Origin of the sequence: Xanthomonas axonopodis, from assembly GCF_001304695.1 — a bacterium.
GTDB classification, from domain to species: Bacteria; Pseudomonadota; Gammaproteobacteria; order Xanthomonadales; family Xanthomonadaceae; genus Xanthomonas; species Xanthomonas axonopodis.
Map to the genome: position 1 here is coordinate 1 of NZ_JFAQ01000091.1, position 56593 is coordinate 56593.

Consider the following 56593-nt stretch of genomic DNA (forward strand, 5'->3'; position numbering starts at 1 on the left):
GGATAGTGCGGGGCGATCACCGCGCACAGTGCCATCCACGGCACCAGCGTCTCCATCCGTGCCAGGAACACATCGCGCCGCGTCGGGCGACGGTACTGTTCAAACCCGTTGCCCTGGTCAGCTGACATTGCCAAGGTCCGCTGCTTCATCGGCTTGCACCACCATCGCTGCGAAGCACTTATCCTCGCATCTTTGGAACTTGATCAGCGTTGCCCTAAGCTTAGTGGTGATGATCGCCGTCGCCGTGCACATGGCCGTGGTCGCGCTCTTCCGCGGTGGCTTCGCGCACTTCAACGATCTCCACGTCGAAATGCAGATCCTTGCCGGCCATGGGGTGATTGAGGTCAACATCGACCACGCTCATGCCGACTTTCTGCACCGTCACTGCGCGCGGGCCGAAGTTGGTCTGCAGCACGACCTGGGTGCCGGGCACCAGCTTGGTGGCGCCGAAATGCTTCTTGGGCACGCGCTGGCTCAGGCCTTCGCGGTATTCGCCATAGGCTTCGATCGCCTTGACGTCCACGCCGAAGCTCTCGCCGACTTCCTTACCCATCATGGCCGCTTCCAGGCCCGGGATGATGTTGCCGTGGCCGATCATGATCGCCAACGGGTCACGCTCCTTGGAGCTCTCGATCGGCTCCTGGCCGATCTCCGAAACGGTGTAATGGAAGCGGACGACGCTGTCTTTTTCGATCTTCATGCCTGGCTCTGAATGGGCTGCCCGTTGGCAGACGGTTGAGGACGGCTTGTCGGCCGCCGGGTGCGCCGCCATCATGGCGACCTTTCGAACCGCCCATTATCCCGGCTCCATGCATATCACGCCAGTTTTCGCCGGCTGCGCCCGACGCGCCGCGGCCAGCCTGTTGCTGGGCCTGCTGCTCCTGGGGGGCTGTTCGTCGCACGCACCGGTGCGGCGCCCGGCCGCGCCACCACCGGCAGCGCGCGTGTGGCCGCAGATCGCGCCGGCCGACCCGGCCGCCGCCAACAACATCCTGATGCGCGCGTTGGGGCTGGTGGGCACCCCATACCGGTTCGGCGGCAACACGCCGGAGACCGGGTTCGACTGCAGCGGGCTGGTCACCTATGTCTACAAGGATGTCTTGGCCTTGGCGCTACCGCGCACCTCGCGCGAACTGGCCGCAATCCAGGGCCCGCGCATCCCGCCCGAGCGACTTGCCACCGGCGATCTGGTGTTTTTCGGCTCCGGAGGCAACGTGACCCACGTCGGCATTTATGTCGGTGAAGGTCGCTTCGTGCATGCCCCTACCACCGGCGGTACGGTCCGCTTGGATTTTCTTGATGGGGCTTACTGGCGTGATCATTATTCAGGTTCAAAGCGGGTTTTGCACCAAAATGAGACTTCTGTCACAAATAATAAAACGGAAATTTAACTTTTTTTGAACGTAACGATTCTTTCACCAGGGCATCATCTCGCATCGACAGCAGAACTGTGATTCCCGCGTGACGAACGACGAACAGACCAAAACTGGCGCCGCACTGCTTCCGCCCCGGAAACCGCTCCGCCTGCTATGCGCCACCGCTCTCCTGATTGCAGCACTTCCCGCATTCGCGCAGAACGCCAACAGCACGCCATCCGCTCCGCAGACGACCACGCCAGATAGCGCCGTCGCTGCCGTCGCTGCCGTCGCTGCCGACAAAGCCGCAACCCGCAGCCGCGCCGACGCCGCTGCCACCGCAACGCTGGCCGCCCTGCTTCCGCACCTGGCCGCCAACGACGCCATTCCGCTGATGGACCGCTCGGCGATGTTCGCCGGCGATCTCAGCCGCCTGCTTGCCAATTACGACGTGTCGCAGAGCGCGGCCAATGCTGCCCAAAACGCCGTGGCCGACAGCCGCGTGCAGGTGATCCTGCAGCGCGCCATGGCCCTGCTCGGTACCCCGTACGTCTGGGGCGGCGAGTCCACCGAAGGGTTCGACTGCAGCGGCCTGGTCGGCTATGTGTTCAAGACTGCGCTCGGCATCGACCTGCCGCGTGTTTCGCGCGACATCGCCCGCGACGAATCGGCCGAGCTGATCAAGGACCCGAGCGCGCTGAAGGCTGGCGACCTGGTGTTCTTCGGCAAGCGCGGTCGTATCGACCACGTCGGCCTGGTGGTCGGCGACGGCAAGTTCCTGCACGCACCCAGCCGCGGCAAGGATGTGCGCGTGGATTCGCTGGCGAGCGGCTACTGGAGCGAGAAGTTCATCCAGGCACGCCGGGTGCTGTAACGCTCGGTTGTTCGACTCCAGGCAAAAAAGACCGCGGCGATCTCGCGGCCTTTTTCTTGCGCGCAACCGGGCCGCGACGTCCATGTGGCCGCTGTGCGGCCTCCATTGGCGTCTACCGGCCCACCTCCCAGGCACAGCAAGAGCCACGCTGCCCGCACCGCATGCGCTGTCATCGGGCAGAGACCTGCCCGTCCACGGGATGATGCGGCTTACTGCGAAGTATCGGCCTTGTACCGCGCCATGGTGTCCTCGATGCCCTTGCTCAACTCCATCACCTTGAGCGCGTATTCGGCCAGGCGTCGATCTTCCGGGGTGTCGGGCCGCCCGGACGGTACTTCCACCGGGGTGACGCCGTCCGGGTCCATCGCCACGAACACGATGATGCAATGCGTGCACAGGCGCGAATCGCCCCCCATCGGACTGCGCGCACGCATATCGATGTCAGAAATGCATGCTGCTGAGGCCGGTGTAGACCAGCGTGACCGACACCGCCACCAGATCGCCGATGCGCACCGGTGCCACGAAGCGGATGCCGCCCACCGCCACGGTGACGCAGTAATGCCCGCTCCAACCACTGGCGGCCGCAAAACCAACCTCGTCGATCCACTTCATCACCACGCCGCCATGCACCTTGCAGCCGAAGTTGACGTCGCTGGGCTCGGCCAGAAAACGAAATGTCAGATCACGCTGTTGGCCAATCACCGCCCGCCCTCGTCAATGGATGTGCTGGAAGTGTGCCATGTGGTTGAAGCTCGTCGTATCCGCAACGCGATTGCCGTACCGGTCGACGTGAGCGCCTACGAACATCGGCCGGCACACGCTTCATTTTCCCATCTGTCCATCGGCAAATGCCGGATGCCTTGAAATTCGCCCACGAGCGCAAGAAGCGTCATCGCCAGATCGCCTGACGCACACGCCCCGCGTTGTCAGACAACATCCACAAGCACACTCAACCGCCCAGCACCCCGAGCTTGTCCCGCTTGCGCAGACACAGCCACGGGAAATGCGGCTGCGACAATCTGAGCGCCTTTCGCGCACGGGCACTCCAACGACGCGGGTCGAACAACCACTGCACTGCAAAGCGATCGAACGTCGCGTAGGTATGCTGGTGGTAATGCGCGGCCAGTTCCGGAACGCCCAGCTCGGTGAAGTAGCGCAGGCTGCGTGCGGCACTCCCTTGGACGCGCTGCGGCGTGGCGTAGAGCGGGCTATCGAGAATATGCAGCTCGCCATCCTCGCGCAAATGCGCGAGCAAGCGCTCGATCAACGCGCCCGCATCGGCAAAATACTGTACGCAGGCGGGTAGCACGATGATGTCAAACACTTCGCGCGGCAGTGCCACAGTCTGGATGTCGCCAGCGATGAAACTCAAGCGCGCTGCATGGCCGAACACGCGTGCGGCCTGGGTGAGTTCGGTGCGATTGACGTCGATGCCGCAGACCTCGCGCTGCAGCGACTGCGCCAGCAAGTGCGATAGCCAGCCATTGCCGCAACCGAGTTCGAGGATGGCGCCCTCGCCGGCATGCGTGGCCAGGTGCTGCACCAGCAAGCTGCTCGACAGCGCGCGCACGCGCCATTCCAGCGTTGCCCCCAATTTTCCGCTCGGACGCGGCAGGCTGCGCACCTGCGCATCGGTATAGAGCCGGCCTTCCTTGCGCCGGATCTCCAGGTAGTGCGTTTCAAAGGGGTCGTCCGTCACACCACGCTGCACGAACACGCCATTCATGCGCCGCAGCTCGGGCAGCTGCTGCAGCCGTTCGCGCAGGGTGAGAGATTCGACACGCATCAAGCTGCCTCAGCGCAGTGGCGTGGCGCTGTCAGCCGGCGGTTCTTCCAGTCCCACATTGGTGGAGGCCGATTCGTAGATGCGCTTGTCGAGCAAGCCGGTTTCCTTGGCCACCAGTACCGGCACCAGCATCTGCCCGGTGACGTTGGTCATGGTGCGCATCATGTCCAGGATACGATCGATCGCATACAGGTAGCCGATCACTTCCAGCGGCAGATTGGCCGCACTCAACACCACCGTCGCCATGATGACCGCCGTGCCCGGCACACCGGCCGTGCCGAAGCTGCCGAGCACCGAGGCGATCAGCACCACGACATACTGGTTGGCGGTCAGCGGCACACCGGTGTACTGCGCGATGAACACCGCGCACAACGCCGGGAAGATTGCGCCGCAGCCGTCCATCTTGATGCTGGCACCCAGCGGCACTGCGAATGCGGCGTAGTCCTTGCTGACCCCCAGGTTATGCGTGATCGAACGCATCGCCACCGGCATTGCCGCAAAGCTCGACGAACTGACGAATGCCACCTGCATGCCAGGCGCGGCACCGCGGAAAAACTTCCATGGGTTAAGCCCATGTGCGAGCAACAGGCTGCTGTAGACCACCACAATGTGGATCGCGCAGGCGACATACAGCGCGAGCACGAAATTGCCGAACGGCAGCAATTTCGAAAAACCGTAGCTGCCGACCAGGCCAGCGATCAGGCCAAAGGTGCCGAGCGGAGTCATTTCCAGCACGAAGCGCGTTACCTGGATCATGATGTCGCTCAGTTGCCCGGTGAGCTTGCGCGCCTCGGCCACCCGCTCGCCGAGCTTGACCATCGCAAAGCCCAGCAACGCGGCGAAGAAGATCACCGGCAGGATCGAGCCACGCCCCGCCGCCAGCACGGTTTCTCCGGCTGCGTTGGTCTTGGTGCCGATGCCGGTCAATGCGTAGAACGGGTTGGACGGCACCACATCCAGCAGCACCTGGACCGGGCTGGGCACGTCGCGCGGCTTCCAGGCCGAATCCACGCTCAGACTGAAATGGCCGGCGCCCGGCTGCATGATCGTGCCCACCGCCAGGCCCACGCCCACAGCCAAGGCCGCGGTGATCACGAACCACAAGAACGTGCGCCCGCCGAGTGCGGCGACCGACTTTTGCCCATGCAACGACGAGATGGCATTGATCACCGCGAAGAACACCAGCGGCATGGCGATCATCTTGATCAGCGTGACGTACAGATCGCCGAGGGGACCGAACCACACGTCGGCCGCCGGGCCCATGGCCCAGCCGGCCAGCGCGCCGAGGACGAAGCCGGCCACCACGCGTTGCCAGAACGGAATGCGCAACCACGCCGCAGCCAGTTTCATGTCGTCGAATCTTCCGGGGGGAGAGTGCTTGCACCATAGCCCAGGGCCGCCTTGCCCGCGAGACCACAGCTGGAACAGCGCTGTGTCATCGGTGTGACACCACCCAGCGCGGCATAATGGGGATTGATTCAGCCACGAGTTCGATGCCGATGCGTTGCCGCCTGCCCACCCTCGCCGCCCTGACCACGCTGTGCGTCGCTGCCTGCGCCTCCACCGCCGGGAGCAGCACCTCCGCACCTGGGTCGGTCCGCGTGGAGGTACCGCCGATGACGCACCCGGCCGGCGAAACCCCGCAATGGTGGTACCGCTCGGGCGCGGCCCGTGCTGCCGGCAACGGCGCGATGGCCGGCAAGGCGCGTAACGTGATCCTGTTCCTGGGCGATGGCATGAGCCTGACCACGGTCGCCGCCGCACGCATCCTGGATGGCCAGCGCAAGGACGGCCCAGGCGAAGAAAACCTGTTGTCGTGGGAACAATTCCCCGCCACCGCTTTCAGCAAGACCTACAACACCGACTCGCAGACGCCGGATTCGGCCGGCACCATGACCTCCATCACCACCGGCGTGAAGTCGCACATGGGCGCGATCGGGGTCAGCAGCGGCAACCGCAGCGATTGTGCCGACAGCTTGAACAAGGGTCTGCTGAGCTGGCTGCAGCTGGCCGACAGCACCGGCATCGTCACCACCACGCGCCTGACCCATGCCACTCCGGCGGCAACGTATGCACATTCGCCGGACCGCAACTGGGAAAACGACACCGACCTTCCCGAATCGGCGCGTGCTGCCGGCTGCCAGGACATCGCCCAGCAGTTGTTGTCCACCGCCCGCTACGGACGCGGCCCGCAGGTGGTGCTGGGCGGAGGACGCAGCCGGTTCCAGAGCGTGCAGGAGCGCGACCCGGAATACGACGGCAAGGTGGGCCTGCGGCTGGACGATCGCGATCTGGTGGCCGAATGGAAACAAGCACACCCGCAGGGCGCCTATGTCTGGAACGAGCAGCAGTTGCAGGCTGCGTCCGGTGCACCCGCGCTGCTGGGGCTGTTCGAGCCGGATCACATGCAGTTCGACCACGACCGCAACCGCACCCCGCAGGGCGAGCCCAGCCTGACCGAGATGACCCGCACCGCGATCCAGTCGCTGTCGCGCGATCCCAATGGCTTCGTCCTGATGGTCGAAGGCGGCCGTATCGATCACGCCAACCACGCCGGCAATGCCTATCGCGCGCTCGATGAAACCGTGTCGCTGTCCGATGCGGTGCGCGCTGCCGTGCAGACCGCGCCGCCGGACACGCTGATCATCGTCACCGCCGACCATTCGCACACGCTCAACTTCGTCGGCTACCCGGTGCGCGGCAATCCGATCCTGGGCAAGGTGCGCGGCACCGGCGGCGAAGAAGGCGACCGCAGCCAGCTGGCCACCGACCTGGCTGGCCAGCCCTACACCACGCTCAGCTACGCCAACGGCCCCGGCTACACCGGTGCCAGCAACGCGCAGCCGGCCGGGCCCAAGAAGTATCCACACGAACCCAGCAGCAGCGAACCGGCCGCTGGCCGCCCGGACCTGACCCACGTCGACACCGAAGCCCCCAGCTACATGCAGGAAGCGCTGGTGCCGACCAAATCCGAAAGCCATGGCGGCGAAGATGTGGGCATCTGGGCTACCGGCCCCGGCAGCGCCGCATTCCGCGGCACGCTGGAAGAGAACGTGATCTACCACGTCATCGTCCAGGCCACTCCGCGCTTGCGCCAGCGCCTGTGCAAGGCGGGCACCTGCGATGCGGCTGGTGTGCCGGTGGAATTGCCCAAGCCGGCCACGTTCGAGGCTGCGGTCAAGCGCTGATGCGCAGTCGGCGCTGCAGCGATGGCGGGCGCGCCGACGCATGATGCGGTCGACGCATCGCCACTCGACCTGCCCGCCTGGCGTCGCCAACGCCATGTGCAATCGCGCCTGCGATCGGCCGCGGTTCCCAGCTATCGGTGTGGTGCTCGGATGGGCCGTCGCGAACCGATGTGAGGGCCGTGCACGGCAGCATGTCGCACGACTCACCGCGACCAAGGCTGCAGCTGCGCGCGGTTGTTCGCGCTCTGTGACGCCGGGAACAACGGAGGAATCGTCGCTGCGTCCCCAGCAGGCAACACTCCGGGCAAGCGACCGACGGGCAATCACGCAGCGGGGATGGCATCTGCTCATCAGGCGCGCAGGATCCGCTGCGAGGTTGCACCTGTGCTGACCGGCACCCCGCTGCTGCCAGCCACCCCGCCCGGCCCGGTGCTGCTGGCCTACAGCGGCGGGATGGATTCCAGCGTGCTGCTGCATCTGCTGGCGGCAACGCCGCGCTATCGAGACGCAGGATTGCGCGCGCTGCATGTGCATCATGGACTGCATGCCGATGCCGATGCCTGGGCCGCGCATTGCCAACGCACCTGCGACGCGCTGCAGGTGCCGTTGCAGATCGTGCGGGTGCAGGTGGCACGCGACAGCGGTCTTGGGCTGGAAGCGGCAGCACGCCACGCGCGCCACGCGGCGTTCGCGCAGGCTCTCACCACTGGCGAATGGCTGGCGCTGGCGCATCATCGCGACGACCAGGCGGAAACGTTCCTGCTGCGTGCGCTGCGTGCTTCCGGCCCCGAAGGCCTGGCGGCGATGCGCCCGCAACGTCCATTCGCCAACGGCACGCTGTGGCGCCCGATGCTGGCGCATGCTCGCGCCGATCTGCTCGCCTACGCGCATGCGCAAGGCTTGCGCTGGATCGAAGACCCCAGCAATGCCGATCCGCGCCACGACCGCAATTTCCTGCGCAGCCAGGTTTTGCCGTTGCTGCAGCAACGCTGGCCGCAAGCACCCGACGCATTGGCGCGCAGTGCGCAACTGAGCGCCGATGCCAGCGCATTACTGCAGCAGCAGGACATGGCGTTGTTGCCAGGCGTGCTTACCGCAAGCGGCGCGCTGGATCTGCAAGCATTGCGCGCGCAACCGGTGGAACGAAGGACACGCCTACTGCGCGCCTGGGTGAGCGCGGCACACGCGTCGCCGCTGCCTGCGCAAGGTGTGGCCGCACTGGAACAGGAAATCGACAATCGCGCTGCAGATCGGCACGCCTGCTTTGCGTGGCAGCAGGTAGAAGTACGTCGCTGGCGCCAGTGCCTGTTTCTGCATCGCCCCGCTGCGGTCTGGCCGTCGGACTGGCATGCGCAGTGGGACGGCGCAGCGCCCCTGCACCTCCCCGACGGTGCGCAGTTGCGGCTGCTCGGCGCACCCGGCCTGCGCTTTGCGCAACCGCTGCTGGTGCGCGCACGCCAGGGCGGCGAGCGCATCGTGTTGCCGCAGCGCACGCATTCGCACCAACTCAAACACCTGCTGCAGGCGCTGGATCTACCGCCGTGGGAACGCGGGCGCCTGCCGATCCTGTGGGAAGGTGCGCAGGTGCTCGCCGCTGGCGATCGCATCATTTCCGGCAGCTTGGACACATGGTTGCAGGCCAACGCCGCATCGCTGCACTGGCGCACGGCTGCCGATGCGAATTGACCGGCCTGCGCGCGCGCCGCACACTTTAGCGATGGCCAAGAAGTCCTTGAACGAAACGTCCCCGGTTGCCCGCTTCGAACAGTCGCTGGAAGAACTCGAGCAACTGGTGCAGAAGATGGAAGTCGGCGATCTGAGCCTGGAGCAATCGCTCACGGCCTACGAACGCGGCATCGGCTTGTACCGCGATTGCCAGCAGGCGCTGGAACAGGCCGAACTGCGCGTGCGCTTGTTGACCGACCCCGCCCGCCCCGAGCTTGCCGAAGCCTTCGAACCGCCGTCGCTGGACGGCTGATGTGAGCTCGGCGCTGTTCGACCACTGGATCGCCCGCAGCGAACGCAGCCTGGAAGCCGGCTTGCCGAGCGCCACGCATGCGCCGCAGCGCCTGCATGCAGCGATGCGCCATGCCGTGCTGGGCGGAGGCAAGCGCATGCGTCCGCTGCTGGTCTACGCAAGCGGCGCATTGTTCGGTGCGGCCGAGGATCACCTCGACACGCCCGCGGTGGCGGTAGAGCTGATTCACGCCTATTCGCTGGTGCACGACGACTTGCCGGCGATGGACGACGACGCGCTGCGACGCGGCCGGCCCACCGTGCATATCGCCTTCGATGAGGCCACCGCGATTCTGGCCGGCGATGCCTTGCAGACGCGCGCATTCGAATTACTCGCCACTGCATCTGCCAGCGCCGCACTGCGCGTTAGCTGGATGCAGAGCCTGGCCACCGCTGCGGGCGCGGCCGGCATGTGCGGCGGCCAGGCGCTGGATATCGATGCGACCGGGCAACTGCAATCGCTGCAGGACCTGCAACGCATGCATGCGCTCAAGACCGGCGCGTTGATCCGCGCAGCGGTACGGATGGGTGCACTCACCGGAGGCGCCGCGGCGACCGACCAGCAGCGTCTGGACGAGTTTGCCGACGCGCTGGGCCTGGCCTTCCAGGTGCGCGACGACATCCTGGATGTGGAATCGAGCTCGGCGCAGCTGGGCAAGACCGCCGGCAAGGACGCGGCGCAATCCAAATCCACCTACCCCGCCCTGCTGGGGATGGACGGCGCCAAGGCGAAGCTGGCCGAACTTGCCGCGCGCATGCATGACGTCCTGCAGCCCTACGGGCCACCCGGCGAGACGTTGGCCAGCTTGGGCCGGTTTGCGGTGAACCGCGCGCACTAGGCGCCGCTCCTAATGCCGCTAAACCGCAGCAAGCGGGAACGGCCGCTACCGAATCGATCTGAAGTTCCAGCGTGCCGCAACGGCGCGCTGGTCGCTCGTGCGGCCACATCGAGACGATTTGCGACATAAACCGGACGCGCCGGACACGATTTGCGCACTCCGTGCGCCAGCGCACGGTCAACGCCTGCGGCGCGTACCGCCAACAAGCGAAATCGGTCACACATTGCAACTTTTCTCAGGTGCGTTTGTGTCAGTCGTTAATACATTCGAAGCCGCAGCACATGACCGACTGCACACTTAAAGCTGAATTATCGACACCCGTGATATTTCGGCAGCGTTCATAAGTTCGCTACGAACGAAAATATTCGCAATTGAATAACTTGTCGCGTCCGCTCGCACTGCCTAGGTTTGGCTTGCCCGCATCCGCGGACATTCCCCGATCACACGGAGAGTTACTGGTGAAGAACGTTTTTTTCGCATCGTTTGCAGCAGGCACGCTGGCCGTTGTTGGCGTCCTCGGATCGGCGCAGGCGCAGTCCGTGCGCGGCCCGGTTCCGTTGGCCATCGAACTGTCGCCAGTGGCCGACCAGGCTGGGCGTCATCAGGGCAAGATCGCCGTCACGGTCACCAATCACGGCAGCCAGATCGCCCGCGTGCCGACGTATCAGCTGCCGCTGGAGTCGCTGGATAACGGCATTCTGGAAGTGAGCCGCGACGGCAAGCCAGTGGACTACACCGAGCGCCTGGTCAAGCGCGGCCTGCCCAAGGCCGCCGATTTCACCATCCTGCAGCGCGGCCAGAGCGTAAAGGGCGAGGTCGATCTGGCCGGCGCCTACGATCTGTCCACCAGCGGCAACTACACCATCCAGGTGCGCTCGGCGCTGCAGTAAGCCTCCTTCGCCGACGGCAGCCTGATGAAGGCGACCAACGGCGAGCCGGCCGTGGCCACCAGCACCCCGCTCACCGTGTGGCTGGACGGCGTCAACCGGGGTGTACAGCGCCAGCTCGCAGTCGGCCCGACCGCCGTGGTCAACGGCATCGATTACCTCAACTGCAGCACCACCCGCACCAGCCAGATCGCCAGTGCCGTCACTGCCGCGCGCAACTACTCGCAGAACGCGCGCAACTACCTCAATGCCGGCAGCACAAGCGCGCGCTACACTACCTGGTTCGGAACCTATAACGCCTCGCGCTATAGCCGGGTGAGCTCGAACTTCGTCAACATCGATAATGCGCTGGACCAGAACAACGGCCAGCTGACGATCAACTGCAAGTGCGATGCGGATCTGGCAGACGCCTATGCCTACGTCTATCCGAACCAGCCGTACGAGATCCACGTCTGCAACGCCTTCTGGAGTGCGTCGACCACCGGCACCGACTCCAAGGCCGGCACGCTGGTGCACGAAATGAGTCACTTCACGGTCGCCGCCGGTACCCAGGACCGCGTCTATGGCCAGTCCGGCGCGCGCAGCCTGGCGACCAGCAACCCGGCCCAGGCCATCACCAACGCCGACAGCCATGAGTACTTCGCCGAAAACACCCCGGCGCAGAACTGATCGCGGCATCGGCTGATACGACAAAGGCCCGGCATCGCTGCCGGGCCTTTGTTGTTTCCACCGCACCGATTACTTGATCAGGCGCAGCGCGAACGGGTAACGGTAATGCTCGCCGTCGTTGGCCTTGACTGCGGCCAGGATGCACAGCACCAGGTTGGCAATCCACACCAGCGTCGGCAAGAAGAACAGGATGCCGAACGAGACAATGGTCAGAAAGATCGCTGCCACGGTGGCAATGAGCACGGTGATCTGGAAATTCAGCGCTTCCTTGGCTTGATCGGTCGCGAACGGCTTGGACGGGCTGGCGTCCTTGCTGATCAACCAGATCACCAACGCGCCGACAAACGAGGTCACGATGCCGAGCAGATGCGCGGCGAGCGCAAGCGTACGCTCCTCCGACGGACTGGTGCCGACCGGCGGCGGCGGCGGTGCGGCGTGCGATTCGAATTCGCTCATCATGTCTCCCCGTGCATGGTTGTGGTGCGGCGGACTATAGCAACGATTCAGCCAGCCACCAGTGCGGAAAGACATGGGCGCGCGGCCTGGCCGTGGCTGCAAAGGGCCGCGTCATTTCGAAAAAGAAAGCCCTGCCTTGCTACGAGCTTCGCGCCGCCCGCAACACGCAGGCAGCGTGTTCACCGGCGTTGTCGCTGCATAGCTAGCCCTCGCACGTCGCGCGCGCCGCCGCATGATCCATAGCCTTTTACGCATCTCGCGTTGGAGACAGCGGGGGCGAACGGTGACCTGCCCGCTTCGGCGCTACGCACATGCACCGTCCAGTTCGAGCGACTGCTCGCCAGGCGTGCCCGTACACAACAAGCTGCCGCGCGGAAACCGGTGAGATCGGCACAACCAATCCCGCTCAGCTGTCGCCCGCCACCGTCATGCGGTTGATCAGCACCGAGCCGATCTTGACGTGCGAGCGCGGATCGACATCGCTGCCCACCGCCTCGATGCCGGCGAACATGTCGCGCAGATTGCCGGCGATGGTCAGGCCATCGACCGGATAGGCAATCACGCCATTCTCGATCCAGAAGCCACCGGCCCCGCGCGAATAGTCGCCGGTGACGGGATTGACGCCATTGCCCATCAATTCGGTGACCAGCAGGCCGCGCGACATGCCGGCAATCATCGACGCCAGATCGCCCGCATTGGCGGTGACCTGCAGGTTATGCACGCCACCGGCATTGGCGGTGGTCTGCAGGCCCAGCTTGCGCGCCGAATAGCTGCCCAGCACATAGCGTTGCAGCACGCCGTCGGTGATCAGCGCCGAACGCCGCGTCGCCACGCCTTCGCCGTCGAAGGCGGCCGAGCGCAAACCGCGGCGCAGGTGCGGCAGCTCTTCGATGTTGAACCAGTCCGGGAACAACCTGCTGCCGACGCTGTCGAGCAGGAAGCTGGCACGGCGATACAGCGCGCCGCCGGAGACCGCACCGAGCAGGTGGCCGACCAACGAGCGCGCCACTTCCGGAGCAAACAGCACCGGCAACTGACCGGTGGGCAGCGAACGCGGCTGCAAGCGCGCCACGGTACGCTCGGCAGCATGGCGGCCGATCGCATCGGGCGCTTCCAGGTCTTCGCGTGCCAGCGCGCTGCTGTACCAGCCGTCGCGCTGCATGCCGTCGCCCTGGCCGGCGATCAGCGCGCAGCTGATCGAATGATGGGTACCGCGCTCGCGGCCGATGAAGCCATGCGAATTGGCGTACACCGACAGGCTGAGCCCGGTGCTGGCCGAGGCGCCGTCGGAGTTGCTGATGCGCGCATCGGCGTCGCGGCCGGCGGTTTCGCAGGCCAGCGCCAGATCCACGGCGGTGTCGGCGTCCAGCGCCCACGGATGCCAGCTATCCAGCTCGGGGAACTCGCGCGCCATCAACTCCGGCTCGGCCAGCCCGGCGGCCACGTCGTCTTCGGTGAAGCGGGCGATCGCGCAGGCCTGCGCCACGGTGGACTCCAGGCTGGAATCCTGCAGGTCGGCGGTGCTGGCACTGCCCTTGCGCTTGCCGAAGTAGACCGTGACCGCAATGCCGCGATCGCGGGTGGATTCGACCGTCTCCACATCGCCCAGCCGCACATTGACCTCCAGGCCGCGCTCTTCGCTGCAGCTCACTTCGGCCTGGGTGGCGCCGGCAGCGCGCGCGCGCTCGAGCAGGCGCTGGGAGATGTCGGTGAGCGCGTCCAGGCGCTGCAGGCTGTCGTCGGTCACACGGATTTCGGAGGAGAGTGCGTTCAATGCTTTATCCTTGGAAACGTGGATCCGTCCGCGAAAGCCCGGTCATCCATGGCCGGAGTGTTTGAATTCGGTACGGAGTTGTTCCGCCGACGCCCGGCCGTTCGAGGCCGCAGTTATTTATCGACCAAGTTTCGGGATGTGGTGGCAATGCGCGGACGCGATGAAGAGACCGGTGAATTTCGCGGCGCCAGCCGCAGCCAGCAGCGGCGCGAGGCGCTGGAGATTTTCGACCTGGGCGAGAAGCTGGTGGCGCTGACCCCGGCGCAGCTGGCCAAGTTGCCGGTGCCCGAGTCGCTGATCCCGCATATCGAAGAGAGCAAGCGCATCACCTCGCATATCGCGCACAAGCGGCAGCTGGCGTTTCTGGCCAAGCACATGCGCCGCGAGGACGATGAAACCCTGGCAGCCATCCGCGATGCGCTGGACGCAAACAGCGACACTGCGCGCCGCGAAGTGGCGGCGATCCACCGGGTCGAGCACTGGCGCGAACGCCTGCTCGCCGACGGCGACGTGGCGCTGGCCGAACTGCTGGAAGCCTACCCGGCCGCCGACCGCCAGCAACTGCGTCAGCTGGTGCGCAACGCGATCCACGAACGCGCCAAAAACAAGCCTCCGCGCGCCTACCGCGAACTGTTCCAGGTGCTGCGCGAGCTGTCGCAGGAGCAGGGATTGGAGAGTGGGGATTCGGGATTGGAAGACGACCAGGATCTGGAAGACGAAGAATAGGATCTGGCGGCCGCAATCGTGGAGCCACTCACCGAGCGCCTCCGCCGCTGCCAACCGCGGCAGCATGCGTCCACCATCAGCAACCCGGGTAGGCGACACCTGAGCGCCGAAGACGCTGCGCGCCTCTACCGCCGCGCTTCCCAGTGCTCTGATCCCGAATCGCGGTTTCAAGACCGACGCAGCGCAAGGCACGGCCACATGGCGCCGCGCTCCTGCCGTTGCGAATCCCGAATCCCGATTCCCAAATCCCCGCATCTCAGGCCTGCGTTCCGCCAACCGTGATGCCGTCGATCAACAGCGACGGCTGGCCGACGCCGACCGGCACGCTCTGCCCGTCCTTGCCGCACACGCCCACGCCTTCGTCCAGCGCCAGGTCGTTGCCGATCATGCGCACCTTCTGCATGGTTTCCGGGCCATTGCCGATCAGGGTGGCGCCCTTGACCGGTGCGGTGACCTTGCCGTCTTCGATCAGGTAGGCCTCGGTGGCCGAAAACACGTATTTGCCGCTGGTGATGTCGACTTGGCCACCACCGAAGTTCACCGCGTAGATGCCCTTCTTGACCGAGCGGATCATCTCTTCCGGATCGTGCTGGCCGGCGCGCATGTAGGTGTTGGTCATGCGCGGCATGGTCAGATGCGCGAACGATTCGCGGCGGCCGTTGCCGGTGGGCGCCACGCCCATCAGGCGCGCGTTGTGGCTGTCCTGCATGTAGCCCACCAGCACGCCGTCTTCGATCAGCGTGGTGCACTGGCTGGGCGTGCCTTCGTCATCGATATTGAGCGAGCCGCGGCGCCCGTCCAGGGTGCCGTCATCGACGATGGTCACGCCCGGCGAGGCCACGCGCTCGCCGATGCGGCCGGCGTAGACGCTGGTGCCCTTGCGGTTGAAATCGCCTTCCAGACCGTGGCCTACCGCCTCGTGCAACAGCACGCCGGGCCAGCCCGGACCAAGCACCACCGGCATCACCCCGGCCGGCGCCGGGATCGCATCCAGATTCACCAACGCCTGGCGCAGTGCTTCGCGCGCAAATCCTTCGGGGCGGCCGTCGGCAAACAGCTCGGCATAGCCGTAACGCCCGCCGCCGCCGGAATAACCGGATTCGCGCCGGCCGCCGTGTTCGACGATCACCTGCACGTTCAAGCGCACCAGCGGCCGCACATCTGCTGCCAGCACGCCGTCGCTGCGGGCGATCAGCACCGTGTCCACGCCGCCGGACAGGCTCACCATCACCTGCTTGACACGCGGGTCGGCAGCACACAGAAACTGGTCGATCCGGCGCAGCAGGTCCACTTTGGTGGCGCTGTCCATGTCGTCGATGGGATCGGTGGCCGGGTACAACGCACGGCCATTGCCGCGCACCAGCGAACGGGTGGATTGCGCGCCGCCCTCGCGCGAAATCGCGCGCGCGGACTGTGCCGCTTCGAGCAGGGCATCGCGATGGATGTCGTCGGAATAGGCGAAGCCGGTTTTTTCGCCAGAGATCGCGCGCACGCCCACGCCCTGTTCGATGGAATGCGCACCGTCCTTGACGATGCCGTCTTCCACGCTCCAGCTCTCGCGCCGCGAATGCTGGAAATACAGATCGCCGAAGTCGATGCCCGGGCCCAGCAGGGCGCCGAAGGTGCGGTCGAGATGGCCGGCATCCAGGCCGGAAGGAAGCAGTAGCCGGGTTTCGGCCAGAGTGAGAGCGTTATCGGTCATGTGGTCAGGATGGGGCCCGCGCGCCGGGGAGACAAGTCGTTCGGCTGAACATGCGCATAGCTATCATCGCCAGCCAGCTCTTCACCGATCGCCCGCGCATGAAGCTCATCGCCCACGTCCTGGACGGCCACACGCTGGACATCCGCCCTGCCCCGCACGAGCGCGCGTGGATGGACGCCACCGACCAGCGCTACGCCTACCGCTGCCTGCCGCTGGCGATCGCCAATGCGCATGGCTGGGAGCTGCTGTGCCAGTCCGGTTTCGAGGCCAGCTGGGACGGTGGCGACGCACTGGCGGCGATCACCATCACGGCCGATGCGCAGACGCAGGCGCCGGCGATCAGCCACTTCGGCTACGGCGTGCTGACCTTCCACGTGCCGTGCCTGTTCCGCACCGACACCGGCATCGACCTGTTCGTCACCGGGCCGCTCAACCGGCCCAAGGACGGCATCGGCGCGTTGAGCGGCATGGTGGAAACCGACTGGAGCCCGCACACCTTCACCATGAACTGGCGCTTCACCCGGCCCGGGCGGGTGCGCTTCGAGGCGGGCGAGCCGTTCTGTCATCTGTTCCCGCTGCAGCGACAGTTGATCGAGCAGGTACAGCCGCAGTGGAAACCGCTTTCCGAAGCGCCGCAGCTGGCGCAGCAACACGCCGACTGGACCCGGAGCCGCACGCGCTTTCTCGATGAGCTGCCCGATGCACAGTCGGCGGCGGCGCGCGAGAAATGGCAGCGCGGCTATTTTCTTGGCATGGCCGCACCCGCGCAGCCGCCGGTACCGGGGCATCGGTCGCGGTTGCGCTTGCCGATGTTCACCCGAGCCGGCAGCGAAGACACGCCCGCAGATTGAAGCCGACCGGCGACGTCAGCGCTGCGTCGGATCGGTCTTGCCGGGCTTGCCGGGCTTGCCGGAGGGTGCGGCCGGTTTGCTGGGCGCCGGCTCCCGCGCCTCGCGCTCCACCACGTCCACCTGCGGGTCTTTCCACGGCCCGGTGACGTGATAGGTCTTGGCACCGATGGCGCCCAGCGGTTTGCCCAGCACCGCGTTGGCCGCTGCGCCGACGGCGGCACCCACCGGGCCACCGGCCACTGCGCCGACCACGGTCAGCAGGTTGCCGGCCTTGGGGTTCACGTCCACGGTCTGGTCGAAGGTCTGCGCGCGCAGGTCGGTCTGGCCGCGGATCGCGATGTCGGCAGCCGGGCCTTCGATGCGGATGGCATCGGTCCGCGCGAAGCCCTCGCCGAAGCGCACCTCGCCGGCCAGCTTGTTGAAGGCCAGACCCTTGGAGAAGAAATCGCGGAAGTCGAACATCAACCGGCGCGGAAGCTGCGCTACGCTCAGCAGGCCGAGTACGCGGCCGGCGCCCGGGTCCACTTCCAGCAACTGGCCGTTGCGCACATCGACCTTGAGATTGCCGTCCAGCGAGCCGAGCGCGAAACCGGTTGGTGAGCCCTGCCAGCCGGCGTTGAGTTCCAGTTGCCCTTCGCCGCCGCGCAGTTGGCCGCCCAAGGTGAGGTTCTGCAGCAGATTGCCCAGGTTGCGGCTGTCCACGCGCGCCGACAGCCGCGTGCTGGCCGCCTCGCCCTTGCCGCGCCAGGCCCCGGTGAGGCCGATGTTCTGATCGTCCGAGCGCAGCTGCAGCTGATCCACCTGCATGCCATCGGTGAGCCGGCTGCTGCGCAGGGTGGCCGCGCCGAAGGTCATCTTGCCGATCTGCAGATCGTCGATATCCAATGCCAGCGGCGGGATCGACACCGGGTCGAATTCGGCTACCGCACGACGCGCAGGCTCCGGCAACGCACCTGCCAACGGGTCGCCCGGTTCGGGCGCGGACGGCTCGGCAGGCGCCTCCACCGGCTGCCAATGCACGGTCTTCAACGTGCCCTGCACCGTTGCGCCGTCGGCATTGGGAACGGTGAGCTGGCCGGCCAGCGAGGGGCCGTCCAGCGTCACCGCCACCGTATCGCGGGTGGGGCGCAGACGCAGGCGCGTCTGCGGGAACACCCCGCCGATCATCAGCAACCGATCTGCCTGCACATCCACCTGCTGCAACGGCATCGGGTCTTTGGCGGGAACGGCCGGCTGGCCGGGCAACGGTGGCATGTCGGCGTCGCTGCTGCTGCCGCGCGCCAAGCTGATCCAGTCGATCGCATCCAGCGACGCGGCGCGACCGGCCACCACCAGCCCGTTGGCCGGCGGCCGTTCGGTGACGGTATCGGTGCCCATCACCACACGCACGCCGGTCTGCGCGCCATGGCTGCTGGCCTTGAGCGCCACCAGCTTGCCGAACCCCACATCGATGTCGCCATCGCCCAGCGGCAGCGCGACCTTGACCCGGGTGTCCAGTGGCTCGCTGGCGGCCTTGTCCAACGGCGCGGGCAGATCCAGCGTGGTGCCGACCAGATTGGACCATAGCGTCAGCACCGCGTTTGCATCGGTCTGACCGGGTGGCGGCAGCGGCACATCCACGCCTACCTCCCACGGCGCACTGCCATGCACGTACGGGCGCAGCCACTCCATCTGGGGCGCCCGGTCGAACAGTTCCTTGGCATCCAGGGTGGCGCCAAGACGTGCTTCGAAGGCTTGCCCGGGGTCCTGCACCAACCCGCCAGCGCGCAACGACAATTCGCCGCTGCGGCCTTGGTGCTGCACGCTCAACCGCTCGGCGGCAAAGCCGGTGTCGCGATACTCGGCCTGCCCACTGACCTGATCGAAGTCCAGATCCCAACGCGCGTCGGCCAGCTTGGCGCCCTGCAAGGCCACCGTGCCCTGCAGATGGCCACCGACGCCATGCGTCCGCAAGGGACGCAGCAGATCGAAGGTCACGGCGGCCGGCCCGGACACGGTGAGATTGCGCAAGGTGTCGCCATAGCGCCGCTCCAGCGGACTCTTGCGCAGCATGCCGAGCAATTGCGCCGCATCGGCCTGCGTGGACGCGCGGACGTAAAGTTCGGAGGTGGCAAAGCTGGGAATGCCAGCTTCCAGCTGCGCGATCGGGGTACCGGCCAGATCACCCTGCCCGTGCAGCGAGAAACCGTTACCGATGAAGCTCAGGTTGGCCTGAACCTGCTCCATCGCCGGCCAGTCCGGCTGGAAGCGGATCACGCCATCGCGGATCTGCCCGAACGCTTCAAAGCGCCCGTCGTTATTGTCGAACGGCCAATCGTCCAGATCGCCGCTGACCAGGCCAGTGCCGCCGGTGACGGTGCCGCCGGCCACGGCCATGTCGAGCCAGTCGATGGCGGCGTCGCTCATCTTGGAGCGGATCCAGAACTTGCGCGCCACCGGCAGCGCCACATCGTCCAGTTGGGCCGCCAGCTGCATCCGCGGGCGAGTGCCATCGCCCTGGAACCACAGCCCGCCACGCACGTTGGCGCCGTAATCCTTGCCCTGCACGCGCAGCGCCGGAGTGGCGACCTGCCAGCCGGCGCCTTCGCGCCAGCCGACGAGCTTGCCGGCCAGTTGGATCTCATGCACCACGCCAAAGCCGGTCGGCCAATCGAAGCGCAGCGTGGCGTCGGGCGCGGGGTCCAGTTCGACGCCCTGCGCATCGCCATCGATAGTGCCGCGCAAGCCACTGATGCCCGGCGCATTGCCCACCGGCAAAAACCCCAGCGCTTCGATCCGGCCCTGCGCGCGCAGGTCGCCGCCTTGCTCGCCGGCGACCTGCAGGTCGGCCACGCGCAGCTGCGGTTTGGACAGACTCAGCCAGCGCCGCAAGGTGGGCGACAGCTGCTCGCTCAGGGCGGCAGCTGCGATCAGACCCGAGACATCCACATGCTTGGCCACCACCGCATAGCGGCGCCCACCGGCAATGCTCAGCCCGTCCAGGTGCTGCAGTTGCGCTGCCTGGCCCAGGCGCAGCAGCGGCGCGTCCACGCGCCAGCCGCCATCGATGGTCTGCCAGCGCGCACGCGCCTGCAGCCGTTCCCAGGCGAGCGTGCGCCGCGCGGTCTCGTCCGGCAGCGCGTCCCCGGACAGGCGTAGCTGCTGCAGGTCGACATCCACGCTCACCGCGGCGATCCGGCGTGCGCGCAGTTGCGCCCAGGCCTGCAGTCGCCCACCACCGCCATCCACGCGCATGCCGCCGAACTGCAGCAGCGACGCCCATGCGGACAGGTCGGCCGGGTCGGCTTGCATGTAGGCGCTGCCGTCGCCGCTGTCGCGGTCGAATTCCAGCACCGCCGTCAGCGGCGCGCGCTTGAGATCGATCCAGCTACGGCTGCCCACCTTCACGGTCGAGCCGCTGACGCGCAGGCGCAGGTCGATGCGCGGCAGCGTGCTATCCAGGCCGATCGAGGGCACGGCCACATGCAGGCGCGCCTCAGCCAGCTGGATCTCGCCAAGCCGGCGCAGCGCATCCAATGGGTCGGAGTTTCCGCCGCCGGGCATGCCCTGGACCGACCACACACCGTCGTCGCTGCGCTGCAAGGTCAGCGCCAGGCCCCGCAGGCGTATCTCGGTCAGCGAGTGGCCCGGCAGCAACCCGGCGTACATCGCCAGTAGGACCTCGGCCTGGCCGACGCGCACCTCGCCATGCGGACCGATGCGCAGCCCATCCAGCCGCAGCAGCGGACCGCGCCGAGTCCATTCGGTCTGCAGCCGATCGAACGCAATCGGCTGACCGGCATGCTGGCTCAGCCACTGCGCAATCTGCTGCGGATGTTCCTCGGCCAACGGCAGCGCCTGGCTGGCCGCGCCCACCAACAACGCGACCGCCACCAGCGCAAGCGCGCAGGCAGTGATCGCATAGCGGCGAAACAGACGCAGACGGCGGCGCAGCGGGGTGGGCATCAGGAGCGGGGATTGGGCATTGGGGATTCGGAATTGGTTGCAGCATGACCGCATGCGGTCACTTCAAGCGCCGTTGTCGGGCCAAGCCACGCTACCAGAGCCGGCTTTGACCAATCCCGAATCCCGAGTCCCCAATCCCGGCCTCACAGCAACACGACATCAAACTGCTCCTGCAAATACTGGTCGTCGGACTGGAAGCGAATGCTCTTGCCGAGGAACTCTTCCAGTTCGGCCACGGCGGCGGACTCTTCCTCGGTGATGCGGGCGACCACTTTCGAGGAGGCGATCACCAGCAGGCGCGCGGCATCGAACTGGCGCACGGCGCGAGTGATTTCGCGGAAGATCTCGTAGGTCACCGTTTCGGCGGTCTTGATGGTGCCGCGCCCGCCGCAGTGCCCGCAGGTCTCCGACAGCTGTCGCTCCAGGCTTTCGACGGTGCGCTTGCGGGTCATCTCCACCAGGCCCAACGGCGAGAATTCGTACACGGTGGTCTTGGCGTGATCGCGTGCCAGCGCTTTTTCCAAGGTGCGCAGCACCTGCCGGCGGTGCTCCGGATCGTCCATGTCGATGAAGTCGATGATGATGATGCCGCCCAGGTTGCGCAGGCGCAGTTGCCGCGCCACCGCCTGCGCGGCCTCCAGGTTGGTGCGAAAGACGGTTTCTTCGAGATTGCGCTGACCGACGAACGAGCCGGTATTGACGTCGATGGTGGTCATCGCCTCGGTCTGGTCGATCACCAGATAGCCGCCGGACTTGAGCGGCACCTGCTTGTTGAGCGCGCGCCCGATCTCGTCTTCGACCCCGTACAGGTCGAAGATCGGCCGGTCGCCGGTGTACAGCTCCAGTCGCTCGGCCAGCACCGGCATGTACTTGGCCACGAAGGCCTGCAGCTGCACGAAGGTCTCGTTGGAATCGACCTTGACCTTTTCCACGTCGCGGCGGATCAGGTCGCGCACCGCACGCAGCGGCAGGCTCAGGTCTTCGTAGATGATGCTGCACGGCGGTGCTTCACGGCCGCGGCGCTCGACCACATTCCACACCCGCGACAGGTAGGCGATGTCCTCGGCGAGCGCCTCGGCCGGCTGGCCTTCGGCATTGGTGCGGATGATGTAGCCGAAGCCGCCATGCTGGGCCGAGACCTCGCTGACAATGGTCTTCAGGCGCAGCCGCTCGGCTTCGTCTTCGATGCGCGCCGACACCCCAACCACCTTGGACTGCGGCAGCAGCACCAGATAGCGCGAAGGAATGCTGATCTGCGTGGTCAACCGCGCACCCTTGGTGCCGATCGGATCCTTGACCACCTGCACCACGATCTCCTGGCCGTCGCGCAGCAGCTCCACGATCGGCACCGAGGCCGGCGGCGGCGGCGGGATCGGGGTTTCTTCGGTATCGACCACGCTGGCCGGCGCCGGTGCCAGACGGACCACATCGTTGGCGTGCAGGAACGCGGCACGCTCCAGCCCCACTTCGACGAAAGCCGCCTGCATGCCCGGCATCACCCGCTGCACCTTGCCCTTGTAGATATTGCCCACCACGCCCCGGCGCCAGCCGCGCTCGATATGCAGCTCCTGCAGCATGCCGTTCTCGATCACCGCCACACGGGTCTCGCGCGGGGTGACGTTGACCAAAATCTCTTCCGACATCAATGCGCTCCGAAGGCTGTGAGCAACTGCAAGGTGTGATAAAGCGGCAATCCCATCACGCCGGAATAGCTGCCGGACAGATGGGCGATGAAGCGTTCGGCGCGGCCCTGGATCGCATACGCGCCGGCCTTGCCCATCGGCTCGCCGCAGGCGGCGTAGACGGCGATCTGCGCATCATCGAGCGTGTCGAAGGTGACCTCCGACACCACCAATGCCTGCGCCGGCGCGCGCTGTGCGCAGACTAGAACCACCGCCGTGAGCACCTGGTGGGTGCGCCCGGACAACGCGCGCAGCATGGCGACGGCGTCGTCCACATCGACCGGTTTGCCGAATACCCGCTCGCCCAGCACCACTTCGGTATCGGAACCCAGCACAATGGCATCGGGGTCGGCAGCCTGCACCAGCGCCAGCCCGGCGCGCGCCTTCTCCAACGCGACGCGCTGCACGTACTGGTCGGGCGATTCATCGGCTGCGCGCAGCTCGGGCACATCCAGTTGCAACGTCTGGAACGGCACATCCAGGCGTTGCAGGAGTTCTTGTCGGCGCGGCGAACGGGAAGCGAGATAGAGCATCCGTCCAGCATACCTGTTGCCTGCACTCGCCCGCTTGCCTGGTGAACGCACACACCGTTGCCAACGGCGTTGTCCTGCTCGACTCACAACATATTCATCGACCTGCCAACACGCTCGCCACACAGACCAGGAGATCTCATGCGTACCCATCTCAAGCCGTTGTTGCTGGCCCTGTCCATCGCTGCCGGAAACGCCATGACTGCCCACGCCCAACCTGCGTCGAGCTACACCATTCCCAGCGACGGCACCCTGCTCAACGTATCGGCCGAGGCCGAAGCCAAGCGTGTGCCGGACATCGCCACGCTGTCTGCCGGGGTGGTCACCCAGGCCGCCGACGGCAACGCCGCCATGCGCCAGAACGCCGAACAGATGAGCAAGGTCATGGCCGCCGTCAAGGCCGCCGGCATCGCCGACAAAGACGTGCAAACCAGCGGCATCAACCTGAGCCCGCAGTACACCTACAAGGAAAACGAAGCGCCCAAGATCAACGGCTACCAGGCCAGCAACACGGTCAGCCTCAAGGTGCGCGACATCACCCGCCTGGGCAAGGTACTCGACGCCCTGGTTGCGCAAGGCGCCAACGACATCAACGGCCCCAGCTTTTCGATCGACCAACCAGAGTCGGTCTACGACCAAGCCCGCGTTGCCGCACTGAAGAAGGCCCAGGCGCGCGCAGAAACTTATGCCAAATCGCTGGGCCTGAAGGTGCGCCGCATCGTCAGCATCTCCGAAAGCCGCAGCGGCGGCGCGGTCCGCCCGATGATGATGGCCGCCTCGATGCGCTCGGCAAAGGCCGAGATGGACACCCCGGTCGCCCCCGGCGAGAGCACCTTGTCGATCAACCTGGATGTGACATTCGAACTGGGGCGCTAAGAAAAAAGAGAACGTCTCCACCCCGAAATGTCGTGTCTGCACTGCCCTCTCCGGAGGGCAGTGTCGTTTGCGCGGTCGTTCGGTCCGCCGATCGCTGGTCAAACGCACGGACACAGCGCGTCGGCCACCTTTCGGGACTTGGTTACTTGCAAGTGGCTTGAGTCAATTCACACACGCCTGAATAGGCGTTTTTGGCGATTGTGCTTAAAAAACCATGAAATTCAGAGAAATCGTTCTTTAAGCAGGCGCGGCCGCTCTCTAGCATCGGTTGTCAACACACCGTCATCTTCGTGACGCCGCCAATCTGGAGAGCGATACAAATGACCAGCCATGCCGCGCGGCAACGCCGCCCGTTCCGCTCAACGTCGCCTGCGCGCTATGGCCGCATCAGCATGCTTGCGCTTGCCCTGAGCGGCGCCGTCGGCATGCTCGCTACCGGCACTGCGGCCGCGCAAAGCACTACCGCCGGCATCTACGGAAGCGCGCCGGCCAGTGCAGGCGCAACGGTCACCGCGCAGAGCGACACCGGTTTTACGCGGACTGCAACGGTCGATGCCAATGGCCGTTACGCCATCGGCAACCTTCCGGTGGGCACCTACACCGTCACCCTGCAACGCGAAGGCCAAGCCGCCGAGACCCGCGAGAACATCGCGCTGCGCGTCGGCGCCGGCACCGATGTGTCCTTCGGCAGCAACAATGCCTCTGATGACACCGCCACCCTGGGCACCATCACGGTGACCGGCAAGAACATCTCGCCGATGGATGTCTCTGCCACTGCTTCACGTACCGTCATCACGGCCGAGCAATTGCAACGCTTGCCGCTGGCACGCTCGGGCGAAGCGATCGCGCTGTTGTCGCCTGGCGCGGTGCAAGGCAGCGGCTATTTCGGCAACGCCATTTCCTTCGGCGGCGCCGGCGTCACCGAAAATGCCTACTACCTCAACGGCTATCTCAGCTCCAACCCACTGACCAACATTGGCGGCGTCACCCTGCCCTACGGCGCCATCGACCAGCAGGAGACCTACACCGGCGGCTACAGCGCCCGCTACGGCCGCTCGGCCGGCGGCGTACTCAGCCAGATCGGCAAGCGCGGCACCAACGAGTGGCACTTCGGCGGGCAGACGCTGTGGCGGCCGAAGAGCCTGTCCAGCGACTACAAGAATATGTTCTATCCAGACACGCCACTACCCTCTTCCAACTATTCCTATGCCAAACCAGAGTTGCCCGGCACGCTGTACCGTAGCCGCAAGGGCGACAAGGCCTGGAATACGGTCTTTAGCGCCTATGTCGGTGGGCCGCTCATTGAGGACAGGCTGTTCGTTTTCGTTGCCGCCGAGCAGGAGCGTACCGAAGGCGTATCGACCGCAAGTCGCGAAGATTCGGTCATCGGCCGAGACACCTATCGCGTGGACGAGCCGAAGGTTTACGCCAAGGTCGACTGGAACATCAATGACAGCAACATTCTTGAATTCACCGGCGTCAAGAACAACTACCGTACAAGCGGCGCCTACAGCGATTTCAGCTACCCAGGAGTGATCACCCGAAGCGCAAGCGGTGCGTTCGCCGATACGGTCAAGGTTGACGACCGTTACTACATCGGCAAATACACCAGCTACATCACCGACGCACTGACCTTCAGCGCGACCTACGGCAAGAGCCAGCAGAGCGACTATCGCAACAATCCCAGCCTGGCTCCATATCTGTCCAACGCCAATCGGCAGGATCCGGCCATCACCGGTGGCGGCGAGATTCGCAACAACCAGACCTCGACCCAGGCACGCGATGGCGAGAATCGTACCCATGGCCTACGCCTGGACCTTGAGTACGTGCTCGGCAGTCATACGCTGGCCAGCGGCGTGGACAACATGTACTTCAATGCCAACAACGAAGGTGCACTCACCACTGGACCAGGATACACCTGGGCGTACGACAACCTCCCTCCCGACGTACCTATCGCCGACTCGTTGGGTGTCGGTCCGGCAGGAGGGGATGGCTACTACGTCTACCGCGGCGTCTTCAAGACAGCCACCAGTATGTCGGTCAGGCAGAAAGCGTATTTTCTCGAGGACAAGTGGCAGATCAATGATCGTCTGTTGCTTATCATGGGAGTGCGCAACGACAAGTTCACCAATTTCAATGATGCTGGCAAGGTCTATGTGGAAAGCGGCGACCAATGGGCGCCTCGGCTCGGCATCAGCTGGGATGCGTTTGGCGACTCGTCGTTGAAGGTCTACGGCAATGTCGGTCGCTATTATCTGGCGCTTCCCAATAGCGTGGCCATTCGTGGTGCGTCGCCATCGACTTACACGAGCGAATATTTCACCTACACCGGTATCGACGCCCAAGGCAACCCGACCGGCCTCACGCCGATCCCGGTGGATCCGAGCGCCGGCGTCTCGTGCTCCGGCAATGTCGTGTCTTCCAATCGCGAGTGTGGGCAGCAACCCGATGCCGCGTCAGTTGCGGCCAACAACCTGAAATCGATGTACCAGGATGAGTTCATGGTCGGGTTTGACAAGACGCTGGGCAGCGATTGGGTCACTGGCGCAAAACTCACCTATCGCAACCTGGGCACCACCATCGACGATGTCTGCGATTCCGACAAGATGCGCACCAAGCTGACTGCGATCGGCGTTGATCCCAGCACCGTCAATGTGCCCGGATGTGTCATCTTCAACCCGGGCGAAACCAACTCATTCAGCCTGGCTAACCTGGATGGTTCCGGCCGCACCGCGCTTTCGATGTCGTCGGCCGATTGGGGCTTCGACAAGAAGGCCAAGCGCAAGTACCTGGCACTGGATCTGTTCCTGCAGCATCCGTTCGACGGCAAGTGGGAAGGCCGCATCGATTACACCTTGTCGCGCAACTTTGGTAACACCGAGGGCCAGGTGAAATCCGACATCGGCCAGAGCGACGTGTCCAAGACCCAGGACTGGGATGCGGCCGCGCTGATGTGGTACTCCGGCGGCTACCTGGCCAACGATCGCCGCCACCAGATCAAGCTTTACGGCTCTTACCAGATCGCACCGGAATGGCTGATCGCAGGCAATATGCGCATCCTGTCCGGAACGCCACGGTCCTGCCTAGGCTATGTCAGCATCAACGGGACCGACGAGTCTTCCGATGCTGGCGACCCGGTCGGGTATGGCTCGTCCTATCATACCTGCGACGGCCAGCCATCGCGGCCAGGCGACGCCGGGCGTTTGCCTTGGACGAAGATCGTCGACCTGAGCCTGACCTATCGCCCGGCCTTCGCCGACAACAAGCTGGCCTTTACCCTGCAGGGCTTCAATATCCTCAACGAGCGTAAGCCCTTGCAAGTCAATTCCACCTGGGAAGACAACCACTACAAGCTATCCAACACCTACGGCATGGGGGTCAATTTCACCCAGCCGCGCTACGCCGTGCTGTCCGTGTCGTACGACTACTGACGTCTCTCCCGTCAACGTCGTTTCCCCAGCCCTGCAAAGGGCTGGGCTTTTCTTGTATCCACGCCCAGCTTCGGCTGGGCGTTTCGTTTGCGCGGATGATTGCCGCGGCCGATCCATGCGACATGTGTGAGCAGCGACGTATCCCCGATCACCATGAGGATGACGCATGCCGCGTTGACGGCTCGGCGCAACCACGCAATCGTGCGTGGCGCTTGTGCGGCTGCCGTCGCTGCGGTAAACCTACGCTACCGGATGGTGACGTGCGTCCGGGTCGCGCTGGTCCTTTCCGCAGTTCCGTTCTGGAGGTGGATGATGGTTCGCACGCAATCGCAGGTTTCTTCCCGTCCCCTTGGCATCGACACCTCGCGCGTTCTAGCGATAAGCACGGCCGTGGCATTGCACCTACTGGCGGGCGGGTTGTTGCTGATTCCGCTCTCGCACCGGGCGATTCCACAGCAGGCCGCGCCAAAAGAACGCTGGCTCATGCCGGTCAGCATCCCGACGCCGCCGCCACCGCTGGTGCTTCCAGTCAATGTAACGTTCACGCCGAAAACGCGTTCACCGACCAAGACGCTGCCGGTGCCGGTACCGACCTCGGTGGTCAGTGAAACGTCCGTGGTCGCCAGCGCACCGTCTGCCATTGCCGCAACGGTCTCCGACGTTGTTGCAGACAGCGCTCCGACGACCACCGCACCCAGCGGACCGGTCGAAGCCGGTCAATTGCAGTATCTGAGCTCGCCGGCACCGAGCTACCCGGCAGCTGCGTTACGCGCAAACCAGCAGGGCACGGTGATGCTCCGCGTGCTGGTCGGCACCGATGGGCGCCCGACCGAAGTGAGTGTGCAAACCAGCAGTGGTCATCGCATGCTCGACCTGGCCGCGCGTAGCCAGGTGCTGCGCAGATGGCGCTTCCAGCCGGCGATGCAGAACGGCCAGGCCGTGCAGGCCTATGGTCTGGTGCCGGTGAGCTTCTCGCTGAATTGAGCGGCGATCGGATGCGGCGGCCTGCAACCGCAGCCGCCGCATCGATATGACCGTGTGCACAAGTTTCGTTGGCCGCTCTTATGCGCGGTGATACGGATGATTGGCCAGCATCGCTGCGGCGCGATACAGCTGCTCGGCGACGATCAGGCGCACCAGCATGTGCGGCAGCGTGAGTGGGCCGATCGACCAGCTTTCGCTGGCGCTCTTCAGCACCTCCGCCGCGTGACCTTCCGGCCCGCCGATGAGAAACGCCAGGTCGCGCCCTTGTCCGCGCCAATGCTCCACGCGCTGGGCAAGCTGCTCGGAACTGAGCGGGCGCCCCGGGACATCAAGCGCCACCACGTAGGCATTTTTCGGCAGCGCGGCGAGCACGCGACGGCCTTCGTCGTCGGTCGCGCGCTGCGCATCGCGGCCCTTGCCGCGCAGGCCGGGTTCGATCTCGACCAGCTCCAGCGGCATCCAGTGCGACAGACGTTTTTGATATTCGGCAAAACCTTGCGCCACCCAGCTCGGTGCGCGCTCGCCGGTGGCGATGAGTCGGCATTTCATGGCCACATGATATCCGCGTCACAGCCCGGGCCGTCCGCGGCAATGTGTCACTGCGTGTCATGGTGTGGTTACAGCCGGCAATTAGTGTCGCCCGACCACCCAGCCACGCAGGAATCGTTCGATGCCGATTTCCGATCCCGCCCGCCGCCAGGTTCTCAAGGGCAGTGCTGCCGGCATGGTCGTCAGCGCCCTTGGCAGCTTGGGCGCATTGCAGTCGCGCCAGGCCCAGGCCGCCACCTCGCCGTCAACGCAGCTGGCGCCGGTGCCCAGCCGTTACGGCCCACTCGCCCCGGTCGCCGACCAGAGCACCGGTTTGCCACTGCTGCAGCTGCCACAGGGTTTCAGCTATCGCTCGTTCGGCTGGAGCGGCGACTGCATGGACGATGGCCAGCCCTGCCCCGACCGACACGACGGCATGGCCGTGGTCGGCCTGCGCCGACCCGACTGGCGTCCCGGTAGCGACTCGCTGCGCGGCCTGGAACAAGCGCCTTGCCTTGGCGGTTGAAGAAATCTGCGGCGGCCCTGGTGCATCCCTGTGCGCTGCGCGGCAACGCCTTGCGTGCGAGCGGTTGCCGCGCGTTGCCGCCATCGCTGATGCCGACACCACGGCCACCATGGCGAGCGCAAGCATCTCGCAACGCGATCCTGGACCACGACACGATGCCTGATCGTCCACCGAGAACGCTCGCACGGCGATCGCGGCAGCCATGACGCAGGCCCTTCTCAGTAAAACAGGAAGCGGTCGCGTTGCCGTTGCAGCTTGAGCCAGCGCTTGATCGATTGCGCATCGTCAAGCGCACGCATCTGGCGCACTTCCCGCTGCAACTGGCCCACATCGTCGGACACATCCCGCTTGTAGTGGGTCAGCAGTCTTTCCAGCCGCTCGGGCTTGGGTTGCGCCGGCAGGTCCAGTCCGTATTCGTGGCAAAAATCCATCGCGTGCAGGGCCAGCTGGTGCTTGAGCTCCTTGCACTGGCGATCCAGTTCGCGGTTGTAGTCCTGAAGACGGACCGGGTCGATCGCATCCACGCCTTGCGCATCCAGCAGACCGATCTGCGCCTGCAGTTCGAGCAGGCCCAAAAGGTCGTTCCCCTTGTAGGCGGCATTGAGCCGCTGCATCAGCGCGGTGCGGGTGGCGTGATCGCCGGCGTCGCTGGCGCGATCCGGGTGCAGGCTGCTGGCCAACTTGCGATACAGCTCGCGCAATGGAGGCGGCTCGGCCTGTCGCGATGCGGCTTTTTTGTCCGAGCGGCGACGCCGTTGCTGGCCAGCCCGCTGTTTGGCCTGCTCGCGTGCATGATCGGCGTCTGCCTGCGCCTGATCCAGGCGCGCGTTGACCCGTTCGAAGAGCGCCTCCGGGGAATCGACCGAATCCACTTCTTCGGGGTCCAGTCCATACAGTTGACCGATGACGTGTTTCATCATCGTATCGGATTGATTGATTTCTTCGTCGTAGCCGATCTCGCTGTGACGTTCGTAGAGCGGCTTGAGTTCGACGTGACCGGCTTCGATCAGCGGGCCGGCGAGATCGCAGATCTCCGCCGACACGAACGCACGGTCGGCCTTGCTCAACTTGACCGTGGCAGCGATGTTGTCAAGAAGATGGATCTGTTCGATCTCCAGCTCACATTGTTGATTCAACAACGGCACCACCTCGGCAAGGTAGCGTGCGCGCCACTGGTCGATCGCGTCACGCCAGGCGTGCAACTGGGCGCGATGGCGCTGAAGATCGCGCAGCAGCCGGTCGAAGCGCTTGCGCGCCTTCGACACCTCCTGGCCGCTGGCTTGCCCCGGCATCAGGCTCAGTTGGTGCAGGGCATTGGCGACGGGCGTGTCGGGCAGGGATAACGCGGACTTGCGGGACATCGCTTCCAGTTACTCCGAATCGGCGACGACGTCACTGTCGTCCGGGCGCTGGTCGCCCACGGTCCACAGACGCTCCAGTGCATAGAATTCGCGCACGCGCGGCAGCATCACATGCACCACCACATCGCCCAGGTCAACCAGCACCCATTCGGCTTCGCGCTCGCCTTCCACGCCCAGCGGCATCACGTCCAGACGCTTGGCGAACTTGACCACTTCGTCGGCGATCGATTTGACGTGGCGGGTCGAGGTGCCGGAGACCACTACCATGTAGTCGCAGACGCTGGACTTGCCGCGCACATCGATCTCGGCCACGTCCTTGGCCTTGAGTTCTTCGACAGCCTCGCGCACGGTAGCCAACAGGGCCGGCACGGACGGCGGCGGGTTCGGAAGGGAGGTCTTGATGACTTGGGCTTGGCTGGTCAAAGCGGCAACTCGATGGAATTGGCGTGAATTATAGGCCGGTCCGGCCGGACGCGTGTTCAGGTAGCCGGGCGAACGCCGCGGTACAGGCCTTCGCGCTGGATCATTCCGGCCACCGGCGGCGGCACCAGACTCTGCCATTGCGCACCGGTCGCGATGCATGAACGCACCGCGCTGGCCGATTCGCCGCGCAGTGGCTGATGCAGCAGATACAGACGGCCCGCCGGCGCGCTGAACAGCGCGTCCGCGCTTGCGCCCCAGCGGCCCTGCACCGCCGCGGCCAGCTGCGGGGCGTCGGCCAGCGTCAATGGTGTGCCCGGTCGGGCGGCAACCACGAAATGCGCCAGCCCGAACAACGCCTCCCACTGATGCCAGTGGTGCAGCCCGACGAAGGCATCGGCGCCGAGCAACCAGGCGATCGGCGCCGCAGGGCCGAGTTCGGCACGCAGCTCGCGCAAGGTATCGACCGTGTAGGACGGCGCATCGCAATGCGCGGCGCGCTGCAGTTCGCGGGTATCCAGTTGCAGGCCTGGATAGTTGGCCAGCGCCAGTTGCAGCATCTGCGCACGCTGTGCGGCGGTGGCGCCGGGCGCAGGGCGATGCGGCGGGTCGGCGGCCGGCACCAGTTGCACGCACGCGCCCAGTTCGTCGCGCGCCGCGCAGGCGATGGCCAGGTGGCCCCGATGGATCGGGTCGAAGGTGCCGCCGTAATAGAGACGGAGCCGGGAATCGGGAATCGGGAGTCGGGAATCGGCATCGATTCGGGATTCGGGATTCGGGAGTTGGGATGCGGAAAGAAACGGGTCTGACGTAACCGGCTGGGCGTGCCTGGCCGGCGACGTCGAGGCGGAACTGATTGGGTCTGCCAGCGGTGCGTTTGGGTCTGCCGTCTCATCGGCTCGGGGCTTGGGCTCCCGCTCTTGGGTACCGGCGCACTGCTGTGTGGCTCCGGCCTGCCCCGCCCTCACGCCAGCAATCTCACCGCGCGCGCTTCGGCCACGGCCACCAGCAGGCGTTCCAGACCAACCCAGGCGTCGCCGTCGGCGCGGCCTTTGGCCATGCGATCGACCAGCCCGGCTTCGGCGACGAAGCGTTCCCAGCGGTGCGGTTCGGGGTGACGCTGCAGCGCGCGCTTGAAGGGCGCCTGGCGCGATTCCCACAGCCCTTGCGCCTTCATTTCGGCAGCCAGGTTGCCGCCGCTGGCTTGTACCTTCGCCAACGATGCGGTGCGCAGCAGTTCCTTGATCAGAATGGGCATCAGCGCGGCGACCGCCTCGCCTTCGGCACGCAGGCCGGCAAGCATGCGGATCACCGCGGCCGGCTGCCCGGAAAAAGTGGTTTCGGCCAACCGGAACACGTCGTAGCGCGCGGCATCGGCCACCAGCGATTCCATCGCCTCCAGATCCAGCGTCTTGCCATCGGCCAACAGGGCGAGCTTGTCGATTTCCTGTGCGGCGGCGAGCAGGTTACCTTCCACCCGCTCGCTCAGGCGCTGCACGGCAGCGGCGTCGGCGCGCAGGCCGTGTGCGCGCAGGCGGCGCTCGATCCAGTCGGACAGTTCGTGCGGCTTGATCGCCCAGGCCACCGCAATGGTGCCAATGCGACCCACCGCCTCGGCCCACTTGCCGTGGTGGGCCTTGCTCCAGTCGTTGGCGGTGATCAGCAGCACCACGTCCGGCGGCGGGTTGGCGCAGAAGCGGGTGATGACCTCGGCCCCGTCCTTGCCGGGCTTGCCGCTGGGCAGGCGCACTTCGACCAGACGGCGCGGACTGAACAGGCTGGGCGCATTGAAGCTGGCGTCGAGCTGATTCCAGTCGAACTCGCGGCCATCGGCGTCGAACACTTCACGTTCGCCGATGCCTTCGGCGCGCGCGCGCGCGCGCACCGCATCGGCGGCCTCAAGCACACGCAAGGTCTCGGGACCGGCGATCAGATACACCGGCTGCAATGGCTGGCTGGACTGGCCGGCCAGCTGCTCTGGGCGAAGTTCCATCACCGAAAACGCGGGGCGCGGCTCAGTTGCCCGACGTGGGCGCGGGCGGCAACGAGGCCGGCACGCTGGATTCGGGCGTCGTGGTGGGCTGCGCTGGCGCCGTCGGGGCCGGCGGCAATGGCGCGGTCGGCGTGCTCTCCAGACCTTCGCCGCGCTGCAGACGTGCCCGCACCACACTGTCGATACGACGCAGGATCGAGGCCGACATGTCCTTGCGCAGTTCGTCGGCCAGGATTTCGCGCTCGGTCGCCGTACCGGTGGCGTCCACCGGTGGGGACACGTAATCGCGCGACAGCTCGATCACCTGCTGCGGCACCAGCACCGAGCCATTGGCGGTGGTGACGGTGAAAATGGCCGCGTAGCGCAGGCTGTATTCCTGCGCACGGCCCTGGCTGTCGATGGCGATCGGCAGATCGCCCCAACGTTCGGACAACACCTGCAACTGCGCAAAGCCGGTCTTGGCGTCTTCATCCGCCAGCGTGGCACCGGAGGCCTTGAGACCGCGCCGCAACAGTTTGGCCAGCTCGCTGTACTGCACGGAGGACTGCACCTTCACCGCCGGTGTGTCGGGCGGCAACGCCAGCGAATTGCGCAAATGGAAGCCGCAGGCGGTGAGGCTCGAGACGAGCACGAGGGACGCAGCGAAGGCAGTAGGAAATCGAATCATGGGCACAGTCTGGATGAGCGCCCCGGCGGCGGCAACAGGCGGCTAGCCTGCCCGAGACCGCGTGAACGGGGCTTGAGAGGGCGTCGCGAAAAACTGCTGCGCCCCATGGATGACAAACGCGTCGCCACGCGTCAGTGAAACGAGTCGTCGGCAACCAACACCAACACTCCCCCCGCGCGTCCGTGCGCACCAGTGAAAGGCAGTGTCGAAAACGAAAGCCGTGCCCACGTAAGCCACGCCCCGCGCCGATGCAGTGATTTCGCAAAAAAGCCAGCAGCGCGTCGTCGCGCGCCGATGGAACGAACGCCGCAGACGCCTGGCGCATCTCGCCGATCACCCTCGCCTTCTGTGTTGCTGCGCGCCCATGCAGTGCATCGCCAGAGCCGTCGCAGTAGCACACCGCACATCGCACGCCGGTGCAGTGTGCAGTAGCTAACGGATCAGCAAGGCTTACCCCGCGACGATGTTCACGATCTTGCCGGGCACGATGATGATCTTGCGCACGCTCAGGCCTTCGAGGAACTTGGCGGCGTTCGGTTCGGCCTGCGCCAGCGCTTCGATCTGTTCGCGGGTCGCATCGGCAGCGACATCGATGGTTCCGCGCAACTTGCCGTTGATCTGCACTGCCAGCGTCAAGGCATCGCGCACCAGCGCGCTGGCATCGGCCTGCGGGAACGCCACGTTTTCCAGCAGCGTCTCGCCACGCCCCAGGATCTGCCACAACGCGTGGCTGGCGTGCGGGGTGATCGGATTGAACAGCAGCACCATCGCCTCGAGCGCTTCCTGGCGCACCGCGCGGCCCTGTTCGCTGGCGTCGTCGAACTTGGCCAGCGCGTTGGACAATTCCATCACCGCGGCAATGGCGGTGTTGAAGCTGTGGCGGCGACCATAGTCGTCGCTGACCTTGCCGATGGTCTCGTGGGTCTTGCGGCGGATCGCCTTCTGCTCGACGCTCAACGCGGCGACATCCAGCGCGGCGGCCGCGCCCGCGCCCACATGCTTGTGCACCTGCACCCACAGCCGGCGCATGAAGCGCGCCATGCCGTCCACGCCGGCCTCGTTCCACTCCAGCGACTGCTCCGGCGGCGCGGCGAACATCGAGAACAGCCGCACCGTATCGGCGCCATACTTGGCCACCATCGACTGCGGGTCCACGCCATTGTTCTTGGACTTGGACATCTTCTCGGTGCCGCCGATGTGCACCGGCTTGCCGTCGGCGATCAGCACCGCGCCCGTGACACGGCCGCGCTCGTCGCGCTGGATCTCGACGTCGGCCGGGTTGATCCAGTCCTTGCCGCCGTTGTCGGCATCGCGGTAGAAGGTGTCGGCGATGACCATGCCCTGGGTGAGCAGATTGGTCACCGGCTCGTCGCTATCCACCAGCCGCGCGTCGCGCATGAGCTTGTGATAGAAGCGGAAGTACATCAGGTGCAGGATCGCGTGCTCGATGCCGCCCACATACAGGTCGGCCGGCATCCAGTAATTGGCGCGGCGGTCAACCATGTCGCGTGCATTCGGGCTGGTGTAGCGCGCCACGTACCAGCTCGATTCCATGAAGGTATCGAAGGTGTCGGTTTCGCGCTCGGCCGGGCCGCCGCAGTCCGGGCAGGTGGTCTGGCGCCAGGTCGGGTCGGTCTTGATCGGCGAACCGGTGCCGGAAAATTCCACGTTTTCCGGCAGCACCACCGGCAACTGGTCCTCCGGCACCGGCACCGCGCCGCACTTGGCGCAATAGATCACCGGAATCGGGCAGCCCCAGTAACGCTGGCGGCTCACGCCCCAGTCGCGCAGGCGGTAATTGACCCGGCGCTGGCCCTGGCCCTTGCGCTCGAAGCGCTCGGCCAGTGCTTCGAAGGCGCCGCCGAAATCCAGGCCGTCGAACTCGGCCGAATTGATCAGCTCCAGCGCGCGGCTCTTGTCGGTGTACCAATCGCGCCAGTGGGTGGCATCCCAGGTCTGCTCTTCTTCGTTGCGCGGCTCGCGCAGCTTGACCACCTGCACGATCGGCAGGCCGTACTTATTGGCGAATTCGAAATCGCGCTGGTCGTGGCCTGGAACGGCCATCACCGCGCCGGTGCCGTAGCCCATCAGCACGAAGTTGGCCACCCACACCGGCACCTGCTCGCCGCTGATCGGGTGGACCGCGGTCAGGCCGGTGGCCATGCCGCGTTTTTCCTGGGTTTCCAGCTCGGCTTCGGAGACGCCGCCGTGCTTGAGCGTTTCAAGCAGCGCGGCCAGTTCCGGATTGGATTTGGCCGCATGCAAGGCCAGCGGATGCTCGGCGGCGATCGACACGAAGGTCACGCCCATCAGCGTGTCCGGGCGGGTGGTGAACACGCGCAGCGGGTCCAGTGCCGCACCATTGGTGTCGCGCACGTCGAACTGGATCTCCAGCCCTTCCGAGCGGCCGATCCAGTTGCGCTGCATGGTCTTGACCGAATCCGGCCAGCCGTCCAGCTGGTCCAGGCCGTCCAGCAGTTCCTGGGCATAATCGGTGATGCGCAGGAACCACTGCGGGATCTCGCGCTTTTCCACCAGCGCGCCGGAGCGCCAGCCGCGGCCGTCGATGACCTGCTCGTTGGCCAGCACGGTCTGGTCGATCGGGTCCCAGTTCACCACCGCGTTGCGGCGATAGGCCAGGCCCTTGCGCATCAAGCGGGTGAACATGCGCTGCTCGTGCACGTAATAGTCCGGCGTGCAGGTGGCGAACTCGCGCGACCAATCGATGGCATAGCCCAGCGATTTCAGCTGCGCGCGCATGTGCTCGATGTTGGCGTAGGTCCACTTGGCCGGCGCGGTCTTGTTCTTGATGGCGGCGTTTTCGGCCGGCAACCCGAACGCATCCCAGCCCATCGGCTGCAGCACGTTGTGGCCGGTCATGCGCTTGTAGCGGCTGACCACGTCGGAAATGGTGTAGTTGCGCACATGGCCCATGTGCAGTGCACCGGACGGGTACGGCAGCATCGACAGGCAATAGAACTTGGGTTTCTCCGAGTTCTCGTCGACCTGGAAGGCGCGGGTGGCATCCCAGAACTGCTGGGCGGAGGTTTCGACCTGCTGCGGGTCGTAGACGTTCGGTTCGACGGTGGACATTGGGAGCGGATGCTCGGGCGGTGCAAAGCGGTACAGGGTACCGCAGTGCAGCAGGTGGACCAAACCGTTACCGCAGCGCCGCAGGCTTCGGCGGCCAGATCCACCCCGCCACCGCCAGCCAGCCGACCCAGGCCAGGAACGCCAGCCGTTGCGCAATGGCCTGGCGCACCAGGCCGGGCGGGCCGAACGCCAGCACCGCCACCAGCAGCCCTGCCGCCAGGCTCAACCAGGCCAGTGTGCGGGTCGTGGCATCGTTGAGCAGCGCGGCGGCAATCAACAACATGCCGGGCACGAACGCCACCGCCCACAACAACCAAGCGATGGCATGGGCCTGGCTGGCGCGGCCATCCAGATCGGTGGGGTCCAGCGGCAGCATGCCCATGCCCAGAAAGGCCAGGCCGGCCAGCACGATCAACTGCCCGCCCACGCGCAGACTCCAGCTGGCCTTGGGCGGCATGCGCGTCAGCAGGCTGACCCCGGTGGCCATGCTCAGCGCGCCCACCAGCACGAACGCGACCAGATTGAAGCCCAGCGCATGCGGCACGCCCTGCGCGCCCAACAGCGCCACCGGATGGCTGGCCTGCAGATAGCCCGGCAGCGTGACACCGAAACCGGCCAGTGCCAGCACGAAGACCGTTGCGGCGATCAGGCCCATGTAGCGCGGTGCGCGTTCGGTGGTTGCCATTGGCTTACTCCAGCACGGGGCGCGAAGCGCCGCCAGAATGCGGCATTGTCGTGCCGGCCGGGCGCGGCGTGAACCCCCGACGCTCACACGGCCATGCGAAAGGTGCCTTCCCGGGCACGCGAGCGCGTCATTGCGGCTAGGCTTGTGTCAGCCGCGTTTGCCACCATTACCTTCCACTGTTGCCGCACTTAACTTCTGGAAGCCCATGTCCGACAAGCCGCATGTATTCGATGCCACCACCGACACCTTCGAGACCGAGGTCCTGCAGAAATCGTTGACGACACCGGTGCTGGTGGACTTTTGGGCCACCTGGTGCGGCCCCTGCAAGTCGCTGACGCCGATCCTGGAAAAGCTGGCCGGCGAGTACAACGGTGCATTCGAGCTGGGCAAGGTCGATGTGGACAAGGAACAGCAGATCGCTGCGGCGTTCCAGATCCGTTCCGTGCCGACGGTGTTCCTGGTCAAGGGCGGCGAAATCGTCGACGGCTTCCCCGGCGCCATGCCGGAAGGCCAGGTGCGCGAATTCCTGACCCAGCATGGCGTGCTGCCGGCCGAGCCGCAGGTAGCCGAAGACGTGCCGCTGGCGCCGCTCGACCCGCAGGCGCAGGCCGCGGCGCTGCGTGAGGCGATCGCTGCCGAACCGGACAAGGACGAACTCAAGCTGGACCTGGCGCTGGCCCTGCTCAAGACCGGCGACACCGCCGAAGCCGAGCAGTTGATCGACGCCCTGCCCGCCAACCTGGCCACCGACGACCGCGCGGTGCGCGCCAAGGCGCGGCTGAGCTTTGCCAACGTCCTCAAGGACGCCCCGGATGCCGGCACCTTGCAGGCCGCCGTGGAGGCCAACAGCGCCGACCTGCGCGCACGTCACCTGCTCGGCGTGCGCCACCTGCTCGACGGCAACGACGAAGCGGCGTTGGAGCAATTCCTGGAAATGCTGCGCCAGGACCGCACGTTCGACGACAACCTGCCGCGCCGTAGCCTGATCGATGCCTTCCGCGTGATCGAGGACGAAGACCTGGTCGGCCGCTATCGGCGCAAGATGTCGGCGCTGGTGTTCTGATAGCCGCTGGCACTGCGGCGCCAGACGTGCACGTAGGGGCGGACCTGGCCGCGACGAGTTATTCCTGCCGGTCGCAATCGCGCTTCCCCGGCAAGGCTGGGTCGCGGCCAGGTCCACTCCTACGAACACGGGCGGCCGGGCCGAGGTGGGCGGTTGAAGCCCACTCCATACGCATGCGAATGTTATGCTAAGCACTTCCCTCGCCAAGGAAACAGGCCTGCATGCGCGCATCGCTGTTCAAGTTAGGCATCAATCTGTGGCCGCCGTTCTTGTTCGCCGGCATCCGCGTCACCGTGCTCTCGGCCGACTACCGCTTTGCGCGGGTGGAACTGCGCCAGCGCCCGTGGAATCGCAACTATGTCGGCACCCATTTCGGCGGCAGCCTGTTTGCGATGACCGACCCGTTCTGGATGCTGCTGACCATGCACAACCTGGGCCGCGATTACTACGTGTGGGACGAGGCCGGCAGCATCGAATTCGTCAAGCCCGGGCGCGGCACGGTGACGGCGGATTTCGTCATCGACGACAGCGTGCTGGCGCAATTGCGCGAGGCCACTGCAAACGGCGAGAAACATCTGCGCTGGTTCGAGAACACGGTCTACAACCGCGACGGCGAAGTTGTCGCACACGTCCGCAAGCAGCTCTACGTCAAACGCAAGCCGGCACGTTGAGGATGACGGCAGTGACGCGGCCACGCCAGCTGACACGGCGATGCATGCTTCGCTCGCCTCGCCGCTCATGCAACGGATGATGCCGGAGCGAAACCCCTGCACGCCCCTCATGACCAGGTGCGATTGCCGTAGCAGGAACCGCGCAGGACCTTTGCGATGTGCGCAGCGATAGTCGCTCCCCCCGCAGCCGCAGGCGTGCTGGTCCGTTGCTGCCCTTGTCGCGCAACGCACATCGGTTTTGTATCAGGCCATAGGCGGCATCGCTTAGAACCCGTTGCTCCCAGACAAGCCAGCGTGCTGGCATGCTGATAACGCCGGGCTGACGCAAGCGCTACGAACCTCAGACTTAGCTGCAACCCATAGCGCTTGCGTTTGGTCATGGCCCTGGCCAGGCGCGCCCGCGTCTAGGCACTCAAGTCTACCCTGTTGCCACTGCTGCAGCGCTTCCTTCCGACGCAAAGCCACGCCAAGCGCGTGCAATTGCGCAGACACTTCTGCGATCACCGCGCCGCCCCCATTACCCTCCTCTCAGAGGGGAAGCGATCAACAGCGACACCATGTCGGCCAGCACATTGCCGACCATAGGGCGTCCCAGCACATCGCGCAGTGCTGTCGTTACCACGTTCGCCGTGCTGAACGCCTGTCTAGCTAGCGCCATCGCTTCCCGACCTGTCTGCAACAGATAGCTGGGAAAGTGCACCGCATCGGACCACTTGGCAGGAGGACGTGTCTTGTCCGGCAATGCAAGAGCGAACAAATTCAAGCGCTGATGCCCACCGAGCAGATCGGGAACCGTCATCTGGCCAGTGGGCCCCATTGCCTTACCGGTGTCCAGCAACGCCTTGTGCAAAGCGCCTGCACCACCAACCGCCAGCCTAGCCAAGCCAACCTCGGCAAGCGCCGTGCGGGTGACGGGGTCCCCTGAGGTGCGCCGCGCGGCATTAAAGCCGCCGCTGATAGTCGGCTCAAGGGGCATGGTGTCCAACGCCGTATCGTCCAATTCAGACTGGCACTGCGAGATTCCTGCCCGACGGTCATAGGCCTGTGCCGTGAGCTCGGCACGGGTCGGCGTACCCTTTTCTCCAGGACGCACGAAGCGCTTGCCTCCCTCAGGGGTGACTTCCAACAGGACCGGCGGCGGGTCCGGCACCAGGATCTTGGGATCGATCGCCTGGAAACGCGGCAGATTGGCGACGCGCGCACGCCTGTCCATCGATGGAATCAACAGCGTGTCGCAGGTATGCGATCCCATTCCCGAGATCACCCCAGCAAGGGTCGCTGTATTCAAGGGCTCGGAAGCGGGCGGGCGGCTGCTTTGGTAGGCAGTGGCTGCAGAAATGCCGAGCGGCGTCCGCAACGCGCCAACGAAAAACGATCTGAGACTTTCATAGGCAATGGGCAGCGACGCTTTCATGCCGACCGCCTTCATATCCCCGGCAACTTCGTAGGCGGCGTCCGGACCGAACGCTTCAACACGCTCCTGCAAACGGGCATCCGCCCATTGCAAGTATTCCGCCTGCAATGCGAGCTGCTCGTCCGACGGCTCTGCAAACGGACGATCCTTCAGACCTGCACGCAGTTGCGCCTTAAGGCGTTCGCAAGCGGCGACACAGCGCTCCGCGTAAGACCCCTGCATCGCCGAAGAAGAAGCGGCCTGCTGGTCGCCTGGATGCCGTCCAGCGCGATGCTGGCTCTCCGCGCGCTCAGACGCAGCGCGGGAGGATTCGCCCGCTTCCGGACGCCACTGTCTGGCCTTGGCGGCGGACAATTTGCCCGATGGTAGCGTCGTGGTCTTTCCTGCGCGCGCGCGCAAGCGCGGGCTTGCTGCCGGCAGCCCCTCCAGCAACGTTGAACGAGGTGTCTGCGCCTCTGGCACAAACGGTTCGCTTGCGTGGGCCGCATCGGGATTTCCGGACGACACATTTGGGATAGACGCTGGAGCGCTGTTCTGGCGTTGGAGCTTCATACGACAGCCTCCTTCGCGTCGCCCGCCTGCCTCACCAACGCATCCAACACGACACGTGCAACGATCTGCCCCCGCTCAAGAGTGGCTGCCACGTCTTCGGGCGTCTGCGCGAGCAACAATGGGCAGATGCACAGCAGGCCCAGATTGGACATCGTCAGCCTCCACCCGTACTCGGTCAGCAGTTGCTCTTGCAGCGCAAGCAGTGTGACGACTTCGTCGCCACCGAGTTCGCGAGCAGCCAACGGCAGGATGACTTCCGGAAATCCCGACACGCCATCGTTCTGGGGTTGCGCATGCACGCGACACAGCATGCCCGCAGGCCCGAGAACGGTCTCGCCTTCACGCAGGCGCTGCACCAGTGCATCGGTCAGGCCCAGGCGAATACCAAGACCGGAAAAGAACGAAGTCAACATGGAATCAACATTGATCTGATTGGATGTCATCTGAGGTATCCCACAATAGAAATGCGACCTTTATGGCTTGTTTCTGCCCAGGCAGTGTCACTGTCAGCGCCCAATCACGGCAAAGAAAGCGCGAATCACCGGCGCAACGCACGAAGTGCGAAAGACTCACGCAAATAGTTCGATCCGCGCGCTTGCCTCTTTAACTCAAGTCAGCTATCAAGGCTGTAGTGGCCACAGATTTTTCGGCACCTCAGTGCCATGCCACTCTCAAATAACCATCGCTTGGCGCGCAATCCGTTGCGGTCATCCTAAAGCGCAGGACCTGCATCGGCATGCACCCGCGAGGACCTGCTCGCAATGGACGCGCATTTTTGGAGATTGCTGACCAGACAGACAACGGCCGGCTGCCGAACTCCAGTGCGTTTGAAAAGACCGCCCTCTGTCACGCACTACATCTCGGTTGCGCACCAAGCGCCGTTGCGGAACCTCATTTGGTTCGCGTATGGCGATATAAAATCCGCTGTACAGACAGGGAGCATGCGGGTCTGGTAGTTCAATTTTCGCGCAGTGCAGTCACCACTTCGCCTCCATCAATACCGGCAAGGTCAGATTGCACCAGGAACTCCGCCAAGGGAGGTCCGCCAAGGGAGGGAGGTTCCGCGGCATCTGCGATGCATTCCCCATGCGATGCGCACCATTCGTCCGGTACGCAAGCAATCTATCTGCGGTACACACGTCAGGAGCTATGCCCGATGAAGTCATCCACATCCGTCGATCCGGCCAGCCGCAGTACCGGGACGTACTCGCCAAAGATTCAGGAGCCGAAGATCCGGCAAATGGAACTCGCCAGTGCCCCGCCCTCCGCGACCTCCAGAATTGATTCCGCACCTGACCCCGCACTTAGCCCACTTGGACGTGCGCCCGTCAGGCGCAGCAGTGGAAAGACGCCAGGAGCGCCGTCGGCTGACCCCGAGAAAGGCGCCCAGGCATTCGGTGTGCAACCGCCAGCGTCTTCGAGCGCAGCGAAAGCCGCGAGCGCGCCACAGCATCCGCCTTCGACGTCCCGCGTGGCACAGTCGCACCCGGAGCACGCCTCGGCCCGGAGTCACCCGAGCAGATCAACGCTGGGGCAGATGAGAAGCGAGATAACGCGGTCCAAGAACGTTCGGGACCTGGAGATGAAGTTCCACAAGTTCCTCCGCAGAGCCGGCAAACACGCCAAGGACCTGGTGTGAGGTGATCTTCCGGCATGTTGCAAGGCTTGGCCTCCCTGCAACATGCCGGATAAAGCGCCCCAGGCGCGGGACGAAGCCATTGATCGGCAAAAAAAGCGCAAGCAACACGTACTTGCCGATGTGCAGATCGTGTGGCCCCGATGCGGGCGCTGTTGAAAGATGCCGGGATTGTGGAGTCGCCCCACGTTCATCGCAGCGCAGGTGCGCACGTTACCGCTGTGTGCGAATGCCGGAATACGGGCAGCGTCAGGCGGAAGATGCGCACACCGCTGCAGCGTTCACCTCGGCGGTGAATGAAGCAACATCGCCCCGATCTAACATTGGATCGCCGCCGATCTGCCAAGGCATCGACCATCGGCAATTGCGCGACTGGCAACCGCTGTCTGGACGCGCCGACTCGGCACGCATGGCAGGCGGATGTGAGCGACGTGTGTGCAACGCGCACCGCAAGTGGGCCACGCTCACGGGCTGCTCGCTACTGCATGCGGAGTCTGGGATCTCCCAACCCACATGGAATGATTTCATGAAAGCGATCAACGTCATCACCCTGGTGCTTCTTATCGTCGGCGGACTGAACTGGGGGCTGGTCGGCCTGTTCCAGTTCGATCTTGTCGCCGCACTGTTCGGCGGGCAGGACGCGCTGCTGTCGCGCGTGGTCTACACGCTGGTGGGTCTCTCGGCGCTGTGGCAGTTGGTGCCGCTGTTCCGCAACAACCATGGCACCGCCGAGCATCACACCAGCCCGCACGTGCGCAACAATCGGTAACCTCCTGCCTGCGGCAGGTCTGCGCATCTGCGCATGACGCCGACGCAGTGCGTCGGCGTCATGCCATGCGATGCATGCTTTGCGTCCGGGCGCGTGGTCGGCAAGAATCGCAGACACCTTCCTGCTGGCCGCCTTCATGCTCCTGCACACCGTTGCTTCTGCCTGCCTGCTTGCCCTGCTGTTACCCGCAGCCGCCAACGCGGCTTACCGTAGCCCGCAACAGATTCTCGACAGCTCGCCGGCCAGTGCATGGCGTGTGCTCGACCCGGACCGCACGCTGTACCTGGAGTTGGATGCCGGGCGGGTGATCATCGAGCTGGCGCCGCAATTTGCGCCGGAGCACGTCGCCAACATTCGCACGCTGGCCCATGAGCGCTTCTGGGACGGGCTGAGCATCTATCGCTCGCAGGACAACTTCGTGGTGCAGTTCGGCGACCCGGATGGCGAGACGCCGGCCAAGGCCAAATCGCTGGGCTCGGCCAAGACGCATCTTCCGGCCGAATTCGAACGCGCATCGCAGGGCCTGGATTTCCAGCGCCTGCCCGATAGCGATGGCTGGGCGCCGCAGGTGGGCTTTGTCGACGACTTCCCGGTCGGCCGCGACAGCGCCACCGGCAAGACCTGGCTGGCGCATTGCTACGGCACCCTGGGCGCAGGCCGCAACAACGACGAAGACAGCAGCATCGGCGCCGAACTGTATGTGGTCACCGGGCAATCGCCGCGCCAGCTGGATCGCAACATCACCGTGGTCGGGCGTGTGGTCAAAGGCATGGAATTGCTCAGTGTGACACCACGTGGCCCCGACCCGATGGGCTTTTACGAAGACCCCGCGCAACGCGCGCCGATCCGCGCAATCCGGCTGGCCAGCGAGGTGCCTGCGCCCGAGCGCACACCACTGCAATTGCTGCGCACCGACAGCCAGACCTTCCGCGACGTGGTCGAAGCGCGCCGCAATCGCAAGGACGATTTCTACAAGCGCCCGGCCGGGCACATCGACCTGTGCAATGTGCCGTTGCCGGTGCGTGCACCGCCTGCTGGTTGAATCGGGAATCGCAAGAGCGAGTCGCGTCTGCTCAGCGGGCGCGCTGGCTGAAGGCGACGCTGCCGAGGATCAGCACCGCGGCGATCAGCATGGTCCAGGTGAGCGGTTCGCCCAGTAGCGACCACGCCAGCAGCGCGCCGAACACCGGCACCAGATAGGTCACCGTGGAGGCACCGGCCGGGCCGATGCGCTGGATCAGCCGGTAATACATCAAGAACGCCAGCCCGGTGCACACCACATCCAACGCGGTGGCGCAGGCCCACGCCACCGTCGGCACCGGCGTGGTCGGCCATTGCCACCAGGCCAATGGCGCCAGCAAGAGCGCACTGCAGCCCAGGGTGGACGCTGCCGACGCAGCAGGCGGCAAATCGCTCATCTGGCGCTTCACCAGGTTGTAGCCGATGCCGTACAGCAGCGAGGCAGTTGCGCCAGCCAGCGCTGCCGGCCCGACGCTCAAACCGGCGGATTTGCCGGTGGCCAATACCAGCACGCCGATGAACCCCACCAGCAGGGCCAGCGCGCGACGCGTGCCGATCCGTTCGCCGAAAAACAGGAAGGCGATCAGCGCGGTAAACAGCACCGTCATCGCGTTGCAAATCGCGCCCACCGCCGCCGGTGCGTGTTGCGCGCCCCAGGCAAACAGCAGGAACGGCAACGCCGAGTTGAGCACACCGGTTGCCGCCAGCATCGGCCAGCGATGCAGCGGGAAACGTTCGCGCGCCAGCCACAGGAACGGCAGCAGCACCAACGCACCCAGCGCCAGGCGAATTCCACCAGCGCCACGGTGCCGAACTTGGGCGGCGGCCACGCGCATGAATAGGAACGAGCAGCCCCACACGACGCCTAAGAAACCAAGCTCAAGCGGCGTGCGCCATTGGTGTACCGCAAGCTCGGGCTGCGCCGACGATTGGGCGCTCATGGCCGCGCTCCCGAACCGCGCCATGCGGGAAGGAAACGGCAGAAGACAGCAGCGGGCAGACAGAGAGACATGGCACGATCGTCGCGAAGGGGTGACGCAGCATCGGTTGCCGCCATGGGCGTGACAAGCGCGTAGTATCGGGGCGAGCCACAAATCTCACTCATGCCTCGATGACTCTGCGCCCTACCCGTTGCCTGCGCTGGGCGTGTTCGCCGCTGCCGCCCGCCATCGAAACTTCGCCCACGCCGCCGAAGAACTGCACATCACCGCCAGCGCAGTCAGCCACCATGTGCGCAAGCTCGAAGCGTTGCTGGGTGCGACCTTGTTCCAGCGGCTACCGCGCGGCGTCAAGCTCACCGCCGAAGGCCGCCAGCTGGCCGATGCGGCCACCGCCGCACTGGCCGAGATTGCCGCGGTGGCCGGCAACCTGCATCCGCGCGAAGACGCCATTCCACTGCGCGTCACCACGTTGCGGTCGCTGTCGTACTGCTGGCTGTTGCCGCGGCTGCCGCGCTTTTGCCGCGCCTATCCGCATATCCGCATGGACCTGCAATCGGATACGGCTTTTTCGCGTTTCGAAGAAGGCGGCCCGGACCTGGGTATTCGCTATGGCCAAGGCGCTTGGCCCGGACTGACCTCGCATCACCTGATGGACGACGGGCTGTTCCCGGTGGCCTCGCCGTCGTTGCCGGAAGTGGCTGCCCTGCGCACGCCGGCGCAGATCGCGCAATTGCCGTTACTGACCGATATGTCGCCGCAGGGTTGGCGCGACTGGCTCCGCGCAGCCCAGGTCCGCGGCACCACCGTGCCGCCGATGCACACCTTCAACGACAGCACCGACGCGATGCGCGCCGCCGTGTACGGCCTGGGCGCGATGCTGGCGCGCAAGCACATCGCCCAGCCCTATCTGCAACGTTACGAACTGGTACGCCTGCCCGGCCCCACGCTCAAGGCGCGTTACGCGTACTACATCGTGCACCCCAGCCACCGCGAACTCAGCCCGGCCGCGGCATTGTTCATCGACTGGCTCAAGCGCGAAGCACAGGACGAACGCACCCCGATGCCGGCATTGCCCGCCGAGTTGGTGGCGTTGCCGCTGAACGAAGGCGTGCAGGAGCCGCGTGCGCGGCGGCGTGTGCGGAAAGCATCGGCAGTGAAATGAAGGCCCGCGGGTATCTTGCTATCTGCGTGAAAAATTTCGCTGTTCCTCGCCAACTGCGCCGCGACAGCCTGCAAGGCCTGGTATGCGACGTGCTACAGGCATTCGTCGATCAACCTCCTGGCGGCGTGAGCGGTTTGATGCACCTGCGCAACCTGATGGTCAAGCCATTGTGACCACGCACCACGCATCTGGGTTGCCCGGTGTCGTCGTTGCTCGACCCGAGCGCAGCGCAACGTTTCGCCGGGCGCTTCCCGATGCTGGCACAACGCAAAGATGCCGACGGACGGCAAATGCAGATCGTGCTGGGTGCCGACGACAAACATCTGCGCTTCCGCTCGTCGGTGGCATTGCGTCTGGTCGGCACGCACGAGATCGCGCTGACCATGGCCACACGGGTGAGCTGCCGCAACTGGTGTGCCGTGTCCACATAGCCTGCATCCATCACGCGCATCACCACCACGTCATGCCGACGATGCTGCGCGCCGCAGTAGGCCGCGTGTTGCAGTTTGCCCCCCTCACAAGCCAGGCGTGGCCGGCACAGCCCGCGTGAGCTGAGCGCCGCGCACCATCACCTCGTTTTGTCCTGGCGATGCCTAGGCTTGATGTCCCCAATCCACAGGACACTCCCATGCCTACCCTCCGCATGCGTATCACCGGCACCGATGACGACGCGCGTGCCATTGCCAACCTGCTGCAAAGCATCGACGGCATCGAGCACGTGGAAGAAGTGGACGATCTGATGCCGCATCTGGACGACGAAGATTCCAGCTCGGCCGGCCTGTCGGACGACGAAGGCCCGGGCAGCCACGAGTTCGAAGTGGAAGCGGGCAACGAGGCCACCGCGCAGAAGGTACGCGACACGGTGCAAGAGCTGGCACTGCAGCTGGACGTGTTTGTGGAGTACGAAGTCGACGAAGATTGAGCCAGGCTCAGCCCTACGTGCGGTGACAGTGCTGCATTGCTGGATCGCACGTGACGCTGTGATGCGTCCTGCTGCGCTTGGGCATGCCGCCGCGCCTCTTGAGCGACGTGCGCCCCGGTACCGACAACACACACCGCATGCAATGGCAGATCGGATGACCCCGCAGCTGCACGGCAGTGCCGCGCAGCCGCGGTGCATCAGGACATCCGGCGCCGACGTACGCGCCAGCGCCACGCCTGCAACAGCAACCAGCCGGCGATCAGTGCGACCACAGCCACCGGTAGTAGCGCCGCTACGGCGCGGATGACGAACGCCACGCTGCTGGAAAATACCTCGCCGAACTCGGCGGCCGCTTCTGCGATCTCACCCCTGCCCTGCTCCCCACCGGTACTGCGGAAATTGAGCGTGAGTAACTGCGTACGCACCCGGCGTTGCTGCTGCGCGGACTGCTGTTGGGTCTGCTGCGCTTCGGCCTCGATCTCGGCCAGCCGCCTGGACACCGCCAGCAGGTCGGTCACCGCCAGATCGCGGCGCTGCTGCAATTCGAGCAGGCGCGCATGCTCTTTTTGCAGCCGCGCCTGCGCCAGATTGGTGTCGGCGATCTGCTGCACCATATCTTCGGCCCGCGTGCTGCGCGCGGCGACATCGCCATGCTGGCCGGCCAACTGCACCATGGGTTCGACCCCGTCCGGTGCCAGCCGTACGCTGACGCGCCCACTGGGGTCGCGCCCGCCTTCCTGCTCGACCGCCAGCAAGGCGCAATCGCCGAACTGCGCGCCGTGGCAGGCAGTGCGTATGGTGGCGATGCGCTGACCGATCTGGTCGGCAGGCAGCTCGATACGCACATCGTGCTCGTAGGCCAAGGCATTACCCTGCGCGGCCGGCGCCGCAGCGCCGCCGTCGGCCGCCATCTCTGCCTGATGCTTGGAACACCCGCACAGTGCCCATCCCAGCAGCATGGTCGCGGCATACCGCCGCATGGCGCGGCTCATCGGCTGGCTCCGTCGACGGCATGCACCTGCAGCCCGGCAAGATCCAGGGCCGGTAGGCAACGCACATTGACCGCGTCTGCCATTTCGCCGGTCTTGGGGTTGAGGCCCTCGCTGAAAGGCGCGATCCCGGACTGCGGGCAATCCTGTTGATCGATGTGCTGCTGATTGAAGCGATAGCTGCCTATAGCTTCCGGCGCAGCCTGAGGCTGCAGCTGGGTGCGCGCGCCGAACCAGAGCAAACCGCCGCGGCAGCGACACGGCGAACAGTTGCAGTCGTAGACCGCGGTGATGGGCGCTTCGGTTTGCAGATCGAACGCGATGCGTCTGCAATGACAGCTACCGGCATGGCGCATGTGATCCTCCTTGGAACAGGCCACCGTGCGGGTGGCAAGCATGATGTGCGTGTACGCGCAGCGTGGGTAGCAAGCTGCACCCGGGAACCGGAGTGTACGAGCGATCGCGCCCGCAACGTGCAGCCGTCGTGTGCCCCGAGCGATCGGCACCGTTGCCGGCAGGCAGGAGGGGCGACCACCAACACGTCGTGAGCATCTGTCAGGGAAGGTGGAGGGCGCGCAAGAGCCGGAGGGTGCGAGCGGCACACGCCGGTTCCGCACATTGGCCGCGCCCGCCTGGCGCTGAGCGCCGTCGATGTATTGGCTGCCCCACACCAATGGCGGATGCGCATACGCGCGTCGATGCCTATGCTGGCGGTTTGATTCCACCAGGACCCACGATGCGTCAACGCCTGCTTGTCCTCGCCCTGCTCACCGGCCTCAGCGCCTGCCAGCAACACCCCGAATCGCCGCAAGCTGGCACCACCGCAGCTCCCGCCCAGGACGCACAGGCCCCGGATGCACGCTTTGCGGCGTTGTCCAAGCAGGCCTTGGACACCTGGATGCAGCTGTCGCCGGTGACCGCCATCCAGACCAGCGACCACCGCTTCGATGCGCAGATCGACGACCTGAGCGCCGGCGGCCGTCAGCGCAGCCTGGATGCGGGCAAGAAGCTGCTGGCCACCCTGGATGCCACCGACGTGACCAAGCTCTCGCGCAAGAACCAGGTGGATGCGGCCATTCTGCGCAATCAGCTGCAGTCGGAGATCTGGAATACCGAGGTGCTGCAAAGCTGGGCCTGGGACCCGCAGGTTTACAACGGCCTGGCCGGCAGCGCGCTGTACAGCCTGATGGCGCGCGAATTTGCGCCGCTGCCCAAGCGCCTGACCGCAGCAACCCAGCGCATGGAAAAGATCCCGGGCATCTTTGCGCAGGCGCGCGAGAACCTGGACCCGGCGCGCGTGCCGAAGATCCACGCCGAAACGGTGGCCAAGCAGAACAAGGGCATTCTGAGCATCGTCGACAACTTCATCGCCCCCAACATCAGCCAGCTTGGCCCGATCGAGGCGGCGCGTGCGCAGGCGGCCATCGACAACCTGCGCAAGGCAGTGGCCGAGCAGCAAACCTGGCTGGACACCGTGCTGGTACCCAATGCCAAGGGCGACTTCCGCATCGGCGCGGAAAAATACGATCAGAAGCTGAAATTCGCGCTGTTGTCGTCGCTGTCGCGTGCCGACATCAAACAGCGTGCCGAATCCGAGCTCAAGCGCGTGCGCAGCGACATGTACGGCATCGCGCGCACGGTGCTCAAGGACAAGCCCGGCGCTCCCAAGTTGCCCGAATCGCCCACCGACGACCAACAGCAGGCGGCGATCGAAGCGGCCCTGGAGCTGGCGTATGCCGACAAGCCTGCGCGCGACAAGGTGGTGGACGCGGCCAAGGCAGCGCTGGCGCAATCGACTGAATTCGTGCGCCAGAAGGATTTGATGACGCTGCCCGATTCGCCGGTGGACATCATCCTGATGCCGGAATTCCAGCGTGGCGTGGCGGTTGCGTATTGCGATTCGCCCGGCCCGCTCGACAAGAATCTGAAGACGTTCTACGCGGTGTCGCCGATCCCCGACGACTGGAACGACAAGCAGGTCGATTCGTTCCTGCGCGAATACAACACCCGCATGATCCAGCTACTCAGCATCCATGAGGGCACGCCAGGTCATTACCTGGAAGGCTGGCACTCGGCCAAGTTCCCCTCCACGCTGCGCGCGGTGCTGCGTTCGGGCATGTTCGCCGAAGGCTGGGCGGTGTACACCGAGCGCATGATGCAGGAGCAGGGCTATCTGGATAACGACCCGCTGTTCCACCTGGTGCAGCTCAAGTTCTATCTGCGCACCATTGCCAATGCCATTCTCGACCAGGGCGTGCATGTGGACGGCTGGGATCGCGACAAGGCGATGCATCTGATGACCCACGACACCTTCCAGCAGGAAAGCGAAGCAGCGGGCAAGTGGGTGCGTGCGCAGCTCTCGTCCGCACAGCTGCCGACCTACTTCGTCGGCGTGCAGGAACATCTGGACACGCGCAAGGCGGTGCAGGAAAAACTGGGCAAGGACTTCAAACTGAAGGCCTATCACGACCAGATGCTGTCCTACGGCGCCCCGCCGGTCCGCTTCGCCCGCGAGCTGATGCTGGATCAACCGATCGAGTGAGTGATCCTTCTCCCGCACGCGGGAGAGGGGCGTGCTCCGGCAGCGGAATAAGCGGCTGCATGTGGCCCTTCTCCCGCGCGCGGGAGAAGGTGCCCCGCAGGGGCGGATGAGGGGACGCCTGGCGCAGGTGTCACCACCTGCGATGTCAAACGCGTCGCTACGCGCCTTCAAAAATGACATGGCAGGTGGCTTCGCTCGTGCCCTCCCCCAACCCCTCTCCCGCACGCGGGAGAGGGGCGTGCTCCGGCAGCGGAATAAGCGGCTGCATGTGGCCCTTCTCCCGCGCGCGGGAGAAGGTGCCCCGCAGGGGCGGATGAGGGGACGCCTGGCGCAGGTGTCACCACCTGCGATGTCAAACGCGTCGCTACGCGCCTTCAAAAATGACATGGCAGGTGGCTTCGCCCGTGCCCTCCCCCAACCCCTCTCCCGCACGCGGGAGAGGGGCTACGGTGGCGCCGAGCTCGCGCACATCTTTCAATCACGCGTCCGCCGCAACAAACCCACCCGTCTGGCGCGCCCATAGCCGCGCGTACAGGCCGCCATGCGCGATCAGTTGCGCATGCGTGCCTGTCTCGACAATTTTGCCGGCATCCATCACCACCAATCGGTCCATGCGCGCGATGGTCGAAAGACGGTGCGCGATCGCGATCACGGTCTTGTTGCCCATCAGTGCGTCCAGGCTGTCCTGGATGGCGGCCTCCACTTCCGAATCCAGCGCCGAGGTCGCCTCATCCAGAATCAGGATCGGCGCGTCCTTCAGCAAAACCCGCGCAATCGCAATGCGCTGGCGCTGACCGCCGGAGAGCTTGACCCCGCGCTCGCCCACATGCGCCTCGAAACCGCGGCGGCCTTCGCCATCGATCAGCGTGTCGATGAAACTGTCGGCGCGGGCCTTGCGCACGGCGTCGAGAAGTTGCGCCTCGCTGGCCTGCGGCCGCCCGTACAGCAGGTTATCGCGGATCGAGCGATGCAACAGCGAGGTGTCCTGCGTCACCAGGCCGATCTGTCCACGCAGGCTCTCCTGCGTCACGCTTGCGATGTCCTGCCCGTCGATCAGGATGCAGCCCTGCTCCAGGTCGTACAGCCGCAACAACACATTGACCAGAGTGGATTTGCCAGCACCGGACGGCCCGACCAGACCGATCTTTTCGCCGGCACGCACCTGCAGATCCAGCCCGGCAACCACCCTACCGCGCTTGCCGTAATGGAAATGGATGTGCTCGAACTGCACCTGCCCCTGCGTTACCTGCAGCGGCACCGCATCCGCTGCATCCTGCACCTGCACCGGTTGCGAAATGGTCTGCATGCCGTCCTGCACGGTGCCGATGTCCTCGAAGATGCCGTTGACCGTCCACATGATCCAGCCGGACATGTTGTGGATACGGATCACCAACCCGGTGGCCAGGGTGATCGCGCCCACACTGATCTGACCGCGGCTCCACAACCACAGCGCCAGCGTGCAGGTCCCCACGATCAAAAAGCCATTCGCCACTGCGATGGCGGTGTCCATGGCGGTGGTCACCCGTGTCTGCCCGCGGTGCTTGACTGCCAGCTCGTCGATGGCATCGCGCACGTACGCCTGTTCGCGGCCGGCATGGGCGAACAACTTGAGCGTGGAAATATTGGTATAGCCATCGACGATGCGGCCGGTCGCCTTGGAGCGCGCATCCGAAGCAATCCATGCGCGCGCCTTCATGCGGGGCACGAAGAACGCCATCAGCGCAACGTACACCACCAACCAGAGCAGCAGCGGTGCCATCAGCCAGGGGTCTGCCTGCGCGAACAGCCACAGCGCACTGCCGGTGTAGACCACGATGTACCACAGCGCATCCACCATCTGCACGGCCGATTCGCGCAGCGAGGTGCCGGTCTGCATCACCCGGTTGGCGATGCGTCCGGCAAAATCGTTGTTGAAGAAGCCCAGGCTCTGGCGCACCACGTAGTTGTGCATCAGCCAGCGCGAACGGTTGCTCAGGCCAGGCACGATCGCCTGGTTGACCAGCAGATTGTGCAGGCCGGTAAAAAAAGGCCTCGCCACCAGTGTGATCACCGCCATCCAGATCAGTTCGCCCGCATGCTGCCGGAAGAAGTCGGGGCCCGGCTTGTCGGCAAGCATGTCGACGATGCGGCCAAGGAAATCGAACATCGCCACTTCCACCAGCGCCAGCAGCAGCCCGGCGGTCAAGGTGGCCAGCAGGATCGGCCACAACGGCCGCAGATAATGCAGATAGAAGCGCCACACGCTGCGTGGCGGCATCTCCCGCTCGATGGGCGGGAAAATATCGATCAGGGACTCGAACCAGCGGAACATTGCGCCAATTTCAGAAAACACCGGAAGCCCAGGCTAGCCGATCGGGCGTCAAGCCGCAGTGGCGCTGGTCGGCACGCGCGGCCTGATCGGCCAGCGCAATGCGTCAACGTGGCAGTGGCGCGCGAAGACCGCGGTTTTCGGAGCATCTGAATCGAGCCACGAACGGCTCACTCGCGCACGCGCGCGAGCAGGCGATTGACCTCTATCAAATCGAAATGCCCGGGCTTGAAGCGCCCACCCAAGGTCGCCAGGTCCTGCACATGCTGCGGGTGGTCCGGGTCGGCGACGATGTGCACCAGCGCCTGATAATCATCAATGCCGCCAATGCTCTCCGGTGGGCAGGCATTGGCACCGTCCACGCAGCGCGCCACGCGCAGGCCGGCATCGGCCGGCAACAGCGCTTCCACTTGCAGGCGATGCTGCCGGCCAGGACCGGCGCCGTAGAAATAATCGAAGCCCTCCAGCTCGCCCACCGCGCTTTCCAACGTGACACGCCCCGCATGCTTGAGCCGGGGACGCTCGGGCACATCCAGCCCGGATTCGCCATAACGCCCGCCACCGAGGTCGAACCCGTAGGGATGGATGCCATTCCAGCCCATTACCGGCTGCAATACGCGATGCAGCGTGGCAAGGCGCACCGCGCCCGACACCAGCAGGCGACGCCAGATCAGCGGCGTACTGCCGGTCAATGCCACATGCAGTTGATACACCGGCGCAGGTGCCTGCACCGCTTGCTGCGCGGATTTCTTTTTTGCCTTGGTCATCGTGTCGTACAGTTGCCTGTCTGTTCCCAGTATGGCGTGGCAGGCAGGCGAATGCAGACGCTGTCTAGCTCCGCGCGCAAATCGACCGCGCAACGCCAGGCAGGCGCGGCCGGTGCTCGGATCGGGATGTACCACGTGTACATCCGGACTCTGAGCGCCCTGTCCACACCTGCCTGGCCGCTACTGGCTGCGGTTTGTTGGCCACGCTCAGGCACTGCGGCGCAGGCGCAAACCGAACAGCAGGTCATACAGGATCGGAATCAGGCCCAGCGTCACCAGCGTGCCCAGCGCCAGCCCACCGATCACGGTGATGGCCATGCCCGTCCACAGCGGGCCTGCAAATAGCATCAGCGGTACCAGGCCGACGATGCAGGTGAGCTTGGTCATGACGATCGGGCGCAGCCGCTTGACCGCGGCCGCCACCACCGCTTCGCGGCGCGGCAGGCCATCGGCAAGTTCGGCCTCGATGCGCTCCAGCAGCAACACCGCGTTGTTGACGATGATGCCGGCCAGCGCCAGCAGGCCGAAGGTCGCCATGAAGCCGAACGGATAGCCGGTCATCACCAGCGCCAGTGCCGCACCGATCAGCACGAACGGCACCGCCGACAGCACGATGAACAACTTGCGGAACGAGTTGAACTGCCACACGAACAGCAACAGGATCGCGCCCAGCGCATGCGGCATGTAGTGCAGCAGGGCCTGATTGGCTTCGGCCGAATCTTCCAGCTCGCCACCAATCTCCACGCGGTAGCCAGGCGGCAGCTTGAGCGCGGCGATTGGCGCGGACAGCCGTTCGACGATCTCGGTCGCGGTCAGTTGCGGGTTGCGCGCGGTCACGGTGATGGCACGGCTGAGGTTGCGCCGCTGGATCGCCGACGGCTCGCTGTCGCGCAGCACCGTGGCGACCGCCGCCAACGGGACCGGTGCGCCAGCTGCCTGCGGGTACACCAACGTATCGGCCGGATTGCCGTTGGCGGCACGCTCTTGAGTGCTGCCGCGCACGACAACCGGCACATCGGTGCCATCGTCGCGGATCAGGGTGGCATCCACGCCGCTGTAGCGCCCCTGCAAGGCCTGCGCAACGTCTTCGCTGCTCACACCGGCGCGGCGGGCCTTGAGCTGGTCCACCTGCACGACATAGCGCGGAATGCGCGCCTGCCAATCGTCCTGCACGTCCACGGTGCCCGGCACCGCCCGCAAGGCCCTGGCAATCGCAGCAGCGCTGCTGCGCAGCACCGCTTCATCCGGACCCACCACGCGATACACCGCCATCCCGGCTTCGGTGGCGCCCAGCGAAAAGCGCTTGGGCTCGGCAAGCAGCGCAGGGAAGTGGCTGCGCACATGCGAGCGTACCCGTGCGATCACCGCATCAATATCGCTCCCGGGCCGCACGCTGACCGTGAAGTACGCCTGGTTGGCCGCCGGCAGCGGCGGGTTCAGGCCCAGCACGATGCGCGGCCCGCCATCGGCAACATAGCCGATGCTGTCCACCACCTCGGGGTTGGCGCGGCGGTCACCCAACCAGCGGCTGAGTTCACTCACCGTGCGCAGGGTCTGGCGCGCATCGCTGCCCGCCTGCAAGGTCACCGGCATCTGGAACTGCAGGCGGTCGGACTTGGGCAGGAAGTCGTATGGAATCGACACCAGCACGGTGACCGCTACCGCCAGCATCGCCGTCATCGCACCGATGAACAGCACCTTGTGCTGCAGCACGCGTTCGATCGCACGGCGATAGCCGCGATAGAACCGCGATTCGGCTGCGTCGCTGGTCTTGGTGACATGCACCTTGGCGAAGTACATGCACAGCAGCGGCGTTACCGTGATGCTCAGCAACCACGACCCCAGCAGCGTCACGCCAAGCACGGTCGCCAGCGAGCGCAGGTATTCATTGGTGCTGGTCTGGCCGAAGAAGAACGGCGAGAACGCCAGCACGATGACCAACGACGACGTCAGCAAGGGGGTCGCCAACGTCCGGCCTGCATCGATGCAGGCC

41 protein-coding genes and 9 pseudogenes are annotated in these 56593 nt (G+C 65.4%); 23 read left to right on the plus strand and 27 right to left on the minus strand.

The window, feature by feature from the left end:
• Window positions 1-149, minus strand: a pseudogene (locus XAXN_RS21095) (IS5/IS1182 family transposase); the annotation flags it as partial.
• A 71-nt stretch (window positions 150-220) separates the two neighbouring features.
• Window positions 221-700, minus strand: coding sequence for an FKBP-type peptidyl-prolyl cis-trans isomerase (locus XAXN_RS09265; RefSeq protein ID WP_054319320.1), 480 nt, complete (start codon window positions 698-700; stop codon window positions 221-223).
• A 109-nt stretch (window positions 701-809) separates the two neighbouring features.
• On the opposite strand from XAXN_RS09265, the gene XAXN_RS09270 reads away from it, so the two are divergent.
• Together XAXN_RS09270 and XAXN_RS09275 are read left to right on the plus strand one after the other, a co-directional pair.
• The gene (locus XAXN_RS09270) at window positions 810-1391 is read left to right on the plus strand and encodes a C40 family peptidase (RefSeq protein ID WP_054319357.1); all 582 of its coding nucleotides are present in this window, start codon (window positions 810-812) and stop codon (window positions 1389-1391) included.
• Window positions 1392-1461: 70 nt separating this feature from the next.
• A complete protein-coding gene (locus XAXN_RS09275) occupies window positions 1462-2229 on the plus strand; it encodes a C40 family peptidase (RefSeq protein WP_054319321.1) in 768 nt (255 codons plus the stop codon).
• A gap of 209 nt (window positions 2230-2438) precedes the next feature.
• Here the strand turns inward: XAXN_RS09275 and XAXN_RS09280 are convergent.
• From XAXN_RS09280 to XAXN_RS09290, 3 genes and pseudogenes are all read right to left on the minus strand, one after another.
• Window positions 2439-2931: pseudogene (locus XAXN_RS09280) on the minus strand (acyl-CoA thioesterase).
• Window positions 2932-3178: 247 nt separating this feature from the next.
• On the minus strand, window positions 3179-4015 hold the full coding sequence (locus tag XAXN_RS09285; RefSeq protein ID WP_054319322.1) for a class I SAM-dependent methyltransferase: 837 nt from the start codon (window positions 4013-4015) through the stop codon (window positions 3179-3181).
• Window positions 4016-4024: 9 nt separating this feature from the next.
• Window positions 4025-5365, minus strand: coding sequence for a dicarboxylate/amino acid:cation symporter (locus tag XAXN_RS09290; RefSeq protein ID WP_054319323.1), 1341 nt, complete (start codon window positions 5363-5365; stop codon window positions 4025-4027).
• A 143-nt stretch (window positions 5366-5508) separates the two neighbouring features.
• On the opposite strand from XAXN_RS09290, the gene XAXN_RS09295 reads away from it, so the two are divergent.
• The 5 genes and pseudogenes from XAXN_RS09295 to XAXN_RS09315 all read left to right on the plus strand — a co-directional run bounded on the left by XAXN_RS09295 (window position 5509) and on the right by XAXN_RS09315 (window position 11614).
• Window positions 5509-7203, plus strand: coding sequence for an alkaline phosphatase family protein (locus tag XAXN_RS09295; RefSeq protein ID WP_054319324.1), 1695 nt, complete (start codon window positions 5509-5511; stop codon window positions 7201-7203).
• 384 nt (window positions 7204-7587) lie between these two features.
• Window positions 7588-8889, plus strand: coding sequence for a tRNA lysidine(34) synthetase TilS (gene tilS, locus XAXN_RS09300; RefSeq protein ID WP_054319325.1), 1302 nt, complete (start codon window positions 7588-7590; stop codon window positions 8887-8889).
• A gap of 31 nt (window positions 8890-8920) precedes the next feature.
• Window positions 8921-9181 (plus strand): exodeoxyribonuclease VII small subunit, encoded by a 261-nt coding sequence (locus XAXN_RS09305; RefSeq protein ID WP_003486852.1) that lies wholly within the window; start codon window positions 8921-8923, stop codon window positions 9179-9181.
• Between the two features lies 1 nt (window position 9182).
• Window positions 9183-10058, plus strand: coding sequence for a polyprenyl synthetase family protein (locus tag XAXN_RS09310; RefSeq protein ID WP_054319326.1), 876 nt, complete (start codon window positions 9183-9185; stop codon window positions 10056-10058).
• 458 nt (window positions 10059-10516) lie between these two features.
• Window positions 10517-11614, plus strand: a pseudogene (locus XAXN_RS09315) (M35 family metalloendopeptidase).
• Between the two features lie 69 nt (window positions 11615-11683).
• Here XAXN_RS09315 and XAXN_RS09320 read toward each other — a convergent pair.
• Both XAXN_RS09320 and pmbA read right to left on the minus strand, forming a co-directional pair.
• Window positions 11684-12145 carry a DUF4870 domain-containing protein gene (locus XAXN_RS09320; protein ID WP_054319327.1) on the minus strand — a complete coding sequence of 154 codons (462 nt, stop codon included), beginning with the start codon at window positions 12143-12145 and terminating at the stop codon, window positions 11684-11686.
• A 331-nt stretch (window positions 12146-12476) separates the two neighbouring features.
• Window positions 12477-13844, minus strand: a complete 1368-nt coding sequence (gene pmbA, locus XAXN_RS09325) for a metalloprotease PmbA (protein WP_054319328.1) — start codon at window positions 13842-13844, stop codon at window positions 12477-12479.
• A gap of 147 nt (window positions 13845-13991) precedes the next feature.
• Here pmbA and yjgA point away from each other — a divergent pair, with 147 nt between their 5' ends.
• Entirely contained in the window at window positions 13992-14570 is a 579-nt protein-coding gene (yjgA, locus tag XAXN_RS09330) for a ribosome biogenesis factor YjgA (RefSeq protein WP_042822993.1), read from the plus strand.
• Between the two features lie 256 nt (window positions 14571-14826).
• On the opposite strand, the gene tldD is transcribed toward yjgA, so the two are convergent.
• Complete coding sequence (gene tldD, locus XAXN_RS09335) at window positions 14827-16272, minus strand: metalloprotease TldD (protein ID WP_054319329.1); 1446 nt, start codon at window positions 16270-16272, stop codon at window positions 14827-14829.
• Between the two features lie 98 nt (window positions 16273-16370).
• Between tldD and XAXN_RS09340 the strand changes: the two genes are divergently transcribed.
• On the plus strand, window positions 16371-17123 hold the full coding sequence (locus XAXN_RS09340; RefSeq protein WP_054319330.1) for a DUF6065 family protein: 753 nt from the start codon (window positions 16371-16373) through the stop codon (window positions 17121-17123).
• 15 nt (window positions 17124-17138) lie between these two features.
• Here the strand turns inward: XAXN_RS09340 and XAXN_RS09345 are convergent, their stop codons facing one another.
• From XAXN_RS09345 to XAXN_RS09355, 3 genes are all read right to left on the minus strand, one after another.
• Window positions 17139-21068 (minus strand): YhdP family protein, encoded by a 3930-nt coding sequence (locus tag XAXN_RS09345; protein ID WP_054319331.1) that lies wholly within the window; start codon window positions 21066-21068, stop codon window positions 17139-17141.
• A gap of 143 nt (window positions 21069-21211) precedes the next feature.
• Window positions 21212-22711 (minus strand): ribonuclease G, encoded by a 1500-nt coding sequence (gene rng / locus XAXN_RS09350; protein ID WP_054319332.1) that lies wholly within the window; start codon window positions 22709-22711, stop codon window positions 21212-21214.
• Complete coding sequence (locus XAXN_RS09355) at window positions 22711-23283, minus strand: Maf-like protein (RefSeq protein ID WP_054319333.1); 573 nt, start codon at window positions 23281-23283, stop codon at window positions 22711-22713. The genes rng and XAXN_RS09355 overlap by 1 nt, the downstream gene beginning before the upstream one ends.
• A gap of 138 nt (window positions 23284-23421) precedes the next feature.
• Here XAXN_RS09355 and XAXN_RS09360 point away from each other — a divergent pair, with 138 nt between their 5' ends.
• The 3 genes from XAXN_RS09360 (at window position 23422) to XAXN_RS09370 (ending at window position 28571) form a co-directional block, all read left to right on the plus strand.
• The gene (locus XAXN_RS09360) at window positions 23422-24156 is read left to right on the plus strand and encodes an SIMPL domain-containing protein (RefSeq protein WP_054319334.1); all 735 of its coding nucleotides are present in this window, start codon (window positions 23422-23424) and stop codon (window positions 24154-24156) included.
• A 320-nt stretch (window positions 24157-24476) separates the two neighbouring features.
• The gene (locus XAXN_RS09365) at window positions 24477-27587 is read left to right on the plus strand and encodes a TonB-dependent receptor (RefSeq protein WP_054319335.1); all 3111 of its coding nucleotides are present in this window, start codon (window positions 24477-24479) and stop codon (window positions 27585-27587) included.
• 309 nt (window positions 27588-27896) lie between these two features.
• Window positions 27897-28571 carry an energy transducer TonB gene (locus XAXN_RS09370; RefSeq protein WP_054319336.1) on the plus strand — a complete coding sequence of 225 codons (675 nt, stop codon included), beginning with the start codon at window positions 27897-27899 and terminating at the stop codon, window positions 28569-28571.
• A gap of 78 nt (window positions 28572-28649) precedes the next feature.
• Here the strand turns inward: XAXN_RS09370 and rlmH are convergent, their stop codons facing one another.
• Window positions 28650-29120, minus strand: coding sequence for a 23S rRNA (pseudouridine(1915)-N(3))-methyltransferase RlmH (gene rlmH, locus XAXN_RS09375; protein ID WP_054319337.1), 471 nt, complete (start codon window positions 29118-29120; stop codon window positions 28650-28652).
• A gap of 121 nt (window positions 29121-29241) precedes the next feature.
• Between rlmH and XAXN_RS09380 the strand changes: the two are divergent.
• Window positions 29242-29601: pseudogene (locus tag XAXN_RS09380) on the plus strand (alkaline phosphatase PhoX); the annotation flags it as partial.
• A gap of 242 nt (window positions 29602-29843) precedes the next feature.
• Here the strand turns inward: XAXN_RS09380 and XAXN_RS09385 are convergent.
• The 7 genes from XAXN_RS09385 to XAXN_RS09415 all read right to left on the minus strand — a co-directional run bounded on the left by XAXN_RS09385 (window position 29844) and on the right by XAXN_RS09415 (window position 37844).
• The gene (locus XAXN_RS09385; RefSeq protein WP_054319339.1) at window positions 29844-30986 is read right to left on the minus strand and encodes a J domain-containing protein; all 1143 of its coding nucleotides are present in this window, start codon (window positions 30984-30986) and stop codon (window positions 29844-29846) included.
• 9 nt (window positions 30987-30995) lie between these two features.
• Complete coding sequence (rsfS, locus tag XAXN_RS09390; protein ID WP_054319340.1) at window positions 30996-31409, minus strand: ribosome silencing factor; 414 nt, start codon at window positions 31407-31409, stop codon at window positions 30996-30998.
• Between the two features lie 56 nt (window positions 31410-31465).
• Window positions 31466-32374 (minus strand): nicotinate-nucleotide adenylyltransferase, encoded by a 909-nt coding sequence (gene nadD / locus XAXN_RS09395; RefSeq protein ID WP_054319341.1) that lies wholly within the window; start codon window positions 32372-32374, stop codon window positions 31466-31468.
• Window positions 32371-33399 carry a DNA polymerase III subunit delta gene (gene holA, locus XAXN_RS09400; protein WP_054319342.1) on the minus strand — a complete coding sequence of 343 codons (1029 nt, stop codon included), beginning with the start codon at window positions 33397-33399 and terminating at the stop codon, window positions 32371-32373. The genes nadD and holA overlap by 4 nt, the downstream gene beginning before the upstream one ends.
• A 22-nt stretch (window positions 33400-33421) precedes the next feature.
• Complete coding sequence (locus tag XAXN_RS09405) at window positions 33422-34066, minus strand: LPS-assembly lipoprotein LptE (RefSeq protein WP_054319343.1); 645 nt, start codon at window positions 34064-34066, stop codon at window positions 33422-33424.
• A 450-nt stretch (window positions 34067-34516) separates the two neighbouring features.
• Window positions 34517-37159, minus strand: a complete 2643-nt coding sequence (gene leuS / locus XAXN_RS09410) for a leucine--tRNA ligase (protein ID WP_054319358.1) — start codon at window positions 37157-37159, stop codon at window positions 34517-34519.
• 67 nt (window positions 37160-37226) lie between these two features.
• Entirely contained in the window at window positions 37227-37844 is a 618-nt protein-coding gene (locus tag XAXN_RS09415) for a DUF998 domain-containing protein (RefSeq protein WP_054319344.1), read from the minus strand.
• A gap of 205 nt (window positions 37845-38049) precedes the next feature.
• Here XAXN_RS09415 and trxA point away from each other — a divergent pair, with 205 nt between their 5' ends.
• Both trxA and XAXN_RS09425 read left to right on the plus strand, forming a co-directional pair.
• The gene (gene trxA, locus XAXN_RS09420; RefSeq protein WP_054319345.1) at window positions 38050-38907 is read left to right on the plus strand and encodes a thioredoxin; all 858 of its coding nucleotides are present in this window, start codon (window positions 38050-38052) and stop codon (window positions 38905-38907) included.
• 221 nt (window positions 38908-39128) lie between these two features.
• On the plus strand, window positions 39129-39578 hold the full coding sequence (locus XAXN_RS09425) for a DUF4442 domain-containing protein (protein WP_054319346.1): 450 nt from the start codon (window positions 39129-39131) through the stop codon (window positions 39576-39578).
• Between the two features lie 520 nt (window positions 39579-40098).
• On the opposite strand, the pseudogene xopF reads toward XAXN_RS09425, so the two are convergent.
• Window positions 40099-41544 (minus strand): annotated as a pseudogene (gene xopF, locus XAXN_RS22485) (XopF/Hpa4 family type III secretion system effector); the annotation flags it as partial.
• A complete protein-coding gene (gene hap3 / locus XAXN_RS09440; RefSeq protein ID WP_054319348.1) occupies window positions 41541-41987 on the minus strand; it encodes an Hpa3 family type III secretion system protein in 447 nt (148 codons plus the stop codon). The gene hap3 and the pseudogene xopF, both read right to left, overlap by 4 nt.
• A gap of 713 nt (window positions 41988-42700) precedes the next feature.
• On the opposite strand from hap3, the pseudogene XAXN_RS23055 reads away from it, so the two are divergent.
• From XAXN_RS23055 to XAXN_RS09450, 3 genes and pseudogenes are all read left to right on the plus strand, one after another.
• Window positions 42701-42988 (plus strand): annotated as a pseudogene (locus XAXN_RS23055) (type III secretion system effector XopAB); the annotation flags it as partial.
• Window positions 42989-43706: 718 nt separating this feature from the next.
• Window positions 43707-43949: a DUF378 domain-containing protein gene (locus XAXN_RS09445; RefSeq protein WP_042823024.1), complete on the plus strand. Its 243-nt coding sequence runs from the start codon at window positions 43707-43709 to the stop codon at window positions 43947-43949.
• Window positions 43950-44019: 70 nt separating this feature from the next.
• Complete coding sequence (locus tag XAXN_RS09450) at window positions 44020-44991, plus strand: peptidylprolyl isomerase (RefSeq protein WP_054319349.1); 972 nt, start codon at window positions 44020-44022, stop codon at window positions 44989-44991.
• A gap of 31 nt (window positions 44992-45022) precedes the next feature.
• On the opposite strand, the gene XAXN_RS09455 is transcribed toward XAXN_RS09450, so the two are convergent.
• Window positions 45023-45910, minus strand: coding sequence for a DMT family transporter (locus XAXN_RS09455; RefSeq protein ID WP_054319350.1), 888 nt, complete (start codon window positions 45908-45910; stop codon window positions 45023-45025).
• A gap of 170 nt (window positions 45911-46080) precedes the next feature.
• On the opposite strand from XAXN_RS09455, the pseudogene XAXN_RS09460 reads away from it, so the two are divergent.
• The 4 genes and pseudogenes from XAXN_RS09460 (at window position 46081) to XAXN_RS09470 (ending at window position 47994) form a co-directional block, all read left to right on the plus strand.
• Window positions 46081-47072, plus strand: a pseudogene (locus XAXN_RS09460) (LysR substrate-binding domain-containing protein).
• 47 nt (window positions 47073-47119) lie between these two features.
• Window positions 47120-47356: pseudogene (locus tag XAXN_RS22730) on the plus strand (DUF2867 domain-containing protein); the annotation flags it as partial.
• Between the two features lie 6 nt (window positions 47357-47362).
• Window positions 47363-47622 (plus strand): annotated as a pseudogene (locus XAXN_RS22495) (hypothetical protein).
• 78 nt (window positions 47623-47700) lie between these two features.
• Window positions 47701-47994, plus strand: coding sequence for a hypothetical protein (locus tag XAXN_RS09470; RefSeq protein WP_054319352.1), 294 nt, complete (start codon window positions 47701-47703; stop codon window positions 47992-47994).
• A 197-nt stretch (window positions 47995-48191) separates the two neighbouring features.
• Here the strand turns inward: XAXN_RS09470 and XAXN_RS09475 are convergent, their stop codons facing one another.
• Together XAXN_RS09475 and XAXN_RS09480 are read right to left on the minus strand one after the other, a co-directional pair.
• Complete coding sequence (locus XAXN_RS09475) at window positions 48192-48986, minus strand: DUF4349 domain-containing protein (RefSeq protein ID WP_054319353.1); 795 nt, start codon at window positions 48984-48986, stop codon at window positions 48192-48194.
• Window positions 48983-49381, minus strand: coding sequence for a GFA family protein (locus XAXN_RS09480; RefSeq protein ID WP_054319354.1), 399 nt, complete (start codon window positions 49379-49381; stop codon window positions 48983-48985). Before XAXN_RS09480 ends, XAXN_RS09475 begins: the two co-directional genes overlap by 4 nt.
• A 338-nt stretch (window positions 49382-49719) precedes the next feature.
• On the opposite strand from XAXN_RS09480, the gene XAXN_RS09485 reads away from it, so the two are divergent.
• Window positions 49720-51525 (plus strand): DUF885 domain-containing protein, encoded by a 1806-nt coding sequence (locus XAXN_RS09485; RefSeq protein WP_054319359.1) that lies wholly within the window; start codon window positions 49720-49722, stop codon window positions 51523-51525.
• Between the two features lie 478 nt (window positions 51526-52003).
• Here the strand turns inward: XAXN_RS09485 and XAXN_RS09490 are convergent, their stop codons facing one another.
• The 3 genes from XAXN_RS09490 to XAXN_RS09500 form a co-directional block, all read right to left on the minus strand.
• Window positions 52004-53836, minus strand: coding sequence for an ABC transporter ATP-binding protein (locus tag XAXN_RS09490; RefSeq protein WP_054319355.1), 1833 nt, complete (start codon window positions 53834-53836; stop codon window positions 52004-52006).
• Between the two features lie 167 nt (window positions 53837-54003).
• The gene (locus XAXN_RS09495) at window positions 54004-54600 is read right to left on the minus strand and encodes a plasmid pRiA4b ORF-3 family protein (RefSeq protein WP_054319356.1); all 597 of its coding nucleotides are present in this window, start codon (window positions 54598-54600) and stop codon (window positions 54004-54006) included.
• Between the two features lie 207 nt (window positions 54601-54807).
• Window positions 54808-56593: efflux RND transporter permease subunit (locus tag XAXN_RS09500; RefSeq protein WP_134984864.1), on the minus strand; the 1786-nt coding region annotated here is incomplete at its 5' end.

Coding starts and splice junctions, on each gene's coding strand:
- XAXN_RS09445 (WP_042823024.1), top strand. CDS start 43,707: ATGAAAGCGATCAACGTCATCACCCTGGTGCTTCTTATCGTCGGCGGA.
- XAXN_RS09285 (WP_054319322.1), bottom strand. CDS start 4,015: ATGCGTGTCGAATCTCTCACCCTGCGCGAACGGCTGCAGCAGCTGCCC.
- XAXN_RS09450 (WP_054319349.1), top strand. CDS start 44,020: ATGCATGCTTTGCGTCCGGGCGCGTGGTCGGCAAGAATCGCAGACACC.
- XAXN_RS09415 (WP_054319344.1), bottom strand. CDS start 37,844: ATGGCAACCACCGAACGCGCACCGCGCTACATGGGCCTGATCGCCGCA.
- XAXN_RS09490 (WP_054319355.1), bottom strand. CDS start 53,836: ATGTTCCGCTGGTTCGAGTCCCTGATCGATATTTTCCCGCCCATCGAG.
- leuS (WP_054319358.1), bottom strand. CDS start 37,159: ATGTCCACCGTCGAACCGAACGTCTACGACCCGCAGCAGGTCGAAACC.
- XAXN_RS09305 (WP_003486852.1), top strand. CDS start 8,921: ATGGCCAAGAAGTCCTTGAACGAAACGTCCCCGGTTGCCCGCTTCGAA.
- XAXN_RS09360 (WP_054319334.1), top strand. CDS start 23,422: ATGCGTACCCATCTCAAGCCGTTGTTGCTGGCCCTGTCCATCGCTGCC.
- holA (WP_054319342.1), bottom strand. CDS start 33,399: ATGGAACTTCGCCCAGAGCAGCTGGCCGGCCAGTCCAGCCAGCCATTG.
- XAXN_RS09295 (WP_054319324.1), top strand. CDS start 5,509: ATGCCGATGCGTTGCCGCCTGCCCACCCTCGCCGCCCTGACCACGCTG.
- XAXN_RS09455 (WP_054319350.1), bottom strand. CDS start 45,910: ATGAGCGCCCAATCGTCGGCGCAGCCCGAGCTTGCGGTACACCAATGG.
- XAXN_RS09495 (WP_054319356.1), bottom strand. CDS start 54,600: ATGACCAAGGCAAAAAAGAAATCCGCGCAGCAAGCGGTGCAGGCACCT.
- XAXN_RS09370 (WP_054319336.1), top strand. CDS start 27,897: ATGATGGTTCGCACGCAATCGCAGGTTTCTTCCCGTCCCCTTGGCATC.
- XAXN_RS09475 (WP_054319353.1), bottom strand. CDS start 48,986: ATGAGCCGCGCCATGCGGCGGTATGCCGCGACCATGCTGCTGGGATGG.
- rng (WP_054319332.1), bottom strand. CDS start 22,711: ATGTCGGAAGAGATTTTGGTCAACGTCACCCCGCGCGAGACCCGTGTG.
- hap3 (WP_054319348.1), bottom strand. CDS start 41,987: ATGACATCCAATCAGATCAATGTTGATTCCATGTTGACTTCGTTCTTT.
- rlmH (WP_054319337.1), bottom strand. CDS start 29,120: ATGAAATGCCGACTCATCGCCACCGGCGAGCGCGCACCGAGCTGGGTG.
- XAXN_RS09270 (WP_054319357.1), top strand. CDS start 810: ATGCATATCACGCCAGTTTTCGCCGGCTGCGCCCGACGCGCCGCGGCC.
- XAXN_RS09480 (WP_054319354.1), bottom strand. CDS start 49,381: ATGCTTGCCACCCGCACGGTGGCCTGTTCCAAGGAGGATCACATGCGC.
- XAXN_RS09355 (WP_054319333.1), bottom strand. CDS start 23,283: ATGCTCTATCTCGCTTCCCGTTCGCCGCGCCGACAAGAACTCCTGCAA.
- XAXN_RS09485 (WP_054319359.1), top strand. CDS start 49,720: ATGCGTCAACGCCTGCTTGTCCTCGCCCTGCTCACCGGCCTCAGCGCC.
- XAXN_RS09320 (WP_054319327.1), bottom strand. CDS start 12,145: ATGTCTTTCCGCACTGGTGGCTGGCTGAATCGTTGCTATAGTCCGCCG.
- XAXN_RS09265 (WP_054319320.1), bottom strand. CDS start 700: ATGAAGATCGAAAAAGACAGCGTCGTCCGCTTCCATTACACCGTTTCG.
- XAXN_RS09425 (WP_054319346.1), top strand. CDS start 39,129: ATGCGCGCATCGCTGTTCAAGTTAGGCATCAATCTGTGGCCGCCGTTC.
- XAXN_RS09340 (WP_054319330.1), top strand. CDS start 16,371: ATGAAGCTCATCGCCCACGTCCTGGACGGCCACACGCTGGACATCCGC.
- XAXN_RS09365 (WP_054319335.1), top strand. CDS start 24,477: ATGACCAGCCATGCCGCGCGGCAACGCCGCCCGTTCCGCTCAACGTCG.
- XAXN_RS09470 (WP_054319352.1), top strand. CDS start 47,701: ATGCCTACCCTCCGCATGCGTATCACCGGCACCGATGACGACGCGCGT.
- yjgA (WP_042822993.1), top strand. CDS start 13,992: ATGCGCGGACGCGATGAAGAGACCGGTGAATTTCGCGGCGCCAGCCGC.
- XAXN_RS09385 (WP_054319339.1), bottom strand. CDS start 30,986: ATGTCCCGCAAGTCCGCGTTATCCCTGCCCGACACGCCCGTCGCCAAT.
- XAXN_RS09290 (WP_054319323.1), bottom strand. CDS start 5,365: ATGAAACTGGCTGCGGCGTGGTTGCGCATTCCGTTCTGGCAACGCGTG.
- tldD (WP_054319329.1), bottom strand. CDS start 16,272: ATGACCGATAACGCTCTCACTCTGGCCGAAACCCGGCTACTGCTTCCT.
- XAXN_RS09345 (WP_054319331.1), bottom strand. CDS start 21,068: ATGCCCACCCCGCTGCGCCGCCGTCTGCGTCTGTTTCGCCGCTATGCG.
- trxA (WP_054319345.1), top strand. CDS start 38,050: ATGTCCGACAAGCCGCATGTATTCGATGCCACCACCGACACCTTCGAG.
- XAXN_RS09405 (WP_054319343.1), bottom strand. CDS start 34,066: ATGATTCGATTTCCTACTGCCTTCGCTGCGTCCCTCGTGCTCGTCTCG.